This window comes from Streptomyces sp. NPDC030840, assembly GCF_055572015.1.
This window is the reverse complement of sequence record NZ_JBVIEE010000009.1, coordinates 199,026-256,696: the sequence shown is the minus strand read 5'-3', so window position 1 is coordinate 256,696 and position 57,671 is coordinate 199,026. Positions and strand designations below refer to the sequence as shown.

General features: G+C 71.7%; 37 protein-coding genes, 1 pseudogene and 1 riboswitch (1 of these 39 only partly in view). Of the genes and pseudogenes, 15 read left to right on the top strand and 23 right to left on the bottom strand.

The annotated features are described in order from the left end of the window. A protein-coding gene (locus ACZ49J_RS21610) for an ATP-binding protein (RefSeq protein ID WP_467450099.1) crosses the window boundary here: on the bottom strand, positions 1-854 show its 5' portion. It extends 346 nt beyond the left edge of the window; the window shows 854 of its 1,200 coding nt (coding positions 1-854); the start codon lies at positions 852-854; the stop codon falls past the left edge of the window. A 144-nt stretch (positions 855-998) separates the two neighbouring features. Here ACZ49J_RS21610 and ACZ49J_RS21605 point away from each other — a divergent pair, with 144 nt between their 5' ends. Both ACZ49J_RS21605 and ACZ49J_RS21600 read left to right on the top strand, forming a co-directional pair. Further along, positions 999-2,354 (top strand): SWIM zinc finger family protein, encoded by a 1,356-nt coding sequence (locus ACZ49J_RS21605; RefSeq protein ID WP_467450096.1) that lies wholly within the window; start codon positions 999-1,001, stop codon positions 2,352-2,354. Positions 2,355-2,540: 186 nt separating this feature from the next. Then, positions 2,541-4,148, top strand: a complete 1,608-nt coding sequence (locus tag ACZ49J_RS21600; RefSeq protein WP_467450094.1) for a DUF5691 domain-containing protein — start codon at positions 2,541-2,543, stop codon at positions 4,146-4,148. A gap of 328 nt (positions 4,149-4,476) precedes the next feature. Here ACZ49J_RS21600 and ACZ49J_RS21595 read toward each other — a convergent pair whose 3' ends face one another. Further along, the gene (locus tag ACZ49J_RS21595; RefSeq protein ID WP_467450092.1) at positions 4,477-4,893 is read right to left on the bottom strand and encodes a cobalamin B12-binding domain-containing protein; all 417 of its coding nucleotides are present in this window, start codon (positions 4,891-4,893) and stop codon (positions 4,477-4,479) included. 696 nt (positions 4,894-5,589) lie between these two features. On the opposite strand from ACZ49J_RS21595, the gene ACZ49J_RS21590 reads away from it, so the two are divergent. Continuing rightward, a complete protein-coding gene (locus ACZ49J_RS21590) occupies positions 5,590-6,480 on the top strand; it encodes an esterase/lipase family protein (protein WP_467450090.1) in 891 nt (296 codons plus the stop codon). Between the two features lie 285 nt (positions 6,481-6,765). Then, positions 6,766-8,427 (top strand): M23 family metallopeptidase, encoded by a 1,662-nt coding sequence (locus tag ACZ49J_RS21585; RefSeq protein ID WP_467450088.1) that lies wholly within the window; start codon positions 6,766-6,768, stop codon positions 8,425-8,427. A gap of 164 nt (positions 8,428-8,591) precedes the next feature. Here the strand turns inward: ACZ49J_RS21585 and pcrA are convergent, their stop codons facing one another. Then, on the bottom strand, positions 8,592-11,075 hold the full coding sequence (pcrA, locus tag ACZ49J_RS21580) for a DNA helicase PcrA (protein ID WP_467450086.1): 2,484 nt from the start codon (positions 11,073-11,075) through the stop codon (positions 8,592-8,594). A 400-nt stretch (positions 11,076-11,475) separates the two neighbouring features. Next, positions 11,476-11,646, top strand: a riboswitch (cyclic di-AMP (ydaO/yuaA leader). A gap of 9 nt (positions 11,647-11,655) precedes the next feature. Here pcrA and ACZ49J_RS21575 point away from each other — a divergent pair. Further along, positions 11,656-12,819, top strand: coding sequence for a C40 family peptidase (locus ACZ49J_RS21575; RefSeq protein ID WP_467450084.1), 1,164 nt, complete (start codon positions 11,656-11,658; stop codon positions 12,817-12,819). 163 nt (positions 12,820-12,982) lie between these two features. On the opposite strand, the gene ACZ49J_RS21570 is transcribed toward ACZ49J_RS21575, so the two are convergent. Next, the gene (locus ACZ49J_RS21570) at positions 12,983-13,336 is read right to left on the bottom strand and encodes a hypothetical protein (RefSeq protein WP_467450082.1); all 354 of its coding nucleotides are present in this window, start codon (positions 13,334-13,336) and stop codon (positions 12,983-12,985) included. A 430-nt stretch (positions 13,337-13,766) separates the two neighbouring features. Between ACZ49J_RS21570 and ACZ49J_RS21565 the strand changes: the two genes are divergently transcribed. Beyond that, complete coding sequence (locus ACZ49J_RS21565; RefSeq protein ID WP_467450079.1) at positions 13,767-14,837, top strand: C40 family peptidase; 1,071 nt, start codon at positions 13,767-13,769, stop codon at positions 14,835-14,837. A gap of 37 nt (positions 14,838-14,874) precedes the next feature. On the opposite strand, the gene ACZ49J_RS21560 is transcribed toward ACZ49J_RS21565, so the two are convergent. From ACZ49J_RS21560 to pdxR, 3 genes are all read right to left on the bottom strand, one after another. Next, positions 14,875-16,509 carry a vWA domain-containing protein gene (locus ACZ49J_RS21560; protein ID WP_467450077.1) on the bottom strand — a complete coding sequence of 545 codons (1,635 nt, stop codon included), beginning with the start codon at positions 16,507-16,509 and terminating at the stop codon, positions 14,875-14,877. 118 nt (positions 16,510-16,627) lie between these two features. After that, the gene (locus ACZ49J_RS21555; RefSeq protein ID WP_467450075.1) at positions 16,628-17,845 is read right to left on the bottom strand and encodes an AAA family ATPase; all 1,218 of its coding nucleotides are present in this window, start codon (positions 17,843-17,845) and stop codon (positions 16,628-16,630) included. 108 nt (positions 17,846-17,953) lie between these two features. Continuing rightward, a complete protein-coding gene (gene pdxR / locus ACZ49J_RS21550; protein WP_467450073.1) occupies positions 17,954-19,501 on the bottom strand; it encodes a MocR-like pyridoxine biosynthesis transcription factor PdxR in 1,548 nt (515 codons plus the stop codon). 85 nt (positions 19,502-19,586) lie between these two features. Here pdxR and ACZ49J_RS21545 point away from each other — a divergent pair, with 85 nt between their 5' ends. Beyond that, complete coding sequence (locus ACZ49J_RS21545; protein WP_467450071.1) at positions 19,587-20,453, top strand: methyltransferase domain-containing protein; 867 nt, start codon at positions 19,587-19,589, stop codon at positions 20,451-20,453. 94 nt (positions 20,454-20,547) lie between these two features. Here ACZ49J_RS21545 and ACZ49J_RS21540 read toward each other — a convergent pair whose 3' ends face one another. Beyond that, positions 20,548-21,426, bottom strand: coding sequence for a LuxR C-terminal-related transcriptional regulator (locus ACZ49J_RS21540; RefSeq protein WP_467450070.1), 879 nt, complete (start codon positions 21,424-21,426; stop codon positions 20,548-20,550). Continuing rightward, the gene (locus ACZ49J_RS21535; RefSeq protein ID WP_467450069.1) at positions 21,423-22,748 is read right to left on the bottom strand and encodes a PspC domain-containing protein; all 1,326 of its coding nucleotides are present in this window, start codon (positions 22,746-22,748) and stop codon (positions 21,423-21,425) included. The genes ACZ49J_RS21540 and ACZ49J_RS21535 overlap by 4 nt, the downstream gene beginning before the upstream one ends. Positions 22,749-22,878: 130 nt before the next feature. On the opposite strand from ACZ49J_RS21535, the gene ACZ49J_RS21530 reads away from it, so the two are divergent. Both ACZ49J_RS21530 and ACZ49J_RS21525 read left to right on the top strand, forming a co-directional pair. Continuing rightward, positions 22,879-24,495: a PspC domain-containing protein gene (locus ACZ49J_RS21530; protein ID WP_467450068.1), complete on the top strand. Its 1,617-nt coding sequence runs from the start codon at positions 22,879-22,881 to the stop codon at positions 24,493-24,495. Next, entirely contained in the window at positions 24,482-24,745 is a 264-nt protein-coding gene (locus ACZ49J_RS21525) for a hypothetical protein (RefSeq protein ID WP_467450066.1), read from the top strand. Before ACZ49J_RS21530 ends, ACZ49J_RS21525 begins: the two co-directional genes overlap by 14 nt. A gap of 314 nt (positions 24,746-25,059) precedes the next feature. On the opposite strand, the gene ACZ49J_RS21520 is transcribed toward ACZ49J_RS21525, so the two are convergent. Both ACZ49J_RS21520 and ACZ49J_RS21515 read right to left on the bottom strand, forming a co-directional pair. Beyond that, the gene (locus ACZ49J_RS21520; RefSeq protein ID WP_467450065.1) at positions 25,060-25,590 is read right to left on the bottom strand and encodes a DoxX family protein; all 531 of its coding nucleotides are present in this window, start codon (positions 25,588-25,590) and stop codon (positions 25,060-25,062) included. A gap of 491 nt (positions 25,591-26,081) precedes the next feature. After that, on the bottom strand, positions 26,082-27,353 hold the full coding sequence (locus ACZ49J_RS21515) for a hypothetical protein (RefSeq protein WP_467450064.1): 1,272 nt from the start codon (positions 27,351-27,353) through the stop codon (positions 26,082-26,084). Between the two features lie 333 nt (positions 27,354-27,686). Between ACZ49J_RS21515 and ACZ49J_RS21510 the strand changes: the two genes are divergently transcribed. Then, on the top strand, positions 27,687-28,598 hold the full coding sequence (locus ACZ49J_RS21510) for a DUF4429 domain-containing protein (protein WP_467450063.1): 912 nt from the start codon (positions 27,687-27,689) through the stop codon (positions 28,596-28,598). Positions 28,599-28,616: 18 nt separating this feature from the next. Here ACZ49J_RS21510 and ACZ49J_RS21505 read toward each other — a convergent pair whose 3' ends face one another. Further along, on the bottom strand, positions 28,617-29,411 hold the full coding sequence (locus ACZ49J_RS21505; RefSeq protein WP_467450061.1) for a class II aldolase/adducin family protein: 795 nt from the start codon (positions 29,409-29,411) through the stop codon (positions 28,617-28,619). 193 nt (positions 29,412-29,604) lie between these two features. Here ACZ49J_RS21505 and ACZ49J_RS21500 point away from each other — a divergent pair, with 193 nt between their 5' ends. Continuing rightward, positions 29,605-30,135 carry a pyridoxamine 5'-phosphate oxidase family protein gene (locus ACZ49J_RS21500; protein WP_467450059.1) on the top strand — a complete coding sequence of 177 codons (531 nt, stop codon included), beginning with the start codon at positions 29,605-29,607 and terminating at the stop codon, positions 30,133-30,135. 44 nt (positions 30,136-30,179) lie between these two features. On the opposite strand, the gene guaA is transcribed toward ACZ49J_RS21500, so the two are convergent. Further along, a complete protein-coding gene (guaA, locus tag ACZ49J_RS21495) occupies positions 30,180-31,760 on the bottom strand; it encodes a glutamine-hydrolyzing GMP synthase (RefSeq protein ID WP_467450058.1) in 1,581 nt (526 codons plus the stop codon). Between the two features lie 935 nt (positions 31,761-32,695). On the opposite strand from guaA, the gene ACZ49J_RS21490 reads away from it, so the two are divergent. After that, positions 32,696-33,010 (top strand): chorismate mutase, encoded by a 315-nt coding sequence (locus ACZ49J_RS21490; protein WP_467450057.1) that lies wholly within the window; start codon positions 32,696-32,698, stop codon positions 33,008-33,010. A gap of 708 nt (positions 33,011-33,718) precedes the next feature. Here the strand turns inward: ACZ49J_RS21490 and ACZ49J_RS21485 are convergent. Then, the gene (locus ACZ49J_RS21485; protein ID WP_467450055.1) at positions 33,719-34,429 is read right to left on the bottom strand and encodes a hypothetical protein; all 711 of its coding nucleotides are present in this window, start codon (positions 34,427-34,429) and stop codon (positions 33,719-33,721) included. A gap of 364 nt (positions 34,430-34,793) precedes the next feature. Here ACZ49J_RS21485 and ACZ49J_RS21480 point away from each other — a divergent pair, with 364 nt between their 5' ends. Beyond that, on the top strand, positions 34,794-35,825 hold the full coding sequence (locus ACZ49J_RS21480) for an LAETG motif-containing sortase-dependent surface protein (protein ID WP_467450054.1): 1,032 nt from the start codon (positions 34,794-34,796) through the stop codon (positions 35,823-35,825). Between the two features lie 133 nt (positions 35,826-35,958). On the opposite strand, the gene ACZ49J_RS21475 is transcribed toward ACZ49J_RS21480, so the two are convergent. The 8 genes and pseudogenes from ACZ49J_RS21475 to ACZ49J_RS21440 form a co-directional block, all read right to left on the bottom strand. Beyond that, complete coding sequence (locus ACZ49J_RS21475; protein WP_467450053.1) at positions 35,959-37,761, bottom strand: GMC oxidoreductase; 1,803 nt, start codon at positions 37,759-37,761, stop codon at positions 35,959-35,961. A 62-nt stretch (positions 37,762-37,823) separates the two neighbouring features. After that, positions 37,824-39,455 carry a succinic semialdehyde dehydrogenase gene (locus ACZ49J_RS21470; protein ID WP_467450052.1) on the bottom strand — a complete coding sequence of 544 codons (1,632 nt, stop codon included), beginning with the start codon at positions 39,453-39,455 and terminating at the stop codon, positions 37,824-37,826. Positions 39,456-39,766: 311 nt separating this feature from the next. Next, on the bottom strand, positions 39,767-41,275 hold the full coding sequence (locus ACZ49J_RS21465; protein ID WP_467450050.1) for a diacylglycerol/lipid kinase family protein: 1,509 nt from the start codon (positions 41,273-41,275) through the stop codon (positions 39,767-39,769). A 229-nt stretch (positions 41,276-41,504) separates the two neighbouring features. Beyond that, a complete protein-coding gene (locus ACZ49J_RS21460; RefSeq protein WP_467450048.1) occupies positions 41,505-43,307 on the bottom strand; it encodes a serine/threonine-protein kinase in 1,803 nt (600 codons plus the stop codon). A gap of 104 nt (positions 43,308-43,411) precedes the next feature. Then, positions 43,412-45,141, bottom strand: a pseudogene (locus ACZ49J_RS21455) (serine/threonine-protein kinase). A 234-nt stretch (positions 45,142-45,375) separates the two neighbouring features. After that, positions 45,376-47,160 carry a serine/threonine-protein kinase gene (locus ACZ49J_RS21450; RefSeq protein ID WP_467450047.1) on the bottom strand — a complete coding sequence of 595 codons (1,785 nt, stop codon included), beginning with the start codon at positions 47,158-47,160 and terminating at the stop codon, positions 45,376-45,378. 270 nt (positions 47,161-47,430) lie between these two features. Then, positions 47,431-50,361 carry a protein kinase gene (locus ACZ49J_RS21445; RefSeq protein ID WP_467450046.1) on the bottom strand — a complete coding sequence of 977 codons (2,931 nt, stop codon included), beginning with the start codon at positions 50,359-50,361 and terminating at the stop codon, positions 47,431-47,433. Positions 50,362-50,651: 290 nt separating this feature from the next. Beyond that, complete coding sequence (locus ACZ49J_RS21440; RefSeq protein ID WP_467450045.1) at positions 50,652-52,946, bottom strand: serine/threonine-protein kinase; 2,295 nt, start codon at positions 52,944-52,946, stop codon at positions 50,652-50,654. Between the two features lie 222 nt (positions 52,947-53,168). On the opposite strand from ACZ49J_RS21440, the gene ACZ49J_RS21435 reads away from it, so the two are divergent. Next, positions 53,169-54,335 (top strand): serine hydrolase domain-containing protein, encoded by a 1,167-nt coding sequence (locus tag ACZ49J_RS21435; protein WP_467450044.1) that lies wholly within the window; start codon positions 53,169-53,171, stop codon positions 54,333-54,335. Between the two features lie 85 nt (positions 54,336-54,420). Here ACZ49J_RS21435 and ACZ49J_RS21430 read toward each other — a convergent pair whose 3' ends face one another. After that, positions 54,421-56,127 carry a glycerol-3-phosphate dehydrogenase/oxidase gene (locus tag ACZ49J_RS21430; protein WP_467450042.1) on the bottom strand — a complete coding sequence of 569 codons (1,707 nt, stop codon included), beginning with the start codon at positions 56,125-56,127 and terminating at the stop codon, positions 54,421-54,423. A gap of 272 nt (positions 56,128-56,399) precedes the next feature. Here ACZ49J_RS21430 and ACZ49J_RS21425 point away from each other — a divergent pair, with 272 nt between their 5' ends. Beyond that, positions 56,400-57,620, top strand: coding sequence for a nucleotide sugar dehydrogenase (locus ACZ49J_RS21425; protein WP_467450040.1), 1,221 nt, complete (start codon positions 56,400-56,402; stop codon positions 57,618-57,620). Positions 57,621-57,671: the final 51 nt, after the last annotated feature.

Genomic DNA, 57,671 nt, shown 5'->3' with positions numbered 1-57,671 from the left:
TCCAGGGAGCGGCCGATCTGGTCGACGCGTCGCGAGACGATGTCGACCTCGGCGTCGGCGCTCTCCGGCAGTGGCAGCACGACCGTGTTGAAGCGGCGGCGCAGGGCGCTCGACAGGTCGTTGACCCCGCGGTCGCGGTCGTTGGCCGTGGCGATCAGGTTGAAGCCGCGGACGGCCTGCACTTCCTGCCCCAGCTCCGGTATCGGCAGCGTCTTCTCGGACAGGATGGTGATCAGCGTGTCCTGGACGTCGGCGGGGATGCGGGTCAGCTCCTCGACGCGGGCGGTCATGCCCTCGGCCATGGCCCGCATGACCGGGCTCGGCACGAGGGCGTCGCGGCTGGGGCCGTGGGCCAGCAGCTGCGCGTAGTTCCAGCCGTAGCGGATCGCCTCCTCCGGCGTACCCGCGGTGCCCTGCACCAGCAGTGTGGAGTCGCCGCTGACGGCCGCGGCCAGGTGCTCGGACACCCACGTCTTCGCCGTGCCCGGCACGCCGAGGAGCAGCAGGGCGCGGTCGGTGGCGAGCGTGGTGACGGCGACCTCGACGATGCGGCGCGGGCCCACGTACTTCGGTGTGATCACCGTGCCGTCCGGCAGCGTGCCGCCGAGCAGGTATGTCGCCACGGCCCACGGCGACAGCTTCCAGCGGGTGGGGCGCGGCCGGTCGTCCTGCTCGGCCAGCGCGGCGAGTTCGGCGGCGAAGGCGTGCTCGGCATGCGGGCGCAGAGCCTCGGCCCCGGTCTGTTCCGCGGGCGTGTGCCCGCTCGTGCGGTCGCCCGCGTCCGTGTGCGCGTTCGCGGGCGCGGACTGGTTCCGGCTCTCGTCGACGGATGTCGGGTCTACGGAAACAGGCATGACTGACTCCCCCTCCAGCTGGGCCTCTTCCGGCCGCTTCGGATCTGGTGTCCACCGTGCACCACGCCACTGACAATGCGTCCTGACCTGCGCAGATGTGCTCGCGGAGGCCGATTGTCAGTGGTGGGTCCTACCTTCGATGACATGACTCAGCAGGGGGTGCGCTGGACGGCTGAGCAGGTGCTGGCTTTGGCACCTGACGCCGCGTCGCGCAAAGCGGGAAGCAAACTCGGCGCGGCCGGGCCGTGGTCGGAGGCGGGCAGTTCTGACGAGGGGACGGTATGGGGACTGTGCAAGGGCAGTGGCAGCAAGCCGTATCAGACGGTCATCGACGTCGCGGACTCCAGTGGGCCCGCGTACAAGTGCAGTTGTCCCAGCCGCAAGTTCCCGTGCAAGCACGCGCTGGGGCTGCTGTTGCTCTGGGCGGGCGAGGACGGCTCGGTAGCGCGTGCACAGGCGCCGGACTGGGCGGAGCAGTGGATCACCGGGCGCCGGCGGCGCACGGAGGAGAAGAGGACGACGACGGGCGGGGCATCTGGGGGCGCGTCGGGCGATCCGGAGGCGGTGCGCCGCAGGGCGGAGCGACGTGCCGCCCGGATCACCGCGGGGGCGACGGAGCTGGAGCAGCGGCTGTCGGATCTGCTGCGGGGTGGTCTGGCGGCGGCCGAGCGGGCGGGGTACGGGCTGTGGGAGGAGACCGCGTCCCGCATGGTCGACGCGCAGGCGCCCGGACTTGCGGCGCGGGTGCGTGAGTTGGGGGCGATACCGGGTTCGGGTCCCGGCTGGCCGGTGCGGTTGCTGGAGGAGTGCTCGCTGCTCCACCTCCTCGACGAGGGGTGGCTGCGGCGTGAGGACCTGCCGGAGGGCCTCGCGGCGACGGTCCGTTCCCGGGTCGGCCTGTCCGGCTCGGCGGACGGCTCCCCCGTGCGCGACCGCTGGCTGGTCCTCGCCCAGTACGACACGGCGGACACCCGCCTGACCACGCGCCGGATATGGCTGTACGGCGCCGAATCCGGCCGTACGGCGCTGCTCCTCTCCTTCGGAGCGGCAGGCCGTGCCCCGGAGTTGACGCTGCCGATGGGACTCGCCTTCGAGGCGGAGGTGTTGCCGTACCCGGGTGCGGGACAGGTGCGGGCCGCTCTGGGCGAGCGGTTCACCGCGCCCGAGCCCTCGGCGATACGCCCCCTGGGGGGAACCCCGGCTCAGGCCGCGGCTCGTTACGGCGAGGCGCTGCGTGACGATCCATGGCTGGACTCGGTCCCGGTCACTCTGTCCAGGGTCGTCCCGGTCCCGGACGGCGACTCCTGGCAGCTGTGCGACGCGGACGGCGACAAGGCGCTCCCCCTGTCCTCCTCCGCCCGCGCCCGCCCCGGCCTGTGGCGCCTCGTCGCACTCTCGGGCGGCGCTCCGGTCACGGTCTTCGGCGAGTTCGGCCACCACGGCTTCACACCACTGACGGCCTGGCCGGAGGGGGCGGGGGCGGCGGTGGGGCTGTGCTGAGGGAGAGGAGTTGCCGCCTGAGGTGAGACGGCGCGTGAGGTGAGACGGCGCGTGACGAGCCGGGTGTGGCGCCCGTGCCCGGCTCGTCCGCTCCGCGCCTGGCGCCCAGCCGGCGGGCCGGCGGGCCGCACAACAAGACACGTGCGACCGACCGCACCAGTGAGAAACACGAACGGAGGGAGCTTCATGAACAGCATCTCGGCCCATGCGCGGAGCCCGTGGGAAGAACTCGTCACCGTAGCCCTGCTCGGAACCGATCGGCGTGCGGCGCCCGGGTCCGCGTCCGGGCGGGAGGCGCCGGTGGCGTTGCTGGACGCGGCGGCGGTGGAGACCGTGCGTCGCAGGGCGGGGATACGGCCCGCGCGGGCAGCGGCGCGGCCGGAGCCCGCCGCGCCGGATCCGCGTCCGCCACTGCCGCCGGCCGCGGCGCGCAGGCTCGCGCAGTTCCTGGCCGACCGGCCCGGCGCGGGCGGCGGAGGACGCAGGGGTACGGCGCCCGACCTCATGGAGCTGCTGCCGCAGTGGCTGGCGCTGGCGAACGCACGCGGGTTCGCGGCACCGCCCGAGGCGCTGCCCGCCCTCCTGGACACGGCACGGGGCCGGACCGACCTGCGCCCGGCAGCCCTGGCCTTCGCGGGTCCGCGCGCCCTGTGGCTGGCCCGGCTGAACCCGGACTGGCGCTTCGCGCTGCGGGCCGCACCGGGACGCGGCACCGATCTGCCGGGCCCGGGCGAGACCGACCGGATCGGGCGCCTGTGGCAAGAAGGGTTGTTCGCGGAGCGGGTCGCGCTCCTGGCGGGGATACGGGCACAGGAGCCCTCGGCCGCGCGCGAGTTGCTGGAGTCGACGTGGGCGACGGAGCGGGCCGAGGACCGGCTCATGTTCCTGGACTCGCTGCGGACGGGCCTGGGCGCGGACGACGAGCCGTTCCTGGAGCGTGCGTTGACGGACCGGAGCCGGAACGTGCGAGCGACGGCGGCGGAGTTGCTGTCCGCGCTGTCGGGTTCGGCGCTCGCCGCGCGGATGGCGGCCCGGGCGGGGGCATGCGTGGCTGTCGACCGCACGCGGGACGTGCCCACGATCGTGGTGGAGGCGCCGCACGAGTGCGACGCCGGCATGGAACGCGACGGGGTCGCGCCCAAGGCTCCGGCCGGGCGTGGTGAACGCTCATGGTGGCTGGGCCAGTTGGTGGAGGCGGCGCCTCTTGCGGTGTGGTCGTCACGGCTCGGGGGGCGTACGGCCGAGGAGATCGTGGCCCTGCCGGTGGCGGACGACTGGCAGGGAGAGCTGCACGCCGCGTGGTGCCGGGCGGCGGTGCGGCAGCGGGACGCCGGCTGGTCCAGGGCGCTCCTGGGCTCGCCGTCCGCTCCCGAGGCAGCGGGGCCGGGTGCGGTGTCGCTGGCCGAGCGGGCCAAGCTCCTGGCGACGTTGGGTGCCGGCGAGCGGGCGGAGTGGGTGGCGGGGTTCATAGCGACGCACGGGCTGTCGGAGGCGTTCCAGTTGCTCGGTGTCTGTGCGGTGCCGTGGGCGCCTGCTCTGGGCGGCGCGGTGGTGGACGCGCTGAACATCGCGCGGGACGCGGGCAGCTACCCATGGAGCTTCAGCGGCGTGATGGGGCTCGCCGAGCGCTGCCTGTCCCCTTCGGAGGCGGCACGTCTGGACGCCCTGACGGCCACCCCCGAGGAGCAGGAGAACGCGTCTCCGGGTGCCGGCGGCTACTGGTCCGAGGCCTTCCAGCGCCTCGTCACGACGTTGCGTCTGCGGGCGGCGATGGAGGAGGAGCTGAGGAGCTGACCCCGCGGCGGCGGCCACCCGTCCACGGGGAACCGCACACCGAGAGGCCGAGTCGGAATGCCGGCTCGAGGGACCGAACCGAAACACCGCACCGAGGAGTCGGAGGACTAGGGCCTGTCGTTTGGATCATGCCGGCTCGGGCGAGGGCTTCTCATGACCTCCGGTGAGCGGGGCTTGGTGCGTGCAGCCGCAAGGCGGAGAAGGGCGTCAACGCGATGGGGGTCCCCCCGCTCGAGCGCAGCCGAGAGTGGGGGAGTTGGCAACCGACGACAACGCCGCAGATGTGCGTGCCAAGCCCCGCGGCCCAGGCATGATCCAAACGACAGGCCTAAGCCTCCGCCGGCTGCCGTACGTTCGCACGGACCCAGTCCACGATCGACGCGGTGGTGGCGCCCGGGGTGAAGATCTCGGCGACGCCCTTCTCCTTCAACGGCGCGATGTCGGCCTCGGGGATGATGCCGCCGCCGAAGACCTTGATGTCCGCCGCGTCCCGCTCCTTGAGCAGCTCGATGACGGCCGCGAAGAGCGTGTTGTGGGCGCCGGAGAGGATGGACAGGCCGATCGCGTCGGCGTCCTCCTGGATCGCGGTGTCGACGATCTGCTCCGGCGTCTGGTGGAGGCCGGTGTAAATGACCTCCATACCGGCGTCGCGCAGCGCCCGCGCGATCACCTTGGCCCCGCGATCGTGGCCGTCGAGCCCCGGCTTGGCCACCACCACGCGGATCGGACCGGCTGCCACACCCATCACTGCCTCCATCAAACGACTGCACCGAACCCGTACCGAACGTCACGACACGTAGCGCACACGAACCACCACAGTACGTACAGCAACACACCGTACGAACCACGTACACGGCACGCACACCACGCATATCGCTTATACCGCCACCCACCGCGCCGGATGCGTCCGCGGGCACAGACGCCCCGTACCACAACGGCCGGGGAAGTGAACGAACGTTATCGCCAGCATCCCGCAACCGGCAGTTTCGCGGTGGAGACCGAGGGGGAAATCACATAATGGGACACGTTCGCCGCGTACGGTTCCGAGTTCCCGCGGCACACGCGTCACGGAGGCGGGCGGCATTCGGGCCGCGCGCACCGGGAGGCGGGCGCCGCGGTCGGGACCTTACGCAAGGAGAGCCGCCACGAGGTGGCCGCACCACCGCCCCGCCGGCGGGAGACGGCAGCGGAGGTGAGGCGCTTCGGCGATGGCACGAGCAAGGAAGCGGGGAATCACGGTCGTACGGAGTCCGGGACAGCCTGTGCCGTGAGGACAGCGGGGTGTCGCGTCGCCGGAACGGCACGTACCCTCGTCGCGTCACCGACGCCCCATGCGTCGCACACGCCGCACTCGCACCAGTCGCCCACCTCCGCGGGGGCTCACCACGAGGGCACAGCGGGGGACAAGGACGTCCTCCCCGGTGCCGACGGGAGGTCGGCCATGAAGGTCACCCGGGCTTCACTGCCCTTTCTGCCGCTCTGCCAGCGCCTCTGGCCCGTCAGACTGGCAGGACTGTCGGTGACCCTCCTGAAGGCGACCGCCCTGGAGTTCGCGATTCTCGCCGGGCATCTGCTGCTCTATCCGTCCGGGATCATCCAGGAGCGCCGCTGCGTTCCCGCCCCTCCGGCCCCCGACGACACCACCGCCCCGCTGCCGACCGAGTCCAGGCCACCGGTCGTCCTGCTGCACGGCTTCATAGACAACCGGTCCGTGTTCGTCCTGTTGCGCCGTTCGCTCGCCCAGCACGGCCGACGGCAGATCGAGTCACTCAACTACTCGCCTCTCACCTGCGACATTCGCACCGCCGCCGAGCTGCTCGGCCGACACATAGAGGAGATCTGCGAGCGTACGGGCCGTGAGCGCGTGGACATCGTCGGGCACAGTCTCGGCGGACTCATAGCGCGGTACTACGTACAGCGACTCGGCGGCGACATGCGCGTGCGCACGCTCGTCACGCTCGGCACTCCGCACGGAGGCACACGCGTGGCCCCGCTGGCCGACGCGCACCCCATCGTGCGCCAGATGCGCCCCGGCTCGCCGGTGCTCGAGGAGTTGCGCGAGCCGGCGCCCGGCTGCCGTACGCGGTTCGTGGCCTTCTGGAGCGATCTCGACCACCTGATGGCCCCGCTGGAAACCGCCTGCGTCGACCATCCGGACCTGACCGCGCGGAACGTGCGGGTGAGCGGCATCGGGCACCTCGCCCTGCCCGTTCATCCCACGGTCGCCGCCGAGATACGGCAGGCACTCGACCTCGACGAGACGACACCCGAGGCAGGTTGTGGATCAACAGGGCAGGGGGGAAACCACGCAGGGGGCCTGACCGTGGCCTAAACGCTCGAAATCGGCCGAAAATCCGGCAGAAGCCGTCGATTCGAGTCGTGACTCGACGCTCGAACCATCACCGGCACAGCCACTCGACAGCCACCGCCCGGTCGCGCACTCTCGAACGCGCATCGAACACAAGGCCAAGGCTGGGTCCGCAGTCCACCGAAAGACGCTCGAATGCCCGTTTCCTGCGAGCATGAAACCCGTTGAAGATTGTCGCGCCCGCGTACCGCCGGGTACAGTCGCCGCACTGCTCTGCCAGCCCCTGTCGTCGAGGCGAAAGAGAAGTTGGTGAACGACCGTCACCCGCCGGGGACTGCGACTACCCCGGCTCCGGCTTCCGATGCTGCCTCGGCGCACTACGCGCCGTACGGCCACCAGGAAGCCTCGTACGGCGACTTCACCACGTACGACGGTTACGGCGCCACCGGTTTTGACACCGGTCACCACGCCACCATCACCGCCGACACGGGCTTCGCGACCACGGCGTTCGCGACCGCGACCTTCGAGGCCGACCCCCTCTTCGGCGACCTGCCGGGCGACGGCGCGACCGGCTCGTACGACTCCTCACAGTGGTCCACGGGCAGCCAGCAGACGCTGGACTACGACCCGTACGCGGTCCAGCAGCAGACCGCCTACGACACCGGTGGCTACGACTCCGGCAACTGGGCAACCGGTTACCACAGCCTCGGCCAGATCCCCACGCAGTCCCCGAGCCCCGAAGCGACCGGCCAGTGGGAGGCGAACGGATGGCTGCAGGCCGACCAGCTCGGCCAGGCAAGCCAGTTGGGGCAGTCCGACCAGACCCAGCAGTGGACGGGCGCGCACCTCTTCGACACCGGCGTCTACGACGCCACGCAGTGGAACAGCGACGGCACCCCCGGCGATCACGACGCGAACGGCCATGAGTCGTACGAGGCGTACGAGCAACAACCGTCGGCCGACGGGTACGAGCACCCCTCCCCCGACGCCTTCGACCAGCAGGCGACCGCGGCCTTCGAGCAGATCGACCCCTACGGCGACGGGCAACCGGCCGCCACGGAGGGTGGGTTCGAGGGAGCCGGCGACACCGACGGACACGGAGCGGACCGTTCCACACTGCTGGACGACGAAGAGGAAACCCCGTCCGGGGCTCCGCTCGCCTCGGCGGCCGCCGGAACCCCGACCGGCTCCGGCCGGGCGGCGGCCCGCGCGGCCCAGCGCTCGCGCCGGCGCGCGCCGGCGAAGCGTTCTGGGCCGGCGAAGCGTTCCGCCGTGCTGACGATCGCCGTGCCGTCGGCGTGCGTCATGGGTGTCGCGGGGATCGCCGCCGCCTCCGTGGGCGGTGGCGACGACGACGCCAACAGGACGACGGCCGCCGCGTCGGACGCGACCGCGGTCAAGCCGTCCATGGCCAACAACAAGCTCGACACCCAGCTCGAGAGCCTCTCGGCCGGGGCGGACGACTTCGCCGACCGCGCGAGCCGGACCCAGGAGCGCATCGACCTCAAGGCACAGCAGGAGGCCGAGAAGAAGCGGGCGGCGGCGGAGGCGGCGCGCAAGGAGCGCCTGCGCCCGAAGTTCGCGCTCCCGGTCGCGCAGAAGGGGCTCAGCGCGTACTACGGCCAGTCCGGCATCAACTGGATGTCCGTGCACACCGGCATAGACTTCCCGGTCTCGTACGGCACGCCGGTGATGGCGGCAACGGACGGAACCGTGCGGACCCAGTGGAACAGCGCCTACGGCAACATGGTCATCGTGACCGCCAAGGACGGTACGGAGACCTGGTACTGCCACCTCTCCACCTACAAGGTCCCTTCCGGAACGACGGTGAAGGCCGGCGACGTGATCGCCTACTCCGGCAATTCCGGCAACTCGACCGGCCCGCACCTGCACTTCGAGGTACACCCCGCGGGCGGCTCGGCGATAGACCCGCTGCCGTGGCTGCGGAGCCACGGGATCGACCCGACGTAGCCCGTCCCGGCGTCACTCACCCCACAGCGTTCTCATCCCGCAGCGTTCTCGTCCCGCAGCACCCCACACCGCTGTCCACCCACACCGCTGCCCGCCGCAGAACAAAGAATGACCGGGCCCCTGCGGGAAGCGGGGGCCCCGACCCGTGTCCGGAGCCTGGCCCCCTACAGCTTCTCCACCGGCGCGTACCGCAGGAGCAGCCGCTTCGGCTTGGTGTCGCCGAAGTCGATCGTCGCCTCGGCGTTGGCACCCGTGCCCTTGACGGCGACGACCGTGCCCAGGCCGAACTGGTCGTGGGTGACGCGGTCGCCGACGGCCAGGGAGACGACCGGCTTCTCGGAGGCGCGTCGCGTCGCGAAACCGGAGGCGCCCGCGGCGGACGAACGGGAGCGCGAGGACGACAGGGAGGCAGCGATACCCGAGGCGGGCCCGGAGGACACGGGGGCCGCGGGCGCGCCCGTGCGCTTCCAGTCCAGGTGCGTGGCCGGGATCTCCTCCAGGAAGCGGGACGGCGGGTTGTACGACGGCTGGCCCCAGGCGCTGCGCATGGTGGAGCGGGTCAGGTAGAGCCGTTCCCTCGCGCGCGTGATGCCCACGTACGCCAGGCGCCGCTCCTCCTCCAGCTCCTTGGTCTGGCCGAGGGCGCGCATGTGCGGGAAGACCCCGTCCTCCATGCCGGTGAGGAAGACGACCGGGAACTCCAGACCCTTGGCGGTGTGGAGGGTCATCAGCGTGATGACGCCGTCACCGTCCTCCTCGTCCGGGATCTGGTCGGAGTCGGCGACCAGGGCGACCTGCTCCAGGAAGTCGGCGAGCGTGCCCGCCTCGCCCTCGGCGCGCTCCTGCTCGAACTCCAGGGCCACGGCGGCGAGTTCCTGGAGGTTCTCGATGCGGGTCTCGTCCTGGGGGTCGGTCGAGGCCTGCAACTCGGCCAGGTAGCCGGTGCGTTCGAGGATGGCCTCCAGGACCGTGGCCGGGCCGGCGCCCGAGTCGACGATCGTGCGCAGGTCCTCCATGAGCGTGTTGAACCGCTTGACGGCGTTCGTGGAGCGCGCCGCCATGCCGTACGCCTCGTCGACGCGCCGCAGCGCCTGCGGGAAGCTGATCTTCTCGCGCTGGGCGAGCGCGTCGATCATCGCTTCGGCGCGCTCGCCGATGCCGCGCTTGGGGACGTTAAGGATACGGCGCAGCGGGACCGAGTCCTCCGGGTTGGCCAGGACCCTGAGGTAGGCCAGGACGTCCCGGACCTCCTTGCGCTCGTAGAAGCGGACGCCACCGACGACCTTGTAGGGCAGGCCGACGCGGATGAAGACCTCTTCGAAGACACGGGACTGGGCGTTCGTACGGTAGAAGACGGCGACGTCGCCGGCCTTCGCGTCGCCCGCGTCCGTCAGCCGGTCTATCTCGTCGGCGACGAACTGCGCCTCGTCGTGCTCGGTGTCCGCCACATAGCCGGTGATGCGGGCGCCCGCGCCCGCGTTGGTCCACAGGTTCTTGGGGCGGCGGGACTCGTTGCGCTCGATGACGGCGTTGGCGGCGCTCAGGATCGTCTGGGTGGAGCGGTAGTTCTGCTCCAGCAGGATCGTCGTCGCGTCCGGGTAGTCCTCCTCGAACTGGAGGATGTTGCGGATCGTGGCCCCGCGGAAAGCGTAGATCGACTGGTCGGCGTCACCCACGACGCACAGCTCGGCGGGCTGGAGGTCGTCCGGGCCCGGCGGTACGTCCACGGGGTGCTCGGAAGTGCCGACGAGTTCCCGGACGAGGGCGTACTGGGCGTGGTTGGTGTCCTGGTACTCGTCGACGAGGACGTGGCGGAAGCGGCGGCGGTAGTGCTCGGCGACGTCCGGGAAGGCGCGCAACAGGTTGACCGTCGTCATGATCAGGTCGTCGAAGTCGAGGGCGTTGGCCTCGCGCAGCCGCGACTGGTAGAGCGCGTACGCCTGGGCGAGGGTCTTCTCGAAGCCGTCGGCGGCCTGGGCGGCGAAGTCCTCCTCGTCGATCAGCTCGTTCTTCAGGTTCGAGATCTTGGCGCTGAACGACTTGGGCGGGAAGCGCTTGGGATCGAGGTCCAGGTCACGGCAGACGAGCGCCATCAGCCGCTTGCTGTCGGCGGCGTCGTAGATCGAGAAGGACGACGTGAAGCCGAGCTTCTTGCTCTCCCGCCGCAGGATCCGTACGCACGCGCTGTGGAACGTCATCACCCACATCGCGTTCGCCCGCGGGCCGACGAGCTGCTCGACGCGCTCCTTCATCTCGCCCGCGGCCTTGTTGGTGAAGGTGATCGCGAGGATCTGGCCCGGGTGGACGTGCCGCTCGCCGAGGAGGTGGGCGATGCGGTGGGTGAGCACGCGGGTCTTGCCGGAGCCGGCGCCGGCCACGATGAGCAGGGGGGTGCCGGAGTGGACGACCGCCGCGCGCTGGTTCTCGTTCAGCCCCTCCAGGAGCGCGGCCGGGTCCACCGCGGGGCGGGGGGCGCCGTCGCGGTAGTACGCGTCCCTGTCCGGCGGCACGTCGAACCGGCCGCCGAACAGGTCGTCCGGAATCGGCTCCGGCACGTGCTCGTCCTCGGGCGGTGGCGGGGGCTCTTCCTCATGGGCCCGCGGGGCCTTGAGGTCCGCCAGGAAGCTGTCGTCAAAGAGGCTGCTCATCGCTCTCCGAGTCTAGGCCGCCCCACCGACACCGAGGGGCCGCCCCGCGAACTCGGCCCGGCCCCCGTCCGGCCGACGATCGTCCGGAGCCGACCACCAGGGCGATCCTCACTGTCCGGACTCGTGCCGTCACAACCGGTGACCGCGCCGCGTGCGCCGGGTACACGTGCCACCCCATCCACCAAACTGCCTATTCGCCAGTACATGGAATAAGACAGACGGATCTCACACAAAGAGCGAACCCCTTCATACCAACCCGGATTCGCCACGATCAGCGACGCCCCGCGTCAAGGTCACGAAAACGTATCGGGCATATCGCGCACCAACCTTCACAGCGGCCACACGAGTTGGCTAGCGTTCTTGTGGGCCGCTCGACCCAACCGGCGAACGTCGCCGGGCCGTGCGGCCTCCGCCGAGTCCGGCGCACCCTCGCGGAGCCGGAGCCGGGGACCCAACCGACCTTGGGGTGAATCGGCCCACCTGCCGTACGCGGCACGGGCCGTAGGGCACACCTTCCGATGCAAGCGCCCGAACCCGACAGCTAACTCGGTAGGCGGACTACGGAAGGAGCCCGCCTTTCATGGCGCCGCACCGCAAGTCGCGTCCTGCCCGGACGCGCGCAGGCATACGGACACCCGCCCTGGCGACGGCGGCACTGACGTCCATGGCCCTGTTCTCCCAGACGGCGAACGCCGCGCCCTCGACCGACGACAAACCGAGCCTCGAAGAGGTCGAGAAGAAGGTCGGCGACCTCTACCGCCAGGCCGGGTCGGCGACCGAGAAGTACAACGCCGCCGAGGAGAGGACGACCAAGCAGAAGAAGCGTGTCGACACGCTTCTGGACGATGTCGCCAAGCGTACGGAGAAGCTCAACGAGGCCCGGGAGAGGCTGGGTTCGTTCGCCGCCGCCCAGTACCGGACCGGCGCCGCCTCCCCGGACACGGCCGCGATGCTGCTGGCGGACGACCCGCAGGACTACTTCGACCAGACCCAGCTGATGAACCGCTTGACGGAACGTCAGAAGGACGTGGTCGACGACTACATCACCCAGCAGACGGAGACGGCTCAGAAGCGCCAGGAGGCCACCGAGAGCCTCCAGTCGCTCACCGACTCCCAGGCCAGGCTGAAGTCGGCCAAGGCACAGGTCCAGGCGAAGCTCACCGAGGCCCGTGAGCTGCTGGCCAAGCTGACCGCCGAGGAGAAGGCCCGCCTCGCGGCCATCGAGCAGGAGAAGCGGGCGGAGGCCGAGCGCCGGGCGGCGGAGCTCGCGCGACAGCAGGCGGCCGAGGCGGAGCAGCAGCAGGCGGCGCAGCAGCAGGCAGCCGAGGAGCAGACCGCCGGCAGCACCTCCACGGTCGAGGCCCCGGCCGAGGACTCCACGTACGCCACGAAGGCCGCCAAGGCCCTTACGTTCGCTCGCGCGCAGATCGGCAAGCCCTACGTCTGGGGCGCGACCGGGCCGGACTCGTACGACTGCTCCGGGCTCACCCAGGCCGCCTGGAAGGCCGCCGGCGTCGACCTGCCGCGCACCACGTATGACCAGGTCAACGCGGGCAGGACCGTCTCGCTTGCCGACGCCAGGCCCGGTGACCTCGTCTTCTTCTACGACGACATCAGTCACGTCGGCCTGTACATCGGCAACGGCATGATGATCCACGCGCCCAAGCCGGGGGCCTACGTCCGCGAGGAGTCGATCTTCTACGACGGCGAGTCGGCGATCCACAGCGTGGTGCGGCCGGCATAACGCCCCCACTGTCCCGCCCGGCCCTGATCTCGGCTCCTCGCCGGCGGTCAGGGCCGGCACCGGCTTCCTCGCCGGCCTTCAGGGCCGCACCGGCCTCCTGGCCCAGAGCGGGCCGCGCACCGGCTCGGCTTTCGCGGACGGCCGGGGCAGAATACGGTCCGGGTCAGGTCCAGAGCACCGCGATGAAGATGTTCGCCGTGGTCAGGGCGCCCACGAGGGCGAACAGCCCCTTCTCCACCCGCTCCTCGTCGCGCTTCACGTAGACGAGCCCGAGGATCACGACCAGCAGAGCCAGCTTCACACCGATCTTGATGTTGTTGACCGGCTGGTCGTCGGCCTGGTTGAGGCCGACCAGGACGGCGCCGGTGATGAGCATCGTCAGCGCGCCGTGCAGCATGGCGGGCACGAAACGGGCCGTCCCCTGCCCCATCGCCTTCATCTGGGTGAGGAAGCCGCCCAGGAGGGAGGCGATGCCGATGATGTGCAGGGCGACGAAGAGATGGATGAGTACGTCCATGGAGCCGGAGCCTAACCAGGGGCCCTCGCGCGGCCGGTCACCGGGCCCGCTGATCCGTCGCATATATGCGCCCTTAGCACCGCTTCACGTCCCTTTGGCGCGAAACTGCCGCATCGGTCATCGCTCCGCGTGAAGTCGGCGCCGCCGGACGGAGATCACGGTCACATACGGTCACTGGTGGTCCACTGGCACCAATTCCGTACATGGCGTTACCAAGCGGACACATCCAGGCTTAGCGTCCTCCCCCAGGTGGCCGGCTCCCCACCGTCGCCCGAGCCAGGGGCGGCAGTCGGGCACCTCCGCCGAGAGGTCCGGCGGCGGCTCGCTCCCCCTGTGCGGCCGCCGCCGGATGCGCGACCGTCGATCCCCACGGCGGTCCGGCCGACAGGCCGTCTCGGTCGTACGTCGCACGAAAGGACGTGACGCCCACTTGCCAGCGCACCGCAGGCCCAGACAGCGCCCCCTCGGCGGCAACACGGCTCGTACCGCCTTCACCATCGCCCTGGCGGGCGCGGCGAGCGCGGCCGGCTTCGACGGCACCGGGCACGCCGAACCACAGCTCACACCGGCGCAGGTCCAGGCGAAGGTGAACAAGTTGTACGAGGAGGCGGAGGCCGCCACCGAGCAGTACAACGGCGCGCGGGAGAGGGCCGGCGAGGCGAGGGAGCGGCTGGAGGACCTGCGGGACGAGGCGGCACGCCGGACGGAGGGGCTGAACTCGGCGCGCGAGAAGCTCGGTTCGATGGCGGCGGCGCAGTACCGCGGCGGCGGCATGGATCCCGCGCTGCAGCTCGCGCTGAGCGACGACCCGGACGCGTACCTGGACGGCGCGGCCTTCGCGGAACGGATGGGCAGCCGTCAGGCATCGGACGTGGCGAACGTGCGGAGGCAGTTGAGGGAGATCGGGCGACTGCGGGGCGCCGCGCGCATCGAACTCTCCCGGCTGGCGTCCAGGCAGACGGACCTCGAGCGACACAAGCGGACAATCACCGGAAAGCTGGGCGAGGCAAGGCGTCTGCTGGCGGGGCTCTCGAAGGACGAGCGGACGTGGCCGGCCCCGGAGGGAGGCGCAGGGCACGCTTCGCGGGCCGGGCTCGCGGCCCGTGGCCTCGGCCCCCTCTCGGCGGCCTCCTCCACCGACCGGGCACCCAGCCCACGGGCGGCCACGGCGCTCTCGTACGCGTACGGCAAGCTCGGCAGCCCGTACGTGTGGGGCGCGACCGGCCCCGACGCCTTCGACTGCTCAGGGCTCGCGCAGGCGGCGTACCGCGCGGCCGGGGTCTCACTGCCCCGGACGACATACGCGCAGATCGGCGCGGGACAGCGCGTCGCGCGCTCCCAGCTTCTGCCCGGTGACCTGGTGTTCTTCTACTCCGGGATCAGCCATGTGGGCATCTACGCGGGGAACGGGCAGATGATCCACGCGCCCCGTCCGGGGGCGCCTGTGCGGGTGGCGCCGGTGGACGAGATGCCGTTCGCGGGGGCCACGCGGGTGGTGTGAGCCCCGCGCGCGGGCTCCGCGGACGGTGCGATCCGGGTCAGATCACGCGGAAGAGGTCGACGGCGGCGTGGACATCGGTGAGGTCCTCGACGGAACGGAGGTTGTCGCACAGGGTGTCCAGGACCGAGTCGGCCTCGGCGACCCGGGGCGCGCCGACCGCGACGCCGAAGACCCGGAAACCCAGGCGGTGCTTGGCCTCGTTCCAGCCGCGCATCCACTGTTCGGTGACGCCGCAGTCGTCGTCGGTGATCATCACGATGTCGCCCCGTCTGCGGCTGGTGTCGTTGAACTCCTCTTCCAGCAGCTCGGCGGCCGCCGACAGCGGCCGCTGGTAGCTCGTGCCGCCGCCGAGGAAGGTCTCCGCGAAGTCGAGGGTCCGGGCGATCCCGGCGGGCCGGTCGGCCGGGAAACGGAAGACCTGGATCTTGTCGGCGGCGGAGAACAGGATGCCCACGAAGTCACGCCCCGCGTGCCGGGCCTGATCCAGCAGCGCCAGGGCGCATGCCTTGGCCCACGCCTCCCGGGTGACTCCGCCGGGCCCCGCCTCGTACATGGAGTGCGAGGTGTCCACGCACACGATGATCGCGCCCTGGCCGCTGGTCTGCTCGCCCTGGCTGTCGTAGAGCATCAGTTCGCCGGCGGCGTAGCGCACGGCGAACACCGCACGCAGCTCGGGCACGCCGAGAGCCGCCAGCTCGGAGGGGATGACACGGGAGAGGTCGTTGCCGAGCGTGACACCGACCAGTTCGCCCGTGGCGTTCTCCACCTTGCGGGCGCGCTCGCCGCCCGCCATCTGACGGAAGCGGCCGATCAGCTCGGCCCACTGCGCGAGACGGCTCGTGCGCAACCGCTCGGCGAGCCGAGCGCGCTGCTCGAACGGCATCCGGTCCAGCTCGCCGGGACCGACGCCCCACGCCCGCACCAGCGCGGCCTCCTCCCGCACGGCCTCGGCGGCCTTCGCCGCCGCGTTCCGCGCGGCGGCACTGACACCGGGGACCGCCGCCGCGAGGGCCTGCGTGGCGTACTGGGCGGCCTGCCGCGCGGCGGCGTCGGCGGCCTCGGCTGCCTCCATCGCCCGTCGTGCGGCGTCGGCGAACGAGGCCGGCACGGTGCCCGCCCCCTCGGACCAGTCCGCCTCGTCGGCGGCCCGCTGGAGCGCCTCGCTCACCGCTGCCGCCGCGCCTTCGGCGTCCTGCCGGGCCCTGCTCGCCTGCTCGGACCGCTCCTGGGCCGGACGGGAGCGCTCCAGCAGCCCCCGCAGCACAGCGGCCTGGGCGAGCACGGCCATGGCGGCTGCGTAGGGGTCACCGGCCGTCTCCCGATGCAGCTCGGCGAACTCCGGTGACTCCACCAGGCAGGTGATGACCTGGTGGTTGACCAGCCGGGAGGGGTCCATCTCCGCGCGCTCCCGCAAGCGCGGGCGGACCTTGTAGGCGGCCAGGAACACGTCGGTCAGGAGGTCGGTCGTGCAGTCGTGGCGCTCGGTCAGTTCCCGCGCGAGGTCGCGCAGTCCGGCCGACTGCTCGTAGGTGTCACGCCACGCGATCCGGTCGAACCGGTCCGCGACCACGGCCGCGGTGTGCCGCGTGGGAGGGGTGGCGGACGACAGGCCCAGCCATTTCCCGGCCCCGCTCGCCAGCTCGTCGATCTTGCTCAGTGCCCTGTCGGCCATCTCACTGCCCTGCCGTCCATCTCAGCGTTCTCTGCCGTCCTCTCGGCGTCCTGCCGCCCTCTCCGGCGTCCTGCCGCCCTTCTCGGGCGTCCTGTCCATGGGCCTGTCCCGCCGGTGGTCAGAGCTGGGCCTGCACCATGCTCGCGTCCACGCCGAGGGCCTCAGTGAGAACACGGGCGCGGACAGCGCGCTGGCGGCCGGTGACCCGGTCGATGGCCGCGGTGGAGCGGCCCGCGCTCGCCGCCTCCTCACGCAGCTTCTCCAGGCGCTTCCCCGCCATGGCGAGCTTGTTGTGGGCCTTTTTGATGACCCAGTCGCTCAGCGCCTCGCGAGACTGTCCTGCCATGGCGTCGAGCTGGGCCTCCAGCTCATCGATGGCGTCGGCCAGGTCGAGTGCCTCCTTCGCGTCGGGGTTGACCAGGTGCAGCACCTCGCGCTCGACGGTGGGGCGTTCGGCGGGCGAGTCCCACAGCACGTGGGTCAGCACCGACAGGTCGGTCTCGGCGACCGCCGGGCGGCCGTCGAGGTAGGCGGACGCCTGGAGCAGTCCCACCGCCTGCCGCCAACGGCGGTCGGAGGCGACGAGTTCCTTGCGGCGCAGGGCGGCCCGCAGCGTACACACCGCGTCCACGATCACGTCCGGAACGTCCACGGCCGGGACGGCTTCGGTCACGGCGTGCTGCAGGGCGGCCAGCTCGATGGTGGTCCGCGACCGCGCCGCCGGGCGGCTGACGGCGGAACGGACCAGCGCGGCGAAGTTCGAGGGGTCTTCCAGGTACCCGACCTCGATCCGCACCAGCAGTCGGTCGTAGATCGCGGCCGCGTCCTCTTCGCCCGGCAGCTCGTTGCTCGCCGTGATGGCTCCGATCAGGGGGCAGCGGATCGGCTCGCCGCCGTTCTCGGGGTGGTAGATCCTCTCGTTGAGGTAGCCCAGTGTCTCGTTCAGCGCAGCCGTGGAGCACTTGAAGATCTCGTCGATGAACGCGACATGCGCGGTCGTGGCCCGGCCGTCATAGACCTGGCGGTACTCGCCGCGGGCCAGCGCGGCCACGTCGATGGGACCGAACATCCTCGTCGGCGCGGTGAACTTCGACAGGAGGATCTCCCAGTAGGCCGCCCCCTCGACTCTGCCCGTGAGCTCCCGCGCCATCTCGGACTTCGCCGTTCCGGGCGGGCCGAGCACTAACGAGTGCTGCCCGGCCAGCAGCGTGACCACCAGCGTCCGCACCACGTCGTCCCGCTCGTAGAAACGGTCCGACAACTCGTCGCTGATCGCCCGCAGCCGCTTGGCCGTGTCCCCCGCGTCCCGCATGCTCTGCGCGTCCTGTACGTCCATGTCCAACTCCTGACGTGTGACGTTCTGTTGGGTTGCCGAAACGCAATTCTCCGGTTGTAGGGACCGAACCTACGACGGAGCGAGGAGTCGCTGAGGGCCAACCCGGAGTCAGTGGACCCCGCCGAGTCCGCGCAGCACCTCGCCCAGCGTCGCCACCCCCTCCGCGACGGCCGTGGCCGGGGAGGCGGCGTAGCCGAGGAGGAGCCCGGGCGGTCCCGGACGCTGGCGGTGCCAGGAGAGGGGATGGACCTTGACGCCCCGGGCGAGCGCGGCCGCCGCCAGCTCGGTGTCGGCGAGCTCCCCCCGTCCCCGCGCCGCTGCGGTCCTGTCCGCCGCCCCACCGAAGGTGATCAGCAGGTGGAGTCCGGCGGCCGCGCCGTGGACCGCCGCTCCGGGCAGGTGCTCCCGTATCGCCGTGATCATCGCGTCCCGGCGGCTTCGGTGCCGGTGCCGCAACTTCCGTAGGTGCCGCTCCAGTTCACCGGTCTCCATCAGCCGGGCGAGGACGAGCTGGGGCAGCGAGGGATTACCCAGGTCGGCGAAGCGCTTGGCGGCCACGAGGGCGTCCCGATAGCGCGGTGGCGCCACCACCCACCCCGTACGCAGCGCGGGCGCCAGCAGCTTGGACACGCTCCCCGCGTAGCAGACCCTCTCCGGCAGCATCGCCCGCAGCGCGGGTACGGGCGGGCGGTCGTACCGGTGCTCCGCGTCGTAGTCGTCCTCCACGATCAGCCCGCCCTTCTCCGCCCACCGCATGAGATCCCGTCTCCGCGCGCCCCCGAGCACGACCCCGGTCGGGAACTGGTGCGCCGGGGTGAGCAAAACGGCTCCCCCTGCGCGGAGTTCGGACACACGGACGCCCTGTCCGTCCACCGGAACCGGCGGTGTACGCAGCCCCTGCCGCTGGAGATGCTGCCGCACACCGAGCGATCCGGGCTCCTCCACCGCGATCTCCTCGACAGCGTCCTCCCGGAGCACCTGCCCGATCAGCGCCAGTGCCTGCGCGGTCCCGGCCACGATCAGCACCTCGTCGGGGTCCGCCCGAATGTTCCGGTACCGCGCCAGCCATCCGGCCACAGCCCGCCGCAACTCCGGTGTGCCCCGCGGATCGCCGTACGCGAAGCCGTTCGGAGCCAACTCGTCGAGCACAGCCCGTTCGGCGCGGAGCCAGGCCACCCGTGGGAAGGCGGTGAGGTCGGGGACTCCGGGTGAGAGGTCGATCCGGGCGGGCACGGAGCGGACGACGTCGAAGACGTCGTCATCAGGTGGAGCGGCGAACAGTTGGTCGGCCGCTCGGCTCGCCGCCGGTGACGGGTGCCGGGCCGGTGTGGGCGGGAGCGCGGGCGCCGCCGTCACGACCGTCCCCTTGCGCCCTTGCCCGGCCACGTGGCCGTCCTCCGTGAGCCGTTGGTACGCCTCGGTCACCAGGCCGCGGGACACGCGGAGCTCGGCGGCGAGCACCCGGGTCGCGGGGAGCCGGCTGCCCACGGGCAGCCGTCCGTCGGCGATCGCGCTCCGCAGCCGGCCTGCCAGCCACTCGGCCCGCCCTCCGGACGGGGCGTCCCTGATGTCGAGTTGCAGGAAGTCGGTGCCTTCACCGGGACCAACGGCGGATCCGCCGCCGGAGCCGACCGACGACCCTTCACCGGAACTCACCGCGCATCCCCCAACCTCTTTGGACCTGTCGTCAGACAGGTCCTTGGCTCTGTTCACCGAACCATTGTCGAACGATGCTCATCCCATGACCGCTTCCGCACCCATGCCTCCCGACTACGTCCACGGCTACTCCGACCACGAGACCCGCCGCCTCGGAGACCAGGCCGACACCCTGGCGACGCTGCTCCACCACGACACGGCGTTCCCGGCGGGCAGCAAGGTCCTGGAGGCGGGCTGCGGAGTCGGAGCCCAGACCGTCCACCTCGTGACCATGAACCCGGAAACCCACTTCACGGCGGTCGACATCTCGGCGTCCTCGCTGGCCCAGGCCCGCGCCCGGGTGACGGCTCACGCACCCCGCGCCCATGTGACCTGGACCCAGGCGAACATCTTCGACCTTCCTTTCACCGACGCCGAGTTCGACCACGTCTTCGTCTGCTTCGTGCTGGAACACCTGGACGCTCCCCACCAGGCGCTCACCTCCCTGCGCCGCGTCCTGCGGCCCGGCGGCAGCCTCACCGTCATCGAAGGCGACCACGGTTCGGCGTTCTTTCACCCCGACAGCGCCCACGCCCAGGCCGCGATCGACTGCCAGATCCGCCTTCAGTCCGGCGGAGGCGGGAACGCCCTCATCGGCCGTCAACTCCATCCCCTTCTCTCGGAATCCGGCTTCGAGGACATCACCGTTCACCCCCGCACGGTCTACGCCGACCGCTCCCGCCCCGCCCTGGTGAACGGCTTCACCCGGAACACGTTCATCGCCATGATCGAGTCCGTCCGGGAGGACGCCCTGGCCGCAGGCCTGATCACTCCCTCCGACTGGGACCGAGGCATCGCCGACCTGCACCGAACGGCGACGGACGAAGGGACGTTCCACTACACGTTCTTCAAGGCGGTGGCCGTGAACCCTCGCGGGAACGGTCAGGCCAGTCCAAGCGGTAGGGCTGGGTGAAGCGCGGCCCTGGCCGGTGCCCCGGCCAGGGCTCCCGCCCGGCTCGGAACAGGGCCCGGCTCGGAACAGGGCCCGGCTCGGAGCGGGGCTCGGTTCATACCAGCCGTCGTGCCGTCGCCCACCTCGTCAGCTCGTGCCGGTTGGACAACTGCAACTTCCGCAGTACCGCCGAGACATGGGACTCCACCGTCTTGACGGAGATGTACAGCTGCTTGGCGATCTCCTTGTACGCGTAGCCACGGGCGATGAGGCGCAGGACCTCACGCTCACGCTGGGTGAGACGGTCCAGGTCCTCGTCGACGGGCGGGGCGTCCGTGGAGGCGAAGGCGTCGAGGACGAAGCCGGCCAGCCTCGGCGAGAACACCGCGTCGCCCTCCTGGACGCGAAAGATCGAGTCGACCAGGTCCGTACCGGTGATCGTCTTGGTGACGTACCCTCGGGCACCTCCCCGGATGACTCCGATGACGTCCTCCGCCGCGTCCGAGACGGAGAGGGCGAGGAAGCGGACGGGCTGCTCGACGTCGGACATCAACGCGGCGCACCGGCGCAGTACTTCGACGCCGCCACCGCCCGGGAGGTGCACATCGAGGAGCACCACCTCGGGCCGTGCGGCCGTGATGACGCTCACCGCCTGGTCGACGTCAGCCGCCTCTCCGACGACCTCGACACCAGTATTCTCCGTCTGCCCGATCTCCGCCTGCACGCCCGTGCGGAACATGCGGTGGTCGTCGACCAGTACGACCCGGACCCGGCGCCCCGGTGCCGAACCGGCCGCCTCCGCCGGCTCACTACCCCGGGCCGGCTCGGCCCCCTGCGTCAACTCGCTCCCTCTCTCCCCCACCGAACCCCCTGGTGCGTCCGCGGCCGCCTCGACGCCCGCCTGATCGGCGGGACCCGCAGGGCCGGTGGGGCCGGTACCGGGGAACGTCCCGTCCGGCCTGGCCTGACCGCTCGCCCCGTTCGCGTCGCTCATGACGTCGCCTCCGCCTTCTCCATCTCCAGCTCGACCTCCGTGCCGCCGTCCGGTACGGCGCGGAGCCGTGCCGTACCGCCGTTGCGCTCCATGCGACCGATGATCGATTCTCTGACACCCATGCGGTCGGCGGGTATCGAGTCGAGGTCGAAGCCGGGACCCCTGTCACGCACGGACACGAAGACCGTTCTCCCCTCGACTTCGGCGTAGACCTGTACGGCGCCGCCCTCGCCACCGTACTTGGCGGCGTTCACCATCGCCTCGCGCGCGGCCTGCATCTGCGCGCCCAGGCGCTCGTCGAGGGGACAGTCACCGACGACCACGACCTCGATGGGGACGCCGTGCTTGTCCTCCACCTCTGCGGCGCTGCGCTTCACGGCCTCCGCCAGGGTGTTGGGCTCGTCGTCCTGGTCCTTGCCGGTGCCCTCGGGTTTGTAGAGCCAGTTGCGCAGGTCGCGCTCCTGAGCTCGGGCCAGGCGGCGCACCTCGTTCGCGTTCTCGGCGTTGCGTTGTATCAGCGTCAGGGTGTGCAGCACGGAGTCGTGGACGTGGGCCGCCACCTCCGCCCGCTCCTGGGCGCGGATACGCATCAGCCGCTCCTCGGAGAGGTCCTGCGTCATGCGGACGAGATACGGGCCGGCGAGCAGCGCTATCCCCACGAGGACCGCGAGCGCGGCCTGCAGGACCGAGCCGAGGTGGGCCGCGGAGCCCTGTAGGACGAATATCCCGGAGACGCCCGCGGTGACGAGCAGGACACCACCCACGGAACGGAGCAGCGTGAGCGTGCGCCGACGGCGGCCGACCTCGACCCAGCGGGCCCGTCGCGCGTTGTCCGCCTGGCGCCAGACCAGGGCGACACCGGCGGCGACCAGCACGGTCGGCCACAGGTACGCCTTGGCTCCGTCGCCGAGGTTCACATTGCCGACGAAGACCATGGCCACAACGACCATGAGGAGCAGGGCGACGATCTGCCCCCTGTCCGGCCTGCGGGCCACGAGCTTGCGCCGGCCGTCCGGTGAGGTCTCGGTGGAGACGGCCGGGGGCCGCTGGTTGTCGACACCGCCCACGCCGAGCGGGACGAAGAACCAGAACGCCGCGTACAACAGGGCGCCGAGGCCGTCCGCGAGGAACAGGCCGACGAACACGAGCCTCAGCCAGGTCACGGGCAGCCCGAGATGCCCTGCGAGCCCTCGCGCCACGCCTCCGAGCCAGCGACCGTCGCTGCTCCGGTAGAGCTTGCGCGGGGGCCGCGGGACGTCGACTGGCACTGCTGCGGCTTCCGGCATGCCATCGATGTTCACACGCATGGCGGCCCGGGGCATCAGGGTCTGTCCCGGAGACACCCCTGATCTTCGACCGGGTCGTGATCGAACAGTTCCCGGGGCGAATATCAGGGTTCGGCCAGGGTCATCCCGACTGCCGCCACGCGGTCACGGCGGTCACGATGGACACATGACAGATCAGCAGCACGCGGCACCGGAGCCGGGCCCCGGCTCGGGCGCCCGGCGGCCGGCCACCGAGCCGCAGGACGCCATGCCCGCCCCGGACGAGGGCGGCACCACGCCCGGACCGGGCCAGGGCAAGGAGCCGCGCGCGCAGCTGGGCGCGCACACGCATGCGAGTGCGGGTGTGCGTGCGGGCGCGGGCACACCCGCGGACCAGGTAAACCCAACCGGGCAGCACGAGCCCGCGGACAGGACAGCGGGCGACGCACCGACCGGGGCCACGGGTTGGGCCTCCGGAAGGACCCCACACTCCGGGCCCACGGCTCAGGTGGCCGCCGACGCCCCCACCCCGCCCCCCACCAGGTTCCAGCGTGACCGGCGGCACAGGATGATCGGCGGGGTCTGCGCAGGACTGGGGCGGCAGTGCGACATGGATCCGGTGATCTTCCGGATCGTGCTCACGGTGCTGTCGGTGGCCGGCGGCACAGGTCTCATCTTCTACGGCTTCGTGTGGCTGTTCGTTCCGTACGACGACGAGGAGGAGAACGAGCTACGCAAACTGCTGACCGGCCGTGTCGACGGCCAGGCCCTGGCGGCCGTGCTCTTCGCCCTGGTCGGCTGCGGCGTCTTCCTCACCATGCTGGGCAACGGCGGGGTGCTGACCTTCGCGGTCGTCCTCGCCCTGCTCCTCGCGGGCGCCGGATACTGGTCGCGGAAGCGAGGCGCCCCCGATCCCGACCCGCTCGCGGCACAGGCCGTCGCCGACGCGCCCCCGGAGGCGCAGGCGCCCCCTGTCCCGGCCTCCTACCCGTCCTGGTGGCGCGACCCGATCGTCAAGGACGGCACACACGTGGGCGGGACGGGCTATCTGTGGGGGCCGTGGGAGGCCCATGGCCGCGATGTCGCGGCGGCCATCAACATCGCTCGGGGAACACCGTCCCGCCCGGACATACGTACCGCCCAGAGGCCCAACCCACGCGGGCCGCGCTGGATAGGCGGCTGGGTATTCCTCCTCGCGCTGCTGGCCGGCGGTCTCGGCACAAAGCTGGCGTGGGACGACCACGCGCTCGGGACGAGTCTGCAGACCGGCCTGGCCTGCGCCCTCGCCGTGTTCGGACTGGGCATCGGGATCAGCGCGTTCCTGGGGCGTACGGGCGCGGGGTCGATTTTCCTCGCGGTGGTGACGGCGGGTCTGCTGGTGTGCTCGGCAGCGCTCCCGGCGAACGTCAACACCCAATGGATACGCACGACCTGGGCGCCGGCCACCGTAGCCGACATACAGCCGGCGTACGAGCTGGGCACGGGTGTGGGCACGTTGGACCTGACGCGTGTGGATGTGCCGGAGGGGAGGACGGTGACGACCGGCGCGGAGGTGGGCGTGGGCAAGCTGAAAGTGGTACTCCCCCCGGACGTCACGGTGCGTCTGACGATCGAAGTGGGCGTGGGAGACATCCAGTTGCCGGGCGACAAGAAGGAGGACGTGGACGTGGCACCGGACAAGGAGAAGCAACTGACCCTTTCCGCCGTGAAGGGCTCCACCGACGGCGGGAAGTCCGGCGGCACGATCGATGTCAGCCTCGAGGTCGGCGTGGGCCAGGCGGAGGTGACTCGTGCTGCGGCATGACGTTGAGCCCGGGAAGCTCGTCGCGGGCTTCTTCCTCACCCTCACCGCCCTCGTCTACGCCGGAGACGCGGGCGGGGCCTGGGAGACCCCCTGGTTCGTGGCCGTACCCCTCGTCACCGGTGGCCTCTGTCTGGCAGGCGTGACGGCGTTCCTGACGCACGCCATACGCCGCCGATCGTCCCCGCGCGCGGGGCAGGCCCCCGAGAACAGGCAGGCCTCGGGCGCCGGGGGGCCGGGCAGGTTCACGTAGCCGCCCGTGGGCGGCGCCCGGTCGTCCGGTGCCTGGGCACCGCTGTGCCCGGTCGACCCTGTGCCGGGTGGCTCCCGTGCGGCACGGCCGGGGACGAGATGAGCGTGGACCTCCACTCCGACAGACCGAGCGAGGCAGCAGGTCGCAGACGTGCGGCAGACGGTGGTACCGCGGCCCCGACCACTACAGCCGTGGCCACCACAGCCGTGACCTACAGCCGTGACCACTACGGCCGTGCGCACCTCGGGCATGCGCATGGGCAGCAGTGCACATCGCAGCGATACAGACGGGCGGCGACCCGGCTGCGCGGCCGATCAGCGATAGCCGCCTGTTCGTTGCCGTCGGCGGTTGCGGATGGCGGCATCGATGGAGAGGACGGAAGCTCCGGCGAGAACGAGGGGGAGCCAGGCCATGAGATAAGCGAGGTCGTTGCCGTAGTAGTAGGGGTCGGATGCCCAGCTGACCGTCAGCCAGAGACTGAGGGAGATCAGAGCACCGCCGAAGGCCGCGAGGCGGGCGAGGAGTCCGAAGAGAGTGCCGAGACCTACGGCGAGCTCACCGAGAGCGATGGCGTAGCCGAAGCCGACGGGGTTCTTGAGGGCGAAGTCGACGAGGGCCGGGATGGCCGAGGAGTCGCGGACAGCGCGCATCATGTCGCCGATCGAGCCGGAGCCCGCGTCGGACAGAAAGGCGCTGTCGGTGAGTTTGTCCAGGCCGGCGTAGATGAAAGTGACGCTGAGGAAAACTCTCAGAGGGAGCAGGGCGTATCGGGTGGCGGTGTCCCGCCAGTCTCGGCCGCTGTCGAAGTAGGGGGTCTGCGTGTCCGAACGAATACTGTGAGTCATGACTGTCCGCCGCCTCTCGCCGCCGTGCCGTTGACCCCTCAACAGACCATACGTACGAAAGAGGAGGGCCGCTCAATGAGCGGAGCATCATTTTTTGGTGAGCGTGGCTTTTCGGGGGTGTTTCACAGGTTTTCTCAGTAGGTTGCCGCTCAGCTCCATCGACCTCTGGCCCGGCCGATCCTGGTGCTTCCGGCGGCACTTGCCGCGGTCGGCAGGCGGCACTGGCACCCGACGGCACGGGAGACCGTTGCACATCAGGGAACGCTCAGTCGACCGGTCAGCCGATCACCCGGCCAGTCGCCCAGCAAGGCAATTCGCCAGCCCGGCCAATTGCCAGCCCTGCCAGTCCCCAGCCAGTCCGGATCCGCCAGTCAACCAGCCACGGTCAGACGGCCCGACAGCCCGACAGCCAGACGGCCAGACGGCCGAACCCGGCGAGCATCGGCCGGACGCGGCCAAGGAGTCGGCCAGACGTGGGCAATCAGCCGGACTCAGTCGGTCACCTCGATCACACACCGGTTCGTCTCCACCCCGGCGGCGGTCACCACCTGGACCTCCACTCGGCCGGGCTCCACGTCGGCGGGGACCGGCACCGTGAGGACAGCGTCCGTGGGGTTGCTGAAGCCGCCGGCGACGGGGACGAGCGGGACGTGGACGTGGACGGCGCCGATACGGACGGCCATCCGGGAAAGGCGGTCGGCACCCTGGGCACCCGGCGGGACGAAGCCGGCGCCGCGGATCTCGATGTCGTCGCCGGTGCGGATGGGCGCGTCGAGGTCGCCGGCCTCACGGGCGCGGACCACGGAGAGGATCACGGGGCGGCCGCCCTCCGCGTACTTGCCGGCCACGTACGTGGCCGCCGAGACCAGCACCAGCAGGGCCAGTCCCCAGGGGAGGTCGGGAAGTTGGTCGGGGCGGCGGGCCAGGCGTACGACGGCGAAGGCGAGGGCGACGGTGTTCACGACGACGAACTGGATGTCCGTGAAGCTTCCTCGGCCGGAGTCGTCGGTCAGAAGGTCGGAGGCACGAGGGCGGTCGGCGCGGACCTTCTGCAGGCGTTGGCCGAGGACGCGCAGGCCGACCACGCGCCGGACCAGCACGGCGATCCCGCACAGGACGGCGAGGACGGTCACCAGGCCCGCGCCCCGGGAGAGGTCGAGCCCGGTGATCAGCGCGTCCCGTCGGCCGTGGTCCGAGGCGGCGGCGAGTTGTCCGACGAGGACCAGGACGGCGTACACGGCGAGGAGCACCCAGCTCGCGGCCACCGCGCGGGAGGTGGACAGTCGGTTGTCCTCACCGATCACGGGGGCCAGAGCACCACCCCGCGAGCGGTGCAGGTAGCCGGCGCCCGTCACGGCCAGGCCCACCACCAGCGCGGCGAGCAGACCGGCCGTGCGTGCCGCTGTCCAGCCCGCGCCGACAGCGGTAAGGGCCTGGGTCAGGAGCAGGGACAGGAAGGCGCCCCACACGACGTACGCCGTGCGCAGCCACAGGCCGCCCAGCCATGCCTCGCCCTCCGCCCGCGCGCGTTCGGCGACGAGGGCGGCGGACTGGGTGAGTTCGTCGGAGACCCACTGGCGGGACGCCGACGCGGAGTGCGCGACCGCCGCGGGCAGCCCCTGGCCGGACGCGAACTCCTCGCGCTTGAGCAGGAACGCGGCGACCGCGCGCCGGTGTCCCTCACGGGCGCCGCGCGGGCAGTCCCCGCACGCGCAGCCGCCCTCGTGGGCGCCCGCGCCCTGTCTCGCCTCCTGCACCGCCACGCCCGACCCCGCCTTCCCCGCGCCACTTCTCCTCCGTACGCCTGCGCCATCCGACAGCCGTACAGCCACCCTGCGATGACAGCGCATTGTGCCGTACGGAACAGGGCCCTCGTCCGGCAGGTCTGGTCAGGGCGGGGTGAAGGCGGGAGATGCGCGTTGACCAGGGCGCCCAGGCGCACGGCTCCGCTCCGAAAGGGGCGCGGGGAACTGCGCGGGCGTCCACGCACAACCATCGCTCCGGAACGGGCCCTTCGTCCGATCAGGCTTGCGCCTACCCATCCGATTACGCTCCACCGCTCTCCCCGCGAGGCCCCCCGCTGCGAGAATCTCCCCATGGCCGAGATCATCCAGCGTGACGGGACCTGGGCCTTCGACGGCAGCACGGTCCGGATCACGCCGGGACTGCACCGCTCCGTGCCGCTGTTCCGGCAGACGTACGGGGAGATATCGGTGCCGCTCGAAGCGGTGTCGGGCATCACCTACGAACCCGAGCGGAAGCGGGGCCGGTTGCGGCTCAGACTCCGCGAGGGCAGTGATCCGCTGCTCCAGGCGACCGGCGGCCGGCTTCCCGACGCGGCCGATCCCTACCGGCTGACGGTCGACATCGACCGATCGGGCGTCGCCGAGTACGTGGCGGAGGAGATACGCCAGGCCCTGCTCCTGGAGCAGATACCGAAGGAGCCCGCCCAGGCCTATCTGCTGCCGGGTCCGCCGGTGCCGGTGTCCGTGCGGTCCAGTGACGGCACGGTGTCGTTCGACGGGACGCAGGTGCGGATCGACTGGAGCGACACCTCCGACCGGGTCAAGCGGGCGACGGGGCCGCGCATCATCGCGGTCGGTGAGTTGGTGCAGGTGGAGTGGTTGCCCAACTCCGGGTACGAGGACGGGTTCATGCGGTTCGTGACGCGGGAGACGGTGTACTCCAAGCTGCCTCCCGAGAAGGATCCGTACGCGCTCGACCTGTGGGGCAGTGCCCGTCGCGACCTGCTCACGGCCCTCGTCGCGACCGCGGTCACCGCCCGGCTGCCGCACCCGGCGACCCGTGCGGTCGACCCCCTCGGCCACGTCGACCACGCGGAGCGCCCACGGCTGCCCACAGCCGCCGCGACCGCGACCGCGCCTCCGCCCGACCACCACGACGTACTGCTGCGCCGACTGCGCGAGCTGGGGGAACTGCACCGGGAGGGGGTGCTCACCGACGAGGAGTTCGCAATGACGAAGGCGGCCGTGTTGCGGGGCTTCTAGGGCGCGGCGGAAGGGGCCTCAGCTCAGCAGGTCCGGCTCGCTCCTGCTGATGTCCTGCCACAGGGGCTGGTAGTTGATCCATGCGACGAGGTCGCCGCCGAGTTGTTCCCGCGTGGCCACGGCCTGCCGGTGGCCGATGAGGACCGGCCGGCCCGCCGCCTTCGCCGTCAGCTGCACCTGGGCCGACCGCTCCATCGACAGGAACCACCAGGCCGCCGCGTCCACGGAGTCGCCGACCGTCAGCAATCCGTGGTTGCGCAGCACCAGGGCCTTGCGGCTGCCGAGCGCGGACGCGATACGGCGTCCCTCCTCCGCGTCGACGGCGACGCCGGTGTACGTGTCGTAGAGCGCGTGGTCCTCGTAGAACGCGCAGCTCTCCTGGGTGATCGGGTCCAGCAGTTCGGCGAGCGCCGAGAGCGCGCGGCCGTGCACCGAGTGGCAGTGGGCGACCGCGACGACGTCCGGGCGGGCGGCGTGCACCTGGGCGTGCACGGTGAACGCCGCCTGGTTCACGTGGTAGCGGCCGTGGACCACCTGGCCCTCGGAGTTGGCCATGACCAGATCGCTCACGGTGACGTGTTTGAAGGGCATGCCGAACGGATTGACCCAGAAGCAGTCGCTGAACTCGGGGTCGCGCGCGGTGATGTGCCCGGAGACCCCGTCCTCGAACCCGAGCCGCCCGAAGATCCGCAGCGCCCCGGCCAGCCGTTCCTTGCGGTGCCGGCGCTCGTCGTCCAGCGAGTCGTGCATCGGCGGCATGGCGAACTGCAGCTGGTCGGTGGGTAGGGGCAGGGGCGGTGTCGGCCCGTGCATATGTCCTCCAGCACTGGGTTCCTTTACGGAGCGGAAGGTACCGTCAGACCCCGTAAGAGGACAGAGCCGTCCGGTGAAGAGTGTGCGCGACCGTTACGGACGTCACCAAAGCGCGTCGCCCGCGGCGCCAGAACACGATACGGGAGTCGCATACGCGACAGAGGTTGTCGGGTATGGGCGCCAGACTGGCCGTATGAGCCATGAGAACCGTGAGAGCCATGAAAGCCGTGAGAGCCGCACCGGCATCGACGACGGCCCGGGCTGGTCCGCCTTCACCACCGCCGAACCCGATTTCGCCCGGACCGTCGAGGAGCGCTTCGGCGCTTTCACGCACCACGTCCTCGCGACGCTCCGCAAGGACGGTTCGCCGCGCACGACCGGGCTGGAAGTCAGTTTCGTGGGCGGTGAGCTGTGGCTGGGCATGATGCCGGACTCGCTCAAGGCGCTTGACCTGCGGCGCGATCCGCGGTTCTCGCTGCAGGCCAATCCGGGCTCGGGTACCGACATGGGCGGCGGGGACGTACGGATCAGCGGGCGGGCGATCGCAGTCGAGGACGCCGAGACGAAGGCACGCTACACGCAAGAGGTGGAAGCGCCGGAGGCGCTCCACCTCTTCCGAGCCGAGCTGACGGAGGTCGTACGGACCTACGTCGAGGACGAGAAATACCTGGTTGTCCAGGTATGGAAGCCCGGAGCACCGGTGCGTACGCTCAAGCGGACCTGAGCCCCGTCAGGAACCCGCGACAACCCGCAGGAACCCCGGCGGGGTCACTCCCACTCGATCGTCCCCGGCGGCTTGCTCGTCACGTCGAGGACGACACGGTTGACGTCCTTCACCTCGTTGGTGATCCGGGTGGAGATGCGGGCGAGGACGTCGTAGGGCAGGCGCGACCAGTCGGCCGTCATCGCGTCCTCGCTCGACACCGGCCGCAGGACGATCGGGTGACCGTACGTACGGCCGTCGCCCTGGACGCCGACGCTGCGCACGTCCGCGAGCAGGACGACCGGGCACTGCCAGATGTCGCGGTCGAGGCCGGCGGCCGTCAGCTCCTCGCGGGCGATGGCGTCGGCCTCGCGGAGCAGGTCGAGGCGGTTCTTGGTGACCTCGCCGACGATCCGGATGCCGAGGCCGGGGCCGGGGAACGGCTGGCGCTGGACGATCTCCTCGGGCAGGCCGAGCTCCTGGCCGACCATGCGGACCTCGTCCTTGAAGAGCTTGCGGAGCGGCTCGACGAGCTCGAACTCCAGGTCCTCGGGGAGGCCGCCCACGTTGTGGTGGGACTTGATGTTGGCGGTGCCGGTGCCGCCGCCGGACTCGACAACGTCCGGGTAGAGGGTGCCCTGGACGAGGAACGCCACCTCCGGGCCCTCATCGGCGATGATCTCGGCCTGCGCCTGCTCGAAGACCCGGATGAACTCGCGGCCGATGATCTTCCGCTTCTCCTCCGGGTCGGTGACCCCGGCGAGTGCCTTGAGGAAGCGCTCCTCGGCGTCGACGACCTTCAGCTGGACGCCGGTGGCCGCGACGAAGTCCTTCTCGACCTGCTCGGTCTCGCCCTTGCGCATCAGTCCGTGGTCGACGTACACGCAGGTCAGCTGCGAGCCGATGGCCTTCTGCACGAGGGCGGCGGCGACCGCCGAGTCGACGCCGCCGGAGAGGCCGCAGATGGCGCGCTTGGCGCCGACCTGCTCGCGGATGACCGCGACCTGCTCCTCGATCACGCTGCCGGTGGTCCAGGACGGGGTGAGTCCCGCGCCCCGGTACAGGAAGTGCTCCAGGACCTGCTGGCCGTGCGTGGAGTGCATGACCTCCGGGTGGTACTGGACGCCGTACAGCTTCTTCTCGTCGTTCTCGAAGGCGGCGACCGGGACGACGTCCGTGGCGGCGGTGACGGTGAAGCCTTCGGGGGCCGCGCTGCACGCGTCGCCGTGGGACATCCACACCGACTGCTCGTCCGGGGTGCCCTCGAAGAGGGTGGAGCCGGACTTGGAGACGTGCAGGTCCGTACGGCCGTACTCGCGCGCGCCCGTGTTGTCGACCGTGCCGCCGAGGGTCTGGGCCATCAGCTGGAAGCCGTAGCACATGCCGAAGACGGGGACGCCGGATTCGAAGATCTCGCGGTCCAGTCGGGGGGCGCCCTCGGCGTAGACCGACGAGGGGCCGCCGGAGAGGATGATCGCCGCCGGGTTCTTGGCGAGCATCTCAGCGACCGGCATGGTGCTCGGCACGATCTCGCTGTAGACCCGGGCCTCACGGACTCGGCGGGCGATGAGCTGGGCGTACTGCGCGCCGAAGTCGACGACCAGGACGGTGTCGGGGGAAGCGGCAGCGGGGGGCGCTGATGACACGGGGTGCCTTCCGGCGGTTGGGCGGGGTCTGTGCCTGCCGAGTCTACCGGGGGTGTCGCCCCGGGGTGCCTGCGCCGGTTTTTCGCCCCCGCCGCCCCTACCCGTCCCATCCCTGAGGGCTGCGCCCCCAGACCCCTGGAATCGGCCTCGCGGCCTCGTCCTCAAACGCCGGACGGGCTGAGTTCTCGGCCCCTCCGGCCGTTTGACAGCGGGTCCGGGGCGGAGCCCGAAAGGACGGGCCGGGGGCGCCCCTCGACCCATCCGGGGGTCCAGGGGCGCCACCCGACGAACCCAGGGACCCAGAGGACTCACCCCTCGACCGGAGCCCAGGGGGGCGCCCCCGACGAACCCAGGGGGCATGGTCCGCACCCCTCAGCCGGGGCCCATCGGGGCATCCATTGGCCGGGGTTCAGGGGTGGACGCAGCCCCTTCGGCCGGGGTTCAGGGGTGGACGCAGCCCCTTCGGCCGGGGTTCAGGGGTGGACGCAGCCCCTTCGGCCGGGGTTCAGGGGCGGGCGCAGCCCCTTCGGCCGGGGATCAGGGGTGGACGCAGCCCCTTCGGCCGGGGATCAGGGGCGGGCGCAGCCCCCTCGGCCGGGGTTCAGGGGCGGAGCCCCTGGGGATGGGACGGGTAGGGGCGGCGGGGGCGAAGGAAGCCGGTCCCGCCTCACCCGCGGTGTCTCACCATCCGAACCCGCTTGGCCCCCGCCCCCGCCCAGGGCCATACTGTTCGCATGCTCAAGCACCAGGTGTTCGTCTTTACCTATGGCAACCGGCCCACCGGCTGCCATGGTCGTGCTGCTTGAGCAACTGACAAGCGACTTCCCAGGCGCCCCGGGCCGACAAGGCCCGGGGCGCTGGTCGTTTTCCGGGTCCTGCGGCCGGCTCGGGGGCATCCCTCACGAACACGTCGACACGACACAAGGAGCCCCGCGATGACCGCCACCACGGCCGGAAGCACGGCCACGACCAGCCCCACGGAGAAGACCGGCGCCCGCACCGAGGAAGCCGCCGATGTGATCACGGGGGCGCGTGAACGTATCGACGCCCTGGACGACAGGATCATCGGACTCGTCCAGGAACGGATGGCCGTCTCGGCGGTCGTCCAGGACGCCCGAATCGCCTCCGGGGGCCGCCGCGTCAACCTCTCCCGCGAGATGGAGATCCTCGCCCACTACAGCGACGCCCTCGGCAAACCCGGCACCTCTCTCGCCATGACCCTGCTGGAACTGTGCCGTGGCCGCATCTGACCGGGACCGGGGGGAGCCCCGCCCGCCGCCACCCGCACGCAAGCCCCCACCCGCACGCAAGCCCGGGCACGCACGTCCGCACCGCACGCAAGCCCGGCGCACGCACGTCCGCACCCCTCTCACCCGTACGGCGCGTGACCGCCGTACCACACGTCTCGTTGGTCCCGGTGCCCGTGTCAGCCAGGCGCGGGGCCTGAGAGAACCACGCGTGGCTCCGCTGGGGCGATGAGGCGTACGGATCGCACCGTGCGCCGTGGGACCTCGCTCCAGGGTCGTGACCGGACGGCAGGGGACAGCAGCCCGGTCACCCAGGATCGGTCGGCTCCGGGGACGCCCGGAGCCGACCGGCGGAAACTGTTCGAGGGTGGTCCAAACGGTTGCGGAGGCCGTGCCCCATCCAGCACGATGCAAGGACAGCCCGTACCGGACAAACCGCACTGTCCAGCCCGACCGCCAATGGTCAAGACCGCGTGCGCGCCCCCGGTGCGCCGGGGCGCCGACCAGCGGCCGGCCGCCAGCGGGCCGAGAACCACACAAGCCAAGAACCACACAAGCCAAGAACCACACGAGCGGCGCAACCCCCCGGCGCCGCTCTCCAGGCACCGGCGCTGCCCTGACGTCGGTGCCGGACGACGAAGGGCCCCGCGGGACGCGTCCCGCGGGGCCCTTCGTCGTCCGGCACCCAGTCGGCACACCGAGGGAAACGGCTCAGCCCGCCGCCTTCTCCAGCTTCGTCAGCTGCGCCTCGATCACGTCCGGCGGCACCTGCGCCTTGTCCGCGTCGAGGACGTTCATCGCGTAGAACGCCGCGAGCGTCGACCCGCTGCGGACGATCGTGAAGGTCATCGGCACCTTGGTGCCCTCGATGGCGCCCTTCAGCCGGTACGAGACCGCCTCGTCGCCCAGCTCGGGGGCGGCCAGGGCCTTGACGTCGCTGTACTTGTAGTCGGTGTGCTCGTAGGCGGTGCACGACTTCGCCGCCGTGCGCAGGCCGGCGATCGCCTTCTCCGCGTCGCTCTGCTCGTGGGCGAGCAGGGCGAGCGAGACGACGGTCGCGTTGAGGTCGCTCCTGGCCGTGAGGGTGCGGGCGACGCGGGCATCGGCCGTCGGGGTGGAGGTGAAGAAGAACATGTCCGCGATCGGCTGGCAGGCAGCCGGGTCGGCGGGCACGGTCTGGGTCGGGATGTCCGCCTCGGGCGTCTTCCCGACCGTGTAGTCCTTGATGTCACCGCTCACGAGCGCGGCCTTCTCCAACTGGGTCGCGGTCAACGAGCCCTTGCCTCCCCCCGTGCCGCCCTTCGGCTGGTCGCCCGACTTGGTGGCGGTCGCCCCGGCCGGCTTACCCTCGGCGCTCTCCTCGTCGCCGCCCCCGCCACACGCCGCGGTGACACCGAGCGCGGCCACGACCGAGGCAGCCACGACTGCCCGCGACATCCTTGACTTCACATTCCCCGCCTTCAACTCCGGCGCACCCCCCGCACGCGCACATGCCCGCATGCCTCACCCCCTCATGCCTGCATGCGCGCACGGCTCACATGCGCCCCACAACGCCCGGACAGTCGCGTCCGAGTCGGCGCACATCACATCATGTACGCGCCATAGCGACACCCGATTAACGCAGTCGAATTCCACTCATCCACTTGTGACCCAGCCCACATAAGGATTCTGTGAAAAGGGGCGCAACCGTTCACTGGCCTCACGGGTCACATGTGCAGAACCGACGACCATGCCCGCGTCCCCGCGGTGTGGTGGCCACCCCGACCCCACTCGGACGAGGTCCCGAATGAAGCTTCGCCGTGCTCTGGCCGCAGCGGCCGCGACGGCTGTCCTGGCGCCGGTGGCCCTGCTGTCGGCCCCGGCCGCGTTCGCCGACGGGACGGCGACGCCGAGCGGGACTCCGAGCACGAGCACACCCGGGGCGGTCCCCGAGTCCACTCCGGAGACGACACCGGACAGCACCGCGCCCGCCACGACGCCGGAGCCGGTGGTCACCCCCTCCGCGTCCGCGCCGGTGGCCCAGGGTGCCGGCGACACGGCCGAGTCCCGGACCCCGACGTCCACCCCCTCCCCGTCGAGCGAGGCGGACCCCACCGACCCCGAGATCCCGTTCTGCGAGGAGCTGGACGAGGACTACGGCGACGCCAAGGTGTCCGCCCAGGTCAAGGGCCTGCCCGGCAAGATCGTCGCAGGCAGCGGGCGCCACTCCTTCCAGCTGGTCGTCACCAACGACACCGACGTGGACATCAGCGGCGTCGCCTTCTACGCCGAGGTCGAGAACCGCGAGACCGACGAGGACAAGTTCCTCAGCCCCTACGCCGACCTGGAGTTCAAGAACCCCGAGGACGGCAGGTGGACCCGGATCGGGGACGACGAGTGGGCCGGTGACTACTTCTCCCACGTCGACGAACTGAAGGCGAGGGCGAGCGCGAAGTTCGACCTGCGCGTCAGCATCGACGCGAAGGCGCCCGCGGGCGACGCCTGGTCCTTCGGTTCCGGCGCCTACCTCGACAAGGTCGACGACCAGGACTGCATCGCGGAGGGCTGGGCACTGTACGACTTCGAGGTGCTGAAGGCCGGCTCCGACAACACGGACCCGGGCGAGGCCGAGCAGGGCGACAAGGACGAGAAGGACGAGAAGGACTCCGTGAAGAAGCCTCAGGGCGAGGTCTCCGCGCTGCCCGCCGGCAGCCTCGCCCGGACCGGGTCGAGCTCCGCCCTGCCCGTCATCGGCCTCGTCGGCGGAGTCGCCGTCGTCGCCGGCGCGGGCGCGGTTTTCCTGGCCCGCCGCCGCAAGGGCGAGGACACCACGGCATAGACCGCCGCAGAGCCGCGTAAGGCGTCACGCCTCGCACAGACAAGGAGGACCCGCGCTCGGAGGGGAGCGCGGGTCCTCCTCTTCTTTGTCGCGGGTCACTGACGCGGGTTACTCCGCCGTGTCCACGGTGTGCTCATCCACGCCCACCGGGTTGCTCCACCACGTCCTGTTTCTTCGGCGGTACCGTCGGCACTCCCAGGAGCGGCAGCCGCAGCGCGCCGAACGCGTGCGCCGGAACCGCCGGGTGCCGAGGCTCCACCGGCTTCAGCCGCTCGTACGCGGCCCCCTGGGCCGGGCGCGGGTCGGCCTCGCCGTTGTTGGGCCAGTACGACATCGCGCGCTCGGCCTGGGCGGTGATGGTGAGCGAGGGGTTCACGCCGAGGTTCGCCGAGACCGCGGCGCCGTCGACGACCGAGATGCCCGGGTGACCGTACAGCCGGTGGTACGGGTCGATCACGCCCTCCTCGGGAGACGCCCCGATCGGGCAGCCGCCCAGGAAGTGCGCGGTGAGCGGGGTGCCCATCAGCTCGCCCACGTTGCTGCCGGCGAACCCGTTGATCTCGGCGGCGAGCGCGGAGGCAGCCTCCGTGGCGGCCCTGATCTGCTTGGGGTTGGGGGCGCCGTGCCCCTGACGGGCCGTCAACAGCCCCTTCCCCACACCCTTGTCCTTCAGGTACGTGGTCAGGGAGTTGTCCAGCGACTGCATCACCAGGCCGATGATGGTCCGCTCCGACCAGCGCCGGTTGGACAGCGAGCGGACCACGAGCCAGGGGTGGCGCGCGGCGTTCGCGAGCCAGGCGAGGACGCGGGACGAGCCGTCCGCGTACGGCACCTGGAGGATGGACAGGCCGCCCATCGCGTTGGAGCCCCTGCCGTAGCGGACGGGCTCGATGTGGGTGTTCGCGTCGGGGTGGATCGAGGACGTGATGGCCACACCTCGCGTGAAGTCGGCCCGGGGCGCGCCGTGCGCCTTGCGGTAGCGCCGGTTGTCGGTCTGCGCGCCCACCAGCGCCTCGGAGTTGGTGCGGGTGAGCATGCCCAGTCTCGGCGAGAGGTGGGGCAGCCGGCCGCTCGCCTTCATACGGTGCAGGAGCGTCTGGGTGCCGTACGTGCCGGCGGCGAGGACGACGCGGCGTGCTGTGAAGACCCGCCCCTCGCCCTTCCTCTTCTCATCGGTCGGGAGCGTCGCGACGGCGTACCCGCCCCGCGCGTCGTCGGTGACCGACACGACCGTCGTCATGGGGTGGACGACGGCGCCCGCCTTCTCGGCCAGGTACAGGTAGTTCTCGTTGAGGGTGTTCTTCGCGCCGTGGCGGCAGCCCGTCATGCACTCGCCGCACTCGGCGCAGGCCCGGCGGGAGGGTCCGGCGCCACCGAAGTACGGGTCGGCGACCTCCTCGCCGGGCGCGGCCTTCGCCTGGCCGTCCGCGTCCTCTCCGTCGCCGAAGAACACGCCCACGGGCGCCAGATGGAAGCTGTCACCGACGCCCATCCGTTCGGCCGCGGCCTTGAGGTGGACGTCCGAGGGGGTCATCGTCGGGTTGAGCCGTACGCCGAGCATGCGCCGGGCCTGGTCGTAGTACGGCCGCAACTCCTCCTGCCAGTCGGTGATGTCCTTCCACTGCGGGTCCTCGAAGAACGGCTTCGGCGGTACGTAGAGGGTGTTGGCGTAGTTGAGGGAGCCGCCGCCGACTCCGGCGCCCGCCAGCACCATGACGTTGCCGAGCAGGTGGATGCGCTGTATGCCGTACATGCCGAGTCTCGGCGCCCAGAGGTAGTTCTTCAGGTCCCAGGAGTTCCTGGGCAGCGACTCGGGGGTGAAGCGGCGGCCCGCTTCCAGGACGCCTACGTGGTAGCCCTTCTCCGTGAGGCGAAGGGCGGTGACGCTGCCGCCGAAACCGGAGCCGACGACGATGACGTCGTAGTCGTACGACACGTGTTCTCCTCGTTGAGAACGGTCCTGGCTGCGGGCCGTTTGTGGTTGCTCGCGCGGTTCTCCTAGCGCAGCCTCAGCGCCTTCATCACCCTCAGGCTCCGGCTCATGAACTGCGCGTACTTCTCGTCGTCCATGCCGAGCGCCGGTGCCATCGGCAGCACGCGCTGCTGGGCGATCGTCTGGGCCTCGGTGTACTTGAGGATGCCCTCGGAGCCGTGGCGGCGGCCGAGGCCGGAGTCCTTCATGCCGCCCATGGGCGACTGGACGCTGCCGTACGCGGAGGCGTAGCCCTCGTTGACGTTGACCGTACCGGTGCGCAGCCGGGAGGCGACCTCGCGTCCGCGCCTGCCGTCCTTGGTCCAGACGGACGAGTTGAGGCCGTACGCAGTGGAGTTGGCGAGCTCGACGGCCTCGTCCTCGTCCTTGAAGCGATAGATGGAGACGACCGGGCCGAAGGTCTCCTCGCCGCACACGGCCATGGGGGCCTCGACGCCCTCCAGGATGGTCGGCTCGTAGAAGTACGGGCCGATGTCCGGGCGGGCCACGCCGCCGGCGACGACCTTCGCGCCCTTGGCGACGGCCTCCTCCACGTGCCGCGTGACGGTCTCCAGCTGCCGCTCCCCCACCAGCGAGCCCATGTCGGCGCCGTACGCGAGGGCCGTGCCGAGCCGCATGGCCTTGGTGCGGGCGGCGAACCGCTCCACGAAGGCGTCGGCGATCGACTCGTGGACGTACAACCGCTCGATGGAGATGCAGAGTTGGCCGGCCGAGGAGAAGCAGGCGCGGACGGCGCCGGCCGCGGCCTTCTCGATGTCGGCGTCCTCAAGGACCAGCATCGCGTTCTTGCCGCCGAGTTCGAGGGAGACACCGACGAGCCGGGCGGCGGCACCCTGGGCGACCTCGCGGCCGGTGCGGGTCGAGCCGGTGAAGGAGACGTAGTCGGCGTGCTTGACGACTTCGGGGCCGATGACCGGGCCGTCCCCGAGGACGACCTGGAAGACCTCGGCGGGCAGTCCGGCCTCGATGAGCAGGTCACGGGCCCACAGCGCGGTGAGTGCGGTCTCGGTGTCGGGCTTCATCACGACCGCGTTGCCCGCGACGAAGGCGGGGATCGCGTCGCCGACCGACAGTTCCAGCGGGTAGTTCCACGGGGCGATCTGGCCGACCACGCCGCGCGGGTGGCGCAGTTCGGTGACGCGCGTGAGGGTGGGCATGGCGCCCGCGTGCCGCTTGGGCTTCAGGTACGACACCGCCTTGCGCCCGTAGTGGCGGGCGGCCACGGCGACGGCCTGGACCTCCTCGTGCGCGTGCAGGCGGGCCTTGCCGGTCTCCAGCTGGATGAGGTCCAGCACCTCGGCCTGGCGCTCCAGCACCAGGTCGTGGAAGCGGAGCAGGACGGCGGCACGCTCCCGCACGGACCTCTGGGCCCATACGGCCTGCGCCCGGCGTGCCTGCTCGTAGGCGCCGACCACGTCCTCGGGGGTGGACTCGGGCAGGTCGGCCAGCTTCTCACCGGTGAACGGCGTGTGGTTGGCGGTGCGGCCGGAGCCGGCCACACCCTTGGTGAGCTGGGCGACCAGCTCCGGCGTGACCACGTCGGCGGCGGTGCGGGCGCCCTGGGGGGCGGGCGCGAGCGGGTTGGTGCCGGGGGTTGCGTCCATGCCGGTCTTCTCCGGGGCCTGCGAGTCCATCATGACGCGCAGGGTATGCCCGCGCGGAGCCTTTTGGTACCCGGTGGTAACAGGCTTTCACCGGGAGCGCACACACGACGGGGACCGCGCCAGCGATCAGTGGCAACGAATGTACTGATCAGGGCGTTGGGCTGGTGGTGGAGACCGTACGGGCCACGGACGATGACGACTTGATCACGTGGTGAGGGCCTTCGGGCAGCCCAGTCAGTGATCCATAGGGCAGTTGTTCGCATTCCCCCGGCTTCGCCGGCAGCCGTGCGGGCGCCGCTCCGCTGCCCGGCAAAGAGCGGATGCTGCCACCCTGCGCGGCGCGGTCAGTCGCGACGGTCCTGTCCGTCACCGCGGTCCCGCGGGTTCCGTTCCTTCCACCCCTGCCCTTCCTTCCGCCCCTTCCAGTCCTTCCGCCCCTTCCAGTCCTTCCCCCAGTCCTCCCACTCCCGCCGCTGCCGCAGGTTCCGCCAGGTCTGCGGGTCGCCCCAGCTCTGGCGGTTCTTGGGCAGCGCCGTGCGCCCGACCGCGGCCGCGAGCTTGCGCAGCCGCCGCCAGTCCATCGGCGGCTTCTTCTCCGGGACGCCCGGGCGGGCGGCGGGGACCCGCACGCGCAGGGCCCCGGACTCGATCCGGCACCGCACGGGTGTGGGCAGGACCAGTGCCTCGCCGTCGACGCCCACCTCGATCTCGGCCCGGTCGGCCTGGACGATGACCTCGGCGGCGGTGAGGACCGTGAGCCCCGGAGCGCTCGGCCCCAGCAGCAGGGCCGCGGCCTCGGCGGCGCTCTCCACCTTGATGCCGAGGACGCCGAGCACACCGGAGTCGAGCCGCTCCCGGCGTCCGAGGCCCGCGAGGTCGTCGCTGCGGTAGGGGTTGTTGCTCACGAGCACGGCCTGGGGCGCCTCTATGACGGTGTTCTGGGCGCGAGCGACGAGCCGCGGCCCCCGCTGGTGGGTGAGCAGCTCGGGCAGCAGCTCCAGCGTCGTACGGACCTTGTCGTCCCGGTACTCCGGGCTCTGCACGACGGCGGCGTACGCGCCGAAGGAGGCGTTGTTCACGAAGGGGTGCGTTCCGGCGAAGCCGAGGTCGACGCGGAGTTCGACGCCCGCGTCGGTGAGCGCGTCGAGGCAGGCGGACGGGTCGTCCCGGTCGAGACCGAGGTCCATGGCGAAGTGGTTGCGGGTGCCGGCGGAGATGACGAGGAACGGAATGCCGTGCTCCGCGGCGACCGCTGCGACGAGGGCCTGGGTGCCGTCCCCGCCGGCGACCCCGAGCAGGTCGGCTCCCCGTCGGACGGCGTCCCGGGCGAGCGCGACGACGTCCTCGTGCCGTGCGGGGTCGAGCAGATGGACGTGCGCCCCCAACCGCTCGGCCTTCTCCTTCAGCCCGAACCGCTCGACCTTCCCGCCTCCGGACCGCGGGTTCATGATGAGGAACGGACGGGTCGGGGCGGGTGTCCGGTACTCGCGCACCCGCACCAGGTGCGATCTGGTGCTGCTGAGGGCGAACTTCCCGGCCCAGACGGCCAGTCCCCACAGCGACAGGGACACCACGACGACCCACAGCAGGTTGGCGGCGGCGAAGAACACGACGACCGTGACGGGCGCCGCGACCGCGAGCAGCGCGGCGGCGATCCGGGCCGCGCCCCTGCGGGTCAGCACCCACCACAGCGCGGCGACGGTGACGGCCACACCGAGCAGGCCGACGCCGACCAGCAGCAGGCTCCTGGCACGGGCGACCCCGAGGGGCAGCAGTACGGACAGGCCCGCGGCCCCGAGCGCGATGCGCGCGGCCCAGCGCTGGGTGGCGTGGGCACGTTCGTCAACGTACATGGGGGCGCGCCTCTGGCCGGTCGGTGGGGTTCATGGGGATCGCCGTTCTCCTCGCGCTCCTGGCCGTGTGCGTCCGCCGCCGGACGCCGCCGCGGAGCGGCCACGGCGCAGAGCGTAGCCGCCGCGACCGCCCCACCCCTCTGTTCCCCACGGATGATCCACAGACGTCGGCGAGCGGATCACCGCAAGTCGTCCACCGTTTCCCCGGTCAGGGGCACGAATGGCCGAATCACAGCCTGTTGATGTCCAGGTTGGCGATCGCGGCCTTCGCCACCTCGCGGCCGCGTTCGGTGAAGTCGCCCTTGCCGGGGTAGCTGATGGTGAGCTTGTACATGTCCCCGCCCCTGGTCCGGTAGTAGAAGATCTTCAGCTCGCGGGGGCGCGGGTCCTGGCTGTCGGTGGTCGTGTACGTGACCGTGTTCTCGGCGGCCTGCCTGCCCTGGTACGTGACCTTGTCGTCCGTGGTCGTCGTCGCGGTCTCGGGCATGGACAGGTCGTAGCTGCCCTCGTTCTTGAACTTCTCGTCGTCGGCGTACATCTGGGCCGGCGCGGAGTTCTTGATCTGGTTCAGGGAGTCCTGGGACTTCCGGGCCACGTTCAGGCCGATCCAGATGCCGCCGCTCCAGTCGGAGTAGGTCACCCAGTTCTTGTCCCGGTCGTCGGCGGCGGGCCTGGTGACCTGGTAACCCGCGGGCACCGCGAGCGTCACACCGAGCCTCGGGTGCGCCCTGGTCTTCCATCCCTCCGGCAGCGGCCCGGCGAACGGGTCGGCGACCACCAGGTAGGCCGTCACCGCCGCGGCGACCACCGTCGCGGCGATCCCGGCGCCCAGACCGAACACGGCCTTGCGACCGACACGGACGCCCTTGCCGCCCGGGCCCGCGATCCGGACGACCTGGGTGGGTTCCGGAGCCGGGGGCCTGGCGGCCTCCTCCAGGAGGGCCCGGACCTGCGCGGCGGACGGGCGGCGCTCGGGGTCCTTGTTCAGCAGGCCGTTGATGACCTCGGCCAGCGGACCCTTGACCGAAGCGGGCGGGGCGGGCGTGGAGTTGAGGACGGACTGGAGGGTCGCGGGCGTGTTGGTGCGGCGGAAGGGAGAGACTCCCTCGGTGGCCGCGTAGAGGACGACGCCCAGCGACCACAGGTCCGACGCCGGGCCCGGGCGGCGGCCCAGCACCCGCTCCGGTGCGATGTACTCGGGGGAGCCGACGAAGTTGCCCGTGTCCGTCAGGTTCGTCTCGCCCTCGATCTGGGCGATGCCGAAGTCGGTGAGGACCACGCGGCCGTGGCGCCCGAGGAGGACGTTGTCGGGCTTGACGTCGCGGTGCAGGATGCCCGCCGCGTGGGCCGCCTCCAGGGCGCCCAGCACCTCGAGGCCGATCTTCGCCGCGTCGCTCGCGCCGAGGGTGCCCTCCTCGAGAGCGGCGCCCAGTGAACGCCCCCGCACCAGCTCCATCACGATCCACGGCCGGCCGTCCACGACCGCCACGTCGTGCACGTTGACGACCGCCGGGTGGTCGAGCCGGGCGGCGGCGCGGGCCTCGCGGCGCATGCGTTCGTAGGCGTTCGCCCTTTCGCGGTCGGGAAGATGATCCGGGACGCGGGGCTCCTTGACGGCGACCTCCCGGTCCACCGTCTCGTCCTTGGCCCGCCAGACGGTACCCATGCCGCCGTGGCCGAGCTTGGCGAGCAGCCGGTAACGGCCGGCTATCAGACGTCCGGCGCCCGGGTCCGGCTGGGGCTGGGGCGCCGCGTGCGGGGATGCCGCGTGCGGGGATGCCGCGTGCGGGGCGGACCCGGGTGCCGGTGCGGATGCTGGAGGCGACGCCTGGGCAGGGGCCGGGGGCTGGGCGGGGGCCGGGGCCTGTGCGGGTGCGGGTGCGGCCTGCGCCGGCCGCGCATACGGGTTCCCCGGGTACGGCACACCCGGCTGCGGCGGCCGTGGCGGTTGCAGGGCGAAACTCGTCGGCTCGTCGGGCCCGTGGCCGGACCCGCGACCGGGCCCGTAAGGGGCTCCCCCGTTGCTGCTCATGCGTTCATCTCTATCGCGGCAAGCGCTTCGGCATCCACCCTCGGCGCTTTCCAGTCACACACCCGTGACGCGGGCCGCCGCTTATCTCCCTTTCACAGACGTATTCACCCGTCTGTCCGCACGAAGGTGTCCACCGCCACGTCGAAGTACTCCTTCGCCTGGCTGACCTTCCCCACCGGCGCCGACACCCACACGTCGTACAACCGCCCGTCCTGCTCCCAGCACAGGTCGTACGTGTGCCGCGGCCCCTCCGTCGCACTGAACCCGTCCCAAGTCACCTTCTCGGCCGTGATGCGACGGAGCTTCTGGGCTCAGTCCTTCACACCTCGTCGCGCTCCCGACTGCCCCCTACGACAGGACGGTCACGGGTCGCATCCACCACGTGACGGCCGGACCGCCATGCGGTGCGGGACCGGTGACAAGGCCCCACGCCAGGAGAGCCCCGGCGACATCGATCCGGTCTACACCACGTACAACCGTCTCCCCAGCCAAGCCGGTTCGTGCCTTCAAGGGCTCACGGAACGATCACCTCATGCTATCAGGACGTCACGGTGGGTGTGGTCTCCGGCGACGGCGAGGTCGTGCGCGTGGGCGTGGGCGTCGGCGTGGGCGTGGGCGACGGCGTGTCCGTGGGCGTGGGTGACGCCGTGCCCGCCGACGGGTTCCCGGGCGTGCTCGGCGCCGAACTCGACGGCGTGTCGCCGCCGTTGCCGTCCTCCCGCATCAGCAGGGCCGCCGCCGACACTCCGGCGACCGCCATCGCGGCGACCAGCGCGGCCGCGACCAGCGCACCCCGGGTCGGGTGCCGCAGGGGGCGCTGTGCTTCCCGGCCGTCTTCCCCGTTGCCGGGCTGCCGCAGGAGCAGGGGCTCGTCCTGCGGTCCGCCGTCCCGGGCGTCCCGAGCATCCCGGGTGTCCCAGGCGTCCCGCGGCTCGCCGGGCGCGGCGTCCCGGGGCGTGTCCCGTCGTGTCGGCGTGTATCCCGCCGGTACCGGGGGCGTACGGCCCGTCTCGCGGAACGCCCGCAGCAGCCGCTCGGCCTCCAGCGCGTCCAGCCGCCGGTCCGGATCCCGTTCCAGCAGGCCGCGGACGACGGGCAGGAGCGGCGCGGCCTGGGCCGGAGGGCGTATCTCGTCGGTCACGACCGCGTGCAGGATCCCGCCCAGTGAGTCGCGCCGGAACGGCGACTCACCGCTCAGCACGGTGCACAGCAACGCGCCCAGCGACCACAGGTCCGACTCCGGCCCGGTCCTGGCCCCGGACATCCGCTCGGGCGCGGTGTACTCGGGCGAGCCGACGAACGCCCCGGTCTCGGTGAGCGTCGGCGCGCCCGCCACCTGGGCGATGCCGAAGTCGGTGAGAACGACGCGGTCGGTGCCCGCCTCCAACAGGACGTTCGCGGGCTTGAGGTCACGGTGCAGGACACCGGCGTCGTGGGCGCGTCGCAGCGCGCCGAGCAGGGCGATGCCGATCCGGGCGGCCTCACGCGCGTCCACCGGACCGCCGGCCGCGACACGCTCCGCGAGCGAGCCCCCCTCGATCAGCTCCATGACGAGGTACGGGCGTTCGTCGTGCTCGACGACATCGTGGACGACGACGATGTGCGGATGGCTCAGCTGTGCCACCGCGCGGGCCTCGCGCAGGGTGCGCTCGCGCTGGCGCCGGGTCTCCTCCTCGTCGTCGGAGGCATCGAGGAGGAGTTCCTTGACCGCCACCTGCCGGCCGAGGAGCTGGTCGGTGGCCCGCCAGACGACACCCATGCCGCCCCGGCCGATCCTCTCCTCCAAGCGGTAACGGTCCCCTACGACACGGAAGTCAGCCCCCTCGGTCCCCATGCGCCCCATCATGCCGCACGCGGACGGAGCCCCTCCGGGACCGCGCGCCGGGGTGGCCGACAAGCGACGTACACACGGCGCACGGACGACGGGCGACGCGCGACGGGCCACGGGCGACGCGCGACGGGCGACGGGCGGCCGTGTGCTGCGCGGCCGTGTGCTGGGTGGCCGTGTGCTGGGCGGCCGTGTGCTGGGCGACGGACGGCCGTGCGATGGGCGACGCCGGTGAGCGGGCTACTGGCCGGCGGGCCGCCAGCCGCGCAGCACCGTTTCGAACTGCTTGCGCGTGGTGGCCCAGTCCTTGACCGGCCCGGACATGTAAATGGCGTACTCGACGCCATCACGGGCGATGTACATCTCCTCGATGGCGCGACGCGGCCCGGGAAACGGCGTGTCCTTGGCCAGCGCCGTCCAGGTGTACTCCCACAGCGAACCCCTGCGGTCCCGGTACGTGTTGACCTTCATGGTGAGCCGCTCGTAGCCGACCAGCCGCCGCTCGAGCTGCTGGTCCAGGTCAACCTGGTGCAGGTACGGGTCGTCGAAGTCCGGAGAGTCGTCGATGGCGATGCGGATGAAGTGCTCACCGCCGTCGGGGGTGTAGTCGGTCTGGTTGGCGTCGAAGACCTGACGCTTCCACGTCCCGTCGGGAAGGGGGAGGCTGAATCCCGCGGGGTCGGTGCGGCGCACCCAGCCGTCAGGAAGGTTGCTGTCCGCGTTGCCCTTGGGGCCCTGTGCCGCGCTGGAACCGGAACTCGGCGTGGTGGACGCCTCGTTCCGCGCCCGCCGCTCGTCCCACTTCTGCAGGACGACCGCGGTGCTCCCGCCGATGAGGGCGGCCAGGGCCATGACGAGGACGAAGGTACGGCCGCGCCTGCGCTTGCCGCTCTCCGGCCGGGACTGGTGGGCGGTGGCCGACGGGGAGGCAGTGGCCACCGGGGGGTGGGACGCGTCGTGGTGACCTGGCACGGGGGTGCCGGCACCGTATGAGCTCGTTCCCGGGTGCGGGGCCGTTCCCGGGTGCGTGCCGGCGGGTGAGGAGGCTGTGTGGCCTGGGGCCATGTGGCCTGGGGCCATGTGGCCTGGGGCAATGTGCGCTGGAGCCGTGTGCCCGTTCGTCCCGGGGTGTGCCACCACATGCTGGTTTGGCACATCCTGAGTGGCCACATGCTCGAAGGTCGGCACATACGCCTGTGCCCCGCGGGGCCAACGCCCCTCCGCCGCCTCGGCGAGCATCTGCTCCGCCTCCGCCGCGCCGGGCCGCTCGGCGGGATCCTTGCGCAGCAGTGCGGTGATCACGGGCGCGAGTGGCCCCGCATGGGCCGGCTCGGCGGGCTCCTCGTCGACCACGGCCCGCATGGTGGTGAGCGGAGTGGTGCGCCGGAAGGGGGACTTGCCCTCCACCGCCGTGTACAGCGTGGCACCCAGGGCCCACAGGTCGGAGGCATGTCCTGGGTCCCGGCCACGGACGCGCTCGGGCGCGATGTAGTCGACGGAACCGACGATCTCCCCGGTCTTCGTGAGGGTCGTGTCGCCCTCCACCTGTGCGATCCCGAAGTCGGTGAGCAGTACCCGCCCGTCCTCGGCGAGCAGTACGTTCCCGGGCTTCACGTCGCGGTGCAGCACTCCGGCGTCGTGGGCGGCGCTGAGTGCGCGCAGCACCCACAGCCCGATCCGGGCCGCCTCCCGCGGTTCGACGCGCCCGCGGTCCTTGACGACGTCGGCGAGTGAGGCGCCCTCGACCAGCTCCATCACGATCCAGGGCCGGTTGTCGTGGTCGAGCACGTCGTGCACGGTGACGACGGCCGAGTGGTTGATGCGCGCGGCCGCCCGCGCCTCGGCGTCGGTCCGCGCGAAGAGCCTGGCCCGCTCACTGTCCGTGACGTACAGAGCCGCCGTCAGCTCCTTGACCGCGACAGCCCGGTGCAGCACCTCGTCACGCGCACGCCACACGCGGCCCATGCCGCCGCTGCCGATCGAGTCGACGAGCCGGTAGCGGCCCGCGAGGAGCAGGCCCTGCATCTGATTCACGTTGCCCCGCAATGGTCTTGACAACATCAGAGTAGAGAGCGGCTCCCGCGCAGGGAACGGGCGGCGCGGCACAGAGACCTCACTGTGACGGTTCTCGCTTGCCGTGACGGAAGGGAACCGTTCCACGAACAATTCCGTCGCACCCGGCCCCTCACGCCCGGTCCGTCACCCCGTCGGCCACCCTGTCCGTGACCCCCGCCGGTCGCCCCCCCGTCGGCCACCCCGTCCGTGACCCCCGCCGGTCGCCCTCCGCCGGTCACCTCAGTCGGTCACCCGGTACGTCGCCGACGCCTGCTCGTACAGCCGGGTCACCTCGTCGCGTTCGGCCTCCGGGCCGCGCAACTGCACGACGTGGTACCGGCCGCCCACGAGGATCGCGAGGTTCCGTACGAAGATCTCGCGTCCCGTGGAGTCCTGCCAGGTGAACTGCCCCTCGGCCATGCGCCGTCCGCCGACCTCGATGAGCCGCATCCCGCTGGAGGTCGCCCAGGTCGAGTCGCGGAACGGCTGGAGCTCGGGCTCGTCCTCCCGCTGGTACGCCAGCGGATCGCTGCCGTACCTGCTCGCGCTGTCGCGGCCGGGGACGACGATGAGCTCGAAGCTGCCCTGTGCGTACACGACCTGACCGCGCCCGTTCTTGGCGGTGCGGTCCCAGCCGTTGGCGACGGCGACCTGGAAGCCCTCGGGGTCCTTGCGCAGGGTGAATCCCTGGGCGACGTCCGGGGCGTTGCTCTGTTCCTTGTCGGAGCCGGACGACTCGGATGGGCTCTTGTCGTCACCGGGCGAGGTCTGGTCGGGCCGTGGCTCGCTGCTGACCTCGGGAGCGGGACCGACGTCCTCGGCCGCACCCGTCCGGCCGGCGTCGGGGCTGCCGGCCGAGCTGGTGCCGCCGCTCGAATCGGCCTTCGGCATGAACACCATGGCGTACGCGATCGCCGCGGCCAGCGCGAGCAGTATCACCAGGAGCAGGTTCCGTCCGAGCCTGCGCGGCCGGGGTGGCCGGTCCTGCCGGGCGCGACGGTGGCGGGCGCTGGTGGCGGGGAGGCCCGCGCGGCGCCTGCGGACGAGCTCGCCCCGGCGCCGTACGATCGGCAGCCGGCTCGGGTCAGCCGGTGGTACCGCTATCACGTGCGCACCGGCCTCCGGCTCCGGCGCCGACCGCACGAGCGAGCGCAGCCAGCCGCGCAGCTCCTCGAAGTCCAGCCGCTCGGTGGGGTCCTGACGCAACAACGACTCGACGACCGGCCGCAGCGGTCCGCACTCCTCCGCGAACGCGGGCGGTTCCGAGCACACCATCTGCACCAGCTCGGCGGTGTTCTCCTCCGGGTAGGGCGCGTGCCCCTGCACGGCCCGGAACAGCAGCGCCCCGAGCGCCCACAGGTCGGTCGACGGCCCGATCGGCGCCGCCAACTGCCAGTTCTCGTGCACCGGTCCGGCCTGCTCCGGCGCCCAGCGCTCGGTGACGGGCCCGACGACCGCCATCCGCGCCTGCCGGGCACGCTCGGCGGCCAGCGCGGTGGCGGGCCCGCGCCGGGGAGCACCCGTGGGGGCCGCCTGGTCCCACCGGCCGGTGGGTGCGGCCGGGGCCGCGTCCGCGTGCGGGGCGCTCCCGGATGCGGTCAGGCCGCCGCCCGTCCCGTACGGGGTGAGTGCGCTGTCACCGTACGGAGGGCCGGCGGGCGTGCTCTTCCGGAAGGGGTCGGCACCGTACGGACCGCTGGTGGGGACGCCGTGCCCCTGTGCCCCCTGTCCGCCGTTCCGCGTGCCGTGCGCGTCGTGCTCGCCGCTCCGGGCGTCGGTGTCGCCGCCCGGGAGGGCCGGACGTCCCTGGCCGGTGCCGTCGGCCACGGGAGCGCCGCCGCGGGGCCGCGCTCCGTGCCAGGTGTCCGGCCGTGCCACACCGTACGGGTCGGCGATCTGGCCGGGGGGTGTGTACGGCGCGCCCTGGCCGGCGGCCGGGGTCGTCTCGCCGTGAGGGGGCGCCGGTCGCTGCGCGGGCAGCCCCGCGTCCCGGCCGCCCCGCTGCTCCTCGTGCACGCGCGCCGCGGCCCGGGCACCGGCACGGTAGGCCGCGATCGCCCCGGCCCGGGCCGCCCGGACGTCGCCCCCGGCGTCGATCGCGCGCTGTCCGCCGGACGGGTCCGGGTCCGTGACCGGCCCGGCGCCGCCGGCCGCCCGCGCCTCGATGGCGGCGCGCCGCGCGGCCTCGGGATCGGCACCGCCCGCTCCGGGCAGCCGGCCCTGGGGCCCTGTGAGCCGGTCGGCACGCGAACCACCGGACTCCACGCCGGCGCGCGCCCCGTCCGGCCCACCGGTCGTCCCCGGTCGGCCACCGCCGTACGGGCCACCGCGCCCGCCACGGCCGGACGCATCAGGAGCCCCGGTGACACCCGAAGGGCCCGAAGCCCCCACAGGGCCATACGCTCCTCTGCGACCCCCGGTGCCGACCGGGCCGCCGGTGCCGACCGGGCCGCCCGTACGCCCAGGGCCGAACGCACCCTGGGGCCCGCCGCCCCCGGGCACCCCCGGTCCGCCGTGCGCCCGCGGTCCCCCGGTCGGGCCCTCGCCCTCGATTTCGCGCACCGGCACGGGGTCGTACCCGCACAGCGCCTCCTCGGCCGCTCCGGCCGCAAGCCCCGTGAGCACCACGCGCCCGTCGTCGCAGACGAGGACGGTCCGCGCGGTGATGTTCCGGTGCACCCAGCCGTGGGCGTGCAGTGCGCGCAGGGCGGTGAGGACATCGGCGGCGACCTCGGCCGCCCGGTACGGCGTCAGTGGCTTCTCGGCGAGCAGCGCGGCCAGCGGCCGGGCGCCCACCAGCTCACTCACTATCCACAGTGACCCGCTCTCGGCGAACACGTCGAAGACCTGGTCGAGCCGGGGATGGTCGGGGATCTGCGCGGCGGCCTGCGCGGCCTCGATCGCCCGGCGCACGGCGGGGTCCGTGGGCCGGCGCGTCGTCCTCGCCGCGGCCGGGCCCGCCCCGCCGTCACGGGCGACGTACCCCTCCGGCAGCCCGTCCGCGTCGAGCACCTCCGCCTCGACGACCTCGGGCAACGGCACCTGCCGTATGAGGACTTCCTGCCCACTGTAGGTGTCGAACGCCCGGGTCTCGGCCAGTTCGTACTCGTCCGACGGCGGCAGCGGCAGGCGGTAGCGGTCGGCGAGTACCCGTCCCGCATAGTCGTCCACGATGCCTCCCCCGGCCACCCGGTCGGTCAAATCCGTTCGCCTCGCGTCCCGTTCCGTAACCGATGGGTACGGTCCGCGACAACCACTCACGATACGTGCCCGAGGCAACCCGTATTGGGGGGATGCGAGATCTCAGCCCTCACAAGCCCTACACGGGTCCCAGTACCCCCTCAGGACCTGGTCCGATCCTCACGAGGGCGCCCACCGGCCTCCTCGGGGCTTCGCCCGACGCCCAGGAACCGCCCTCGGGCCTCGGCCCCACGGGGCCCCCGCAGCCCTTAGGCCCACCCTCAGGACTTCGGCCGGAACGTTTTCGTGAAGGTCCGCCACGTGTCCTTGCGCAGATCGCTGCTCCACTCGGACGCCTTGGCGGTGTACATCAGCGCGTACCCCTGCTGCGAGTTCACGACGAACCCCCGGTCGATCGACCGGTACTTCGTACCGCCGTCCGTGTAGGTGAACTCCCAGTCGGCCGTCTTCCAGTCACGGTAGTCCACCTCCTCTATCCGGATCCGCTGGTACTGCGAGCGCGTCATGTAGCGCTCCTGGTTCTTCCAGTCCGCCACGGGGTCGTTCTTGGGCGTACTCGTCCAGGCGACCAGCAACTTCTGCCCGTCGGGCCCGGAGAAACGGGCACCCGCCGCATCCGTCGACTGGTACTTCCACCCCTTCGGGAGCCCGATCCTGAAGCCCTGCGATCCCTTGTAGGTCGTCTCCACGGCGCTGTCCGAACCCGACGTGTCCCCGCCGCTCCCGGAACCGCTCGACCCGCCCGAACCGCTCTCCGTACCCGCCTCACCGCTCGCCGACGCGTCCGTCCCCGAGGCCGCCTCCGTCTTCTCGTTCTCCGTACTGGCAGCCGAGTCCTCGTCCTTGCCTCTGCTCGGCGTCGCCTTGCCGGCCGCGGCCGACTTGGTGTCGCCGCTCCTGGAGCCCGACGCGCTGTCGTCGCCGCCGAAGGACAGCGCGAGCACGGTGCCGAGCACGGCCAGCACCACGACCACCGCGACGATGACGAGCGTCCGCCGGGGTACGACATCGGTGATCGGCGCGCGGGGCACGGGCCGCGGCGGCAGGTCCGGCGGCGTCATCTCCGGCCACCCGGAAGTCCGGCCACCGCTCACCGTGCCGACCGCCTTCGTAGCGGCGACGTCCCCTTCTCCGGTGCGCCCGGCAGAGGCCTTGCCACCGGACGCGTCGCCCCCGGACCCACCGCTCTGCCCGGACGGCGCACCGGACTTGCCGGAGGACTTGTCGACGGTCTTGTCGGGAGATCTCTCGGACACGGCCGTACCGGCGGTCGTCCCCTTACCCGCCCCGGAACCGGAACTCGCCCCGGCCCCCGCCGCGGAAACGGGTCCCGCGCCGCTCGTGGATCCGGCGGAGGAACCGGGCCGAGAGCCACCCTTGGAACCAGAACCAGAACCAGAACCAGAATCCGAACCGGAACCCAAGCCCGAGCCGGAGCCCCCGCCGGACGAAGACGCCCCGGAGCCGCTCTCCTCGCCCGCTCTGCCGCGCGCACCCGCCGCGGCCGTACCAGCCACGGCCCCCGACGCCGCCTTCCGCACGGAACGCAGCGCCCCGCGCCACCGCTCCGCACCCTCGCCCTGCCTGGCGCCGGATCCGGAACCGCCGGAAGTCCCCTTGCCCGAGCGCTCCTCCGGCACCGGCGGCAACGCCACGACTCGCGTCGCGTCCAGCGGCTCCGGCTCCGCCTCCTTGGGCTCGGGCGCGTGGATGACGTCGTTGAGCAACGCCCGTGCGCCCGCGTCGTCGAGCCGCTGCTGGGGGTCCTTGGCGAGCAGCCCGAAGATCACGTCCTTCAGCGGTCCCGCGCTCTTCGGCTCCGGGACCGGCTCGGTCATCACGGCGGTCAGCGTCGCGATGGCCGAGCCCTTGTCGTACGGCGGCACGCCCTCGACCGACGCGTACAGCAGACCGCCGAGGGACCACAGGTCCGCCGCGGGGCCGGGCTTGTGACCGCGCGCCCGCTCCGGCGAGATGTACGAAGGGGCGCCCACGAGCATGCCGGTCGAGGTGATGGACGGGTCGCCCTCGACCTGTGCGATGCCGAAGTCGGTGAGGACGACCCTGCCGTCCTCCTTGGAGATCAGCACGTTCGACGGCTTCACGTCACGGTGCAGGATGCCCTGCCGGTGGGCGGCGCGCAGCACGTCGAGGATCGCGAGGCCCACCTCGGCGGCGCGCTTCGGCTCCAGCAGCCCGTCCTCGCGGATGACTTCGGCGAGCGACTTGCCCTCGATGAGCTCCATCACGATCCACGGCCGGTCGTCCTCGTCGACCACGTCGAAGACCGTCACCGCGCCGTTGCTGCGGATCCTGGCGATCGCCTTGGCCTCGCGCAACGTGCGCGTGATGAGCCGCCGCTTCTCGTCCTCGTCGATGCTCGACGGGAACCGCAACTCCTTCACGGCGACCGTCCGGCCCAGCGTCTCGTCCTTGGCCCGCCACACCGTGCCCATGCCGCCGCGGCCGAGGACCCCTCCCAGCCGATAACGCCCGGCGAGGAGACGTCCGCTCTCGTCCCGACGGGATGCCCCGCCCCGCTCCGCCTCCGACATGCGTCCCCTCATGCAACCCGCCCTGACAGAGCCTCCATTGTCCCTCACCCGACAACCACCCCACGCCCAGGGTGTCCCTTGCCCGCCCGAAGCCCCGGCCCGGCGGGCCCCGGACCGTGAACGCCCCACGAACCCCGCCCCGGGAAACGCGCGCGCCACGACCCCGGCCCGCGCCCGCACAGGCTCGTCCCTCATGATGTGCTGCGACGAGGGAGGTCCGTGATGGCAGCGCGGAGGGCACTACTGGCTCTCCCTGTGTGCCTGGCCGTGCTCGGGCCGGTCCCGTCCGCGTCACCGGCCCATGCCAACCCGCCCTCGGACAACGTCCTTCCGCTCCTGGTCGCCCAAGGCCGAGCTCCCGCCGCGGCCCTCCTCGCCCAGGAGGAGTCGGGCACCCGCTTCGCCCACGCCGAGTCCACGGTCACCCCCCACGCCTCGGTCACCACCGACGCCGGCCCTCACCCAAAGACCCGCGCCCGAGGCGGCACCAGCAGAGGCCGCGGCAGCAGCACAAACACAAGCACAGTCACCCCCGTTCAGCCCATCCGCCGCACCGATCACTTCCGCGCCGGCAGCATCACCAAGACCTTCATCGCCACGGTCGTGCTGCAACTGGAAGCCGAGCACCGGCTGTTGCTGTCGGACACCGTCGAGGACCATCTGCCGCAGCTGATGCGGGACGCGGGCAACGACGGCCGTGCCGTCACCCTGCGCTCCCTGCTCACCCACACCAGCGGTCTCGCCGACTTCACCGCGGACACCGGGGGAACCGTCCCCGTGACCCCACGTCAGGCCGTACGTATCGCGCTCACCCACCCTCCGGCCGCCCCCGGCCACTTCTCGTACTCCAACACCAACTACGTCCTGCTGGGCATGGTCATCCAGCAGGTCACCGGCCACTCGTACGCCACCGAGGCCGAGCGCCGCGTCATCACTCCCCTCCGTCTGACGGGCACGTCCTTCCCCGGCGCCCGCTCCTCGCTGCCGGACCCGCACGGGCACGCGTACAGCGCCGACGGCTCCGACGTCACCGACCTCGACCCGCGCGTGGCCGGAGCGGCGGGCGAGCTGGTCAGCACGCTCACCGACCTGAACCGCTTCTACGCGGCCCTGTTGCGCGGCGACCTGCTTCCGCCCCGGCAACTGCGCGAGATGCTCGACACCCGTGCCGCACAGGGCGAGTACGGCATGGGCGTCTACCCGGTGAAGCTCCCGTGCGGCACCACGGTGTGGGGGCACAACGGGCGCATCTCCGGCAGCTACGTGCGCACCGCTGCCACCGTCGACGGCCGTCGCGTCCTCACCTTCCGCGTGAACACGGACACGGTGGCAGACCCCGGCCTCGAACCCGCACTGCTCACCGCCGAGTTCTGCCCCCGCACCTCGTAGAACGGCCGGGTTCCGAGCAAAGATCCCAGCTCACGACACTCGTTCGAGTGATATCGACGGACCTCTCCCCGACGGGTTCCGCGCCCTACAACGGCACGATGTCCGGCGCACCCAACCGCGCCGCGTCCGCCGTCAGGTCGTCGGGCTGGCGCTGCGACTCCCGCTCGGCCTCCACCCGCTTCTGATAGTGCTCGACCTCGCGCTCGATCTGGTCCTCGTCCCAGCCGAGCACCGGAGCCATCAGCTCCGCGGCCTCCCGCGCACTGCGCGTACCGCGGTCGAACGTCTCGATCGAGATCCGTGTCCGCCGGGTGAGCACGTCGTCCAGGTGCCGCGCCCCCTCGTGCGAGGCCGCGTACACGACCTCGGCCCGCAGATAGTCGTCGGCCGCGTTCAGGGGCTCCCCCAGCGAGGGGTCGGCCGCGATGAGGTCGAGCAGTTCCTCGGTCAGGGCGCCGTACCGGTTCAGCAGGTGCTCCACGCGCACCACATGGAGCCCGACCCGGGCCGCTATGCGCGCCCGCGCGTTCCACAGCGCCCGGTAGCCCTCGGCTCCGATCAGCGGCACCTCCTCGGTCACGCACTCGGCGACACGCTGGTCGAGGCCGTGCACCGCCGCGTCGACGGCGTCCTTCGCCATCACCCGGTACGTCGTGTACTTGCCGCCCGCGACGACCACGAGCCCCGGCACCGGGTGCGCCACGGTGTGTTCGCGCGACAGCTTGCTGGTGGCGTCCGACTCTCCGGCGAGCAGGGGCCGCAGGCCGGCGTACACGCCCTGGACGTCGTCCCGGGTGAGCGGCACCGCCAGCACCGAGTTCACGTGCTCCAGCAGGTAGTCGATGTCCGCGCTTGAGGCGGCGGGGTGGGCCTTGTCGAGGTCCCAGTCGGTGTCCGTGGTGCCGACGATCCAGTGCCGCCCCCAGGGGATCACGAACAGCACCGACTTCTCGGTCCGCAGGATCAGTCCGGTCGTGGAGTGGATCCGGTCCTTCGGCACGACCAGGTGGATGCCCTTGGAGGCCCGTACGTGGAACTGGCCCCGCTCGCCCACCATCGCCTGGGTGTCGTCGGTCCACACACCGGTGGCGTTCACGACCTGCTTGGCGCGGATCTCGTACTCCCCGCCGGCCTCGACGTCCTTCACCCGGGCTCCGACGACACGCTCGCCCTCACGCAGGAAGCCGGTCACGCGCGCCCGGTTGGCGGCCCGCGCGCCGTACGAGACAGCGGTGCGCACCAGGGTGGCCACGTAGCGGGCGTCGTCCATCTGGGCGTCGTAGTACTGGAGGGCCCCGACCAGGGCGTCCTTCCTCAAGCAGGGCGCGACGCGCAGGGCGTGGTGGCGGGTCAGGTGGCGGTGGACGGGCAGGCCCCGGCCGTGACCGCGCGCCATGGACATGCCGTCGTAGAGCGCGACGCCCGATCCCGCGTACAGCCGCTCCCAGCCCTTGTGCTGCAGCGGGTAGAGGAACGGCACCGGCTTCACCAGGTGGGGTGCCAGCCGCTCCAGCAGCAGTCCGCGCTCCTTCAGGGCCTCCCGTACGAGCGCGAAGTCGAGCATCTCCAGGTAGCGCAGGCCGCCGTGGATCAGCTTGCTGGACCTGCTGGAGGTGCCCGAAGCCCAGTCACGGGCCTCGACCAGTCCCGTGGACAGGCCGCGCGTCACCGCGTCGAGCGCCGTGCCCGCTCCGACCACGCCCGCGCCCACGACCAGCACGTCCAGCTCGCGCTCGGCCATTCCCGCCAGGGACTCGGCGCGCTGCACCGGCCCCAGTGTCGCTGTCCTCACCGCTGCCTCCCGCTGTTTGTCGCGCTGGTCTCACCTGCCCAGTAAGACCCGGCTCACATCCCCCATGCCCAGAATTCTGACCGTGCCGTCCCACTTCGGCCACCACCCGCCCACCGCCTGTGGACAACTCTCGGGGACGCGCGGTGAAAGAGAGCCACCCAATCCCACATAACGGTCATATTTACTCCTAGTCTGACATTGCGCTCGCCCATCCTGTCCACAGGGCTTGCGCGACTGTCCCGCTCCGGATATTGGGAAGGACGGCCCACGCCATGCCCGCAGATCTCGCCGTCATCGGACTTGGTCATCTCGGCCTGCCGCTGGCCCAGGCCGCCGTCGCCGCCGGCATCCCCACGATCGGGTACAGAACCACCCCCGACGCCGGCTCAGGGGCCGGCTCCCTCACCGCCGCCGAACTCCGCCGCATGCTCGCCCAGGGCTTCCGCCCCACCACGAGCCCCGCCGAACTCGGCCGCATCCGTACGGCGGTCATCTGCGCCCCGACCCCGCCCGGCGCCGACGGCACGCCCGACCTCACCCAGGTGACCGACGCCGCCCGCACCCTCGCCGCCCGGCTCCGCCCGCACACCACGGTGATCCTGGAGTCCCCCGTGCACCCGGGCACCACGGAGGAGTTCCTGCGCCCACTCCTCGAAGAGGGCTCCGGGCTGCGCGCGGGCCGCGACTTCCACCTCGCCTACTCCCCCGGCCGCGCCGACCCCGGCAACCGAGACTTCGGCCCCGGCAACACCCCCAAGGTCATCGGCGGCCTCACCCCCGCCTGCACGGAGTCGGCCGCCGCCTTCTACGGGCGCCTCACCGACAAGGTCGTCCGCGCGCGCGGCCCCCGCGAGGCGGAGACCGTGCAGCTCCTGGAGACGAGCTACCGGCACGTCAACATCGCCCTCGTCAACGAGATGGCCATCCTCTGCCACGACCTCGGCGTCGACCTGTGGGACGTCATCCGGTGCGCCGAGACCAAGCCGTTCGGCTTCCAGGCCTTCCGCCCGGGCCCCGGCGTCGGCGGCCACGGCGTCCCCCAGGACCTGGCCGGCCTCTCGCCCCGCTCCCTGCGCATGGTCGAGCAGGCCCAGCGGGTCAACGACCGCATGCCCCAGTACGTCGTCCAGCGCGCCGCCACGCTCCTCAACGAGCACGGCAAGTCGGCTCGCGGCGCCCGCGTCCTCCTCCTCGGCGTCACCTACAAGCCCGACGTCGCCGACCAACAGGGCACCCCCGCGCGCGAGGTCGCCCTGCGCCTGCTGGACCTCGGCGCCTCCGTCAGCTACCACGACCCGTACGTGGCGTCCTGGAACGTCCTCGACCGCCCGGTCCCGCGCGCCGACTCCCTCTACGAGGCCGCCGCCGACGCCGACCTGACGATCCTGCTCCAGCACCACCGGACGTACGACCTGCAGGGTCTGTCGGTGAAGGCACAGTTGCTGCTGGACACTCGGGGGGCCGCGCCCGCGGGGGCGGCGCATCGGTTGTGAAGGAGGGGCGCGTGGGCGGCTGGGGCTCTGGGGCTGGTGGCGCGCGGGGCG

What these genes read in the sequence shown, in the direction of transcription:
- ACZ49J_RS21605 (WP_467450096.1), top strand. Translation starts at nt 999, where the DNA reads ATGACTCAGCAGGGGGTGCGCTGGACGGCTGAGCAGGTGCTGGCTTTG.
- ACZ49J_RS21600 (WP_467450094.1), top strand. Translation starts at nt 2,541, where the DNA reads ATGAACAGCATCTCGGCCCATGCGCGGAGCCCGTGGGAAGAACTCGTC.
- ACZ49J_RS21595 (WP_467450092.1), bottom strand. Translation starts at nt 4,893, where the DNA reads ATGGGTGTGGCAGCCGGTCCGATCCGCGTGGTGGTGGCCAAGCCGGGG.
- ACZ49J_RS21590 (WP_467450090.1), top strand. Translation starts at nt 5,590, where the DNA reads ATGAAGGTCACCCGGGCTTCACTGCCCTTTCTGCCGCTCTGCCAGCGC.
- pcrA (WP_467450086.1), bottom strand. Translation starts at nt 11,075, where the DNA reads ATGAGCAGCCTCTTTGACGACAGCTTCCTGGCGGACCTCAAGGCCCCG.
- ACZ49J_RS21575 (WP_467450084.1), top strand. Translation starts at nt 11,656, where the DNA reads ATGGCGCCGCACCGCAAGTCGCGTCCTGCCCGGACGCGCGCAGGCATA.
- ACZ49J_RS21570 (WP_467450082.1), bottom strand. Translation starts at nt 13,336, where the DNA reads ATGGACGTACTCATCCATCTCTTCGTCGCCCTGCACATCATCGGCATC.
- ACZ49J_RS21560 (WP_467450077.1), bottom strand. Translation starts at nt 16,509, where the DNA reads ATGGCCGACAGGGCACTGAGCAAGATCGACGAGCTGGCGAGCGGGGCC.
- ACZ49J_RS21555 (WP_467450075.1), bottom strand. Translation starts at nt 17,845, where the DNA reads ATGGACGTACAGGACGCGCAGAGCATGCGGGACGCGGGGGACACGGCC.
- ACZ49J_RS21545 (WP_467450071.1), top strand. Translation starts at nt 19,587, where the DNA reads ATGACCGCTTCCGCACCCATGCCTCCCGACTACGTCCACGGCTACTCC.
- ACZ49J_RS21540 (WP_467450070.1), bottom strand. Translation starts at nt 21,426, where the DNA reads ATGAGCGACGCGAACGGGGCGAGCGGTCAGGCCAGGCCGGACGGGACG.
- ACZ49J_RS21535 (WP_467450069.1), bottom strand. Translation starts at nt 22,748, where the DNA reads ATGCCCCGGGCCGCCATGCGTGTGAACATCGATGGCATGCCGGAAGCC.
- ACZ49J_RS21530 (WP_467450068.1), top strand. Translation starts at nt 22,879, where the DNA reads ATGACAGATCAGCAGCACGCGGCACCGGAGCCGGGCCCCGGCTCGGGC.
- ACZ49J_RS21520 (WP_467450065.1), bottom strand. Translation starts at nt 25,590, where the DNA reads ATGACTCACAGTATTCGTTCGGACACGCAGACCCCCTACTTCGACAGC.
- ACZ49J_RS21510 (WP_467450063.1), top strand. Translation starts at nt 27,687, where the DNA reads ATGGCCGAGATCATCCAGCGTGACGGGACCTGGGCCTTCGACGGCAGC.
- ACZ49J_RS21505 (WP_467450061.1), bottom strand. Translation starts at nt 29,411, where the DNA reads ATGCACGGGCCGACACCGCCCCTGCCCCTACCCACCGACCAGCTGCAG.
- ACZ49J_RS21500 (WP_467450059.1), top strand. Translation starts at nt 29,605, where the DNA reads ATGAGCCATGAGAACCGTGAGAGCCATGAAAGCCGTGAGAGCCGCACC.
- ACZ49J_RS21490 (WP_467450057.1), top strand. Translation starts at nt 32,696, where the DNA reads ATGACCGCCACCACGGCCGGAAGCACGGCCACGACCAGCCCCACGGAG.
- ACZ49J_RS21480 (WP_467450054.1), top strand. Translation starts at nt 34,794, where the DNA reads ATGAAGCTTCGCCGTGCTCTGGCCGCAGCGGCCGCGACGGCTGTCCTG.
- ACZ49J_RS21470 (WP_467450052.1), bottom strand. Translation starts at nt 39,455, where the DNA reads ATGATGGACTCGCAGGCCCCGGAGAAGACCGGCATGGACGCAACCCCC.
- ACZ49J_RS21465 (WP_467450050.1), bottom strand. Translation starts at nt 41,275, where the DNA reads ATGTACGTTGACGAACGTGCCCACGCCACCCAGCGCTGGGCCGCGCGC.
- ACZ49J_RS21460 (WP_467450048.1), bottom strand. Translation starts at nt 43,307, where the DNA reads ATGAGCAGCAACGGGGGAGCCCCTTACGGGCCCGGTCGCGGGTCCGGC.
- ACZ49J_RS21450 (WP_467450047.1), bottom strand. Translation starts at nt 47,160, where the DNA reads ATGCAGGGCCTGCTCCTCGCGGGCCGCTACCGGCTCGTCGACTCGATC.
- ACZ49J_RS21440 (WP_467450045.1), bottom strand. Translation starts at nt 52,946, where the DNA reads ATGTCGGAGGCGGAGCGGGGCGGGGCATCCCGTCGGGACGAGAGCGGA.
- ACZ49J_RS21435 (WP_467450044.1), top strand. Translation starts at nt 53,169, where the DNA reads ATGGCAGCGCGGAGGGCACTACTGGCTCTCCCTGTGTGCCTGGCCGTG.
- ACZ49J_RS21425 (WP_467450040.1), top strand. Translation starts at nt 56,400, where the DNA reads ATGCCCGCAGATCTCGCCGTCATCGGACTTGGTCATCTCGGCCTGCCG.